We start from the raw sequence: 49296 nt of genomic DNA on the forward strand, positions 1-49296 counted from the left end.
CGACCATCAGATTGCGGTGACGGGCAGCCAATCGCTGCACCATTTCATATTGCAGGGCATTCGTATCCTGAAACTCATCGACCATGATGTGGGAAAAACGCCGTTGAAGCGGCTGAAGCACATCCGGGTCACGCAGTAGAACGGAAGCACGCAGCAGAATATCGTCAAAATCCATTTTATTGCGCTCCTGCTTCCAGGCTTCATAAGCGAGCATGGCACGCTTGGCATCCGATTCCTCGCGTACGGTTTCCGGCAGCTCGTCCGCGCTGCGGCCTTCCGCCTTCCAGGCGGAGAGGGCGGACAGCAGGCTTTCAGGCTGGAAGGCCTCGCTAAGCCCGAGCTGGCGCAGCATCATTTTCATAACGGTGTGCTGGGCCTGCGTTTCGCCGAATACTTCATCCTGCACACCGCGATGCCGCAGCATCGCCAAAGCGAACGAGTGGAAGGTACGCGCTTGGACGGCACGTGCGGCTGCCGGGCGCACACCGGGCAGTCCTGCGATGCGCAGCTTCATTTCGGCAGCCGCCTTGCTGGTGAAGGTCACCAGCAGGATGGACGATGCAGGAACATCTCGCAGTGCCATCAGGTAGCCCGCACGGGCGGCCAACACGGTGGTTTTGCCGCAACCTGCCCCGGCTAGTGTCAGCAGGGGGCCTTTACCATGACGGACAGCCTGAATTTGCGGGCGATTCAAGTGAATACCCACGTTCTCCAAAGCTCTGAAATAAGCCGAGTCGCCGTCACTGTCAGATACCAGCGTTGAGCTGGTATCCATAGAAGCACGGGGGGCCTGCGGGCTTGACGCTGAATAAGGAACCCCGATAGGACGGGGGTAAAAAGCAGGATTTGGGTCCATGATCCTGAAACCCCTTTCTATTATAAAATCTTCCATTTTCACAAATGGGGGTAGTTTTTGGTATGATAGAGTTCTAGTCAGCATAAGCTGCTCTTGAGAACAAGACGATGGACTGAAATATATGCTGAAACGCATGCGGGTCTGGACAGATCGTTAGAACGTCAGAACGTTGCCGCTGATGTTTGCATCCTTCAAAAAGGCGATATGACCGCATTCCATTATACAGGAGTTCGAGGTTTGCCAACAGAAAAAAACTTGGATATATGCACGGTACGGGGAAATCCGGCTGGATATAGGGAGGAAATCACGATGAATCTGATTCAACGTATTAAAGAAGGCGCGAATCGCGCTACAGAAAAGGCACAGCATGCTGTCGAGATTAGTAAAATAAATTCACAAATTACAACGATTCAGCAGGAAATGGATGTTCATTTTTTGCGAATGGGTCAAATTTTTTATGAAGGCTACCGGGCATCCGATATGTCGGTGGCAGAAAAGGAAATGACACAGCTATCTACCGCTTGTGATGAGCTACAGGATGAAATTGACGAGCTGCGCGGTAGAATTGCAGAGCTGAAAAATGCTCATTTATGCACCTGTGGAGCTGTTGTGCCGCTGGATGCGAATTTTTGCCCGAAATGTGGGCGCAAGCTGAATGAGGGACAGGCTGCTTCCAAGCAAGTGGCTGCTGTGCGCGAAGAAGTGCCCACGGGTGTATATTCGTTTGATCTGCGCAAGCAAGAAGAACCAGCCAAGAGCTCTGAGCCTGCTTACAACCATTACGAAGAGCATGGGCCGTATGATCAGCATGAACTGGAGCAGCATGAGCTGAATGAAACACATGATCCATCCAGCCTGGACCGTAACTATACAGTTACCGATTTTACACCGGAAGAAAAAGCGGCCTTCGATGAAGAGTGGGAGCGTCGTCGCCAGGAAGAGCTGGAGCAAGAGCACCGCCGATTGGAGGAACTGGAACGTGAACGGGAGCGTCAGGAGGAACTGGACGAGCGTATTCGATACTGGAAGGCTAACAACTCCGAGGCAGAAAAGCCAGCAATTCCGGCTGCACAGGTACGTGAGAATGTGAAATGCCAAATTTGCACAGCCGAGCTGCCCAAAGGCTCCAAGTGGTGCCCGCGTTGCGGAGCTGAACAGATTTGACGCAGCCGAGCAGGCTGCCGCAGGACATGGACAGAACGCCGGGCAGCATAGGGGGAACGGAATATATGGAGCGTTTGCTGCAACATCTGCGGAATCTGGGATTTACGGAAATGGAAGCCAAGGTTATGGTCGAGCTATCAAGGCAAAATGCGGCCTCCGGCTATGAAGTCGCCAAGCGTCTGGGTGCATCACGCTCCAACGTATACGCGGCTTTGCAGCGTCTGGCCGGGCAGGGGTATCTCAGGGCGAGTGCTGGAGAGCCTGTGCGCTACAGCATGCTGCCGTCGGATGAGCTGACCCGGATGATTGAAGGGCAGTTGCAGGAGTCCCTGCGTGCGATTGAGAAGGAAATGCCAAGAGCAGAGCCAGCCCAGCCGACCTTTTATAACGCGGAGGGCGACCGGAATGTACTGGAAAGCCTGTCACGTGAGCTGGAACGGGCGGAGCATGAGATTGTGCTTGATTTGTGGCGGGAGGAAGCTGAGCTGTTACGGGCAGAATTGGAAAAAGCCGAAAAACGGGGTGTACGGCTGCTATGGTCCTGCGATAATGGCGAAAGCGTGCTGGGACCGTGGCTGCCGCGAGCGTCTGGCAACAACGGACAGGAGCCAGCGGGGCGCAAATTTTCTTTTGTCGTTGATCGGCGCTGGTGCATGCTGGGCATGCGGGGAGAGAATTGCCCGACACAGGCGCTCATTACCGAGCATCCGGTGATGACAGGACTGCTGCTGAATCATTTTGCCCAGGATCTGATTTTGTACGAGCTGGAGCATGACATGGGCAGTGAACTGTCGACCCGGTATGGCTGGCGGTATGAGGGCATAATCGGTAAATATATGTCCGCTGGAGAATAAAATAAGTTTTATCGGGCGGGAAGTTCCATCAGAGCCCGGCATATAGATGTAATGTATCCGGCCTTATGAGGTACGAATTGATCCGATGTGATCAGGCGGCGATGCTGTTCGGGGCTCGGCCCCGAGGATATGCCGTTGGCTTCGAGAAAAGGAATGCGGCCTTCGAAGAGGGCCAGTGCCTGTTCGAGGTCTGCCTCGTATAGCCCGGCCACTTCTTCTTGCTGGAGACGATAGTCCTCCAATGGCTGGTTCGACAGCAATCCAAACACCGAGCTGACCTCACGGTCCCAAAAAGATGTGCCCTGCGCGGTTCCTTTGCTCTCATATCGGACGGTCATCAGCGGTGTCAATGAGGTAAAGGGAACGTGAATGCCCAGTTCCTCCTCTAACTCACGTGCTGCCTGAGATATCTCCTCACCTGCCGTTAAATGGCCTGCTGCCGTAATATCGTAGTAGCCGGGAAAAGTGTCCTTCGTATCCTGGCGCTGTTGAAAAAGCAAGCGGCGGCCTGTTGAAGTATCTCGTGCCAGCCAGCAGTGAAAGGTATGGTGCCAGTATCCCTTGGCGTGTGCATCTTGGCGGGAAGCTGTGCCAAGGGGCTTATCTTCATCATCATAGATGTCCAGAAGCTCGCTAGTCATCGTGGTTCCTCCTCATTATAAGCAGATGTAAAAGGTCTATTTTACAGTATAACGTGTTTTCCGTCCTGACGATATGAAGGCGGCTATGGAATGTGGAGTGGGGTTTGGGGTATGCTGGGAACGTGGAGATTTACGCCATAAAAATAGGTATACGATCGAAAGGAGCGATTTTACATGGAATGTATCGTACATTTTCGGGTCATGCATCCGGAAGAACCCAAGGAGCTGCGCGGACTGATTATGCTGGAAAGCGGTGGCAAGCCGGGTATCGAGCAAATCACAGATATGTTTAAAAATATGGGTTATGATGTCCGTCCGGACAATCCGGAGGAACTGATTTTCAAGCCAGTCGATGCCAGAGCGAATTATACATATATCCGGGTTATTGAGCTGGATACGGGTGAGGAAGTTTATCAGGAAGACCGGGATTTACGTGCGATCCTGGAAACCTTGCTGAATAAGCATTAAGAGTTTAGGAGGGCTACGGATAGGATGAGATCAAGCTGTCCTGTTGTCATTTCATAGAAACGGAGAAAAGAAATATGAGATTGTATATCATTCGGCACGCAGATCCTGATTATCCGAACAATACCATAACTCCGGAAGGGCATTTAGAGGCTCAGGCCCTGGCCAAACGGCTTTCCAGTCAGGGGCTGGACCGTATTTATGCTTCTCCTATGGGGCGTGCGTTGGATACGATGCGATACACCGCTGATTCTCTCGGTATGACTCATGAAGTGGAGCACTGGACGCAGGAGCTGGGATTGAAGCTGGAGGAAACTCCTTACGGGCGTCTCTCTCATTGGGATTTACCGGGTGAAGTGATCCGCTCTGAGGTGCCTCTGCCGACGCATGACTCATGGAAGGAGATTTCCTATTATCAGGGAACGCAAAGTCCTGAAACCTTCGAGCAGCTAAAGCTGCATTCCGATGAATTCTTGAAGCGCCAAGGCTTTGAGCGGGTTGGGGGCAAATATCGGATTTTGAAGCATACCGAAGACCGGGTGGCCGTATTTTGCCATGGCGGCTTCGGACTGACCTGGCTTGCCCATCTACTGGAGCTGCCACTGGCCCTGGTCTGGTCCGGTTTCTGGATGCCGCCTAGCTCCGTAACCACGATCTTGTTTGATGAGCGTTCCAAGGAGTGGGCGACTCCCCGTTGCATCGGCTTCGGTGACGTCTCCCATCTATACGCAGAGGGCTTGCCCGTCAGGCCCCGTGGCATTATCACCAATTTTAGCTGATCAAGCCTTCAATACTATAATCAAAGCGGCTTAGACGTTTCATCGTCTAAGCCGCTTTTTGTAGTTAATTCAATGGTTCTTGATCGACGCTTCCCGGCTGAAATCGGTTAGTGTGCTTCTACGTAACCTTCCAGCTTGGAGGTACAATGTGCGCAGCGGGTTGCAGCCTTGGGAATTTCCGACAGACAGTGTGGACACTCCTTGGTCGTTTTTTCTTGAGGAGGTTTTTCTTCCTCTTTACGCTTCAGCATGTTGATCCCTTTGACCAGCAGGAACACGCAGAAGGCCACGATCATAAAGTCAAGCAGGACGTTAATAAACTGTCCGTAAGCAAGAACGGCGATCCCTGCATCTTTGGCTTGTGCCAGAGTCATGCGTGTACCGTCAGCATTCAAAGGCTCGGCAGTTCTTAAAGCAACATATAGGTCTGGAAAATTCATGCCGCCCAGAAGCTTACCAATCGGAGGCATAATAATATCATTTACTACAGAAGTGACAATCTTGCCGAACGCTCCACCGATGATAACACCGACCGCGAGATCAATCACGTTACCCCGTACAGCAAATTCCTTAAACTCCTTAATAAAACCTTTTCCGTTCATATGAGTGCTCACCTTCTTTACATAAAATCATTTATCTATAATACATGCTATGTCAATTGAGGGCAATTCCAAATTGTTTATATTGCACCTTGTCACAAATCCACAGCTTCATTTGTCTTCTAAGTGTAAACCAATGATGGAGGCGATGTTTCGTGAGTTTAAGACTGAATTACAGAGCAGTGAGCCCAAGTACGTTTAAGACTATGATGGAGATGGAAAAATATATTTCCGGACGTTTTACAGACAAGGTGCTGTATGAGCTGCTGAAAATCAGAGTATCCCAGATCAACGGGTGTTCCTATTGCTTGGACATGCATGCCAAGGATCTACTGAAACTGGGGGACTATGGGGATCACATTTTGCAGTTGGCCCTGTGGCGTGAGATTCCTTTGTTCACACAAAAAGAACGTGCTATGCTTGAATTAGCTGAAGCAGTTACCCGTATTTCTGAACAAGGGGTGCCTGCGGATTTGTATAATCGGGTCAGGGAACATTTTAGTGAGGAAGAATATGTGGACTTAATCATGGCGGTTAATGTCATTAACAGTTGGAACCGGATTGCTATTGCGACGGGGATGTATCCGGGTAGTCTCTAATCGAACAGGGGGCCATACTTTGACTGGCAAAGAACACGGGATTGAACCAGAATCGGCGGATTTAAGTCTGGAGGAGCTATATCAAAGGTATCGTAAATATTCTTTTGCCATTGCTTATCGAATGCTTGGGACAGTGACGGATGCCGAGGATGTAGTTCAAGACTGCTTTGTCGAATTGAGGAATAAGCCCCTGAAGGACTTACAGAATCCCAAAGCCTATGTTGCCAAAATGACGATGAATCGGTGTCTGAATCTGCTGAACTCTGCGCGCAAGCAAAGAGAGACATATGTTGGACAGTGGCTGCCGGAGCCGCTTGGTGAGAGCGCCGATCTGCCAGCGGATTGGTTGGAGCGTAAAGATATGATATCTTACGCTTTTCTGGTTCTGTTGGAGCAGCTCAAGCCGATGGAACGGGCTGTTTTTGTGCTCAGGGAAGCTTTTCAATATGACTATAAAGAGATCGCGGAATTACTGGGAAAGACCGAAAGTAACTGTCGTCAGCTGTTCAGTCGCTCCCGCCGTATTCTTGCTTCCGAGGAATCTGCCCATGCTGATTCGATTAGCGGCAGTACGATGAATCCTTCCAGAATAAAGGTGCTGGAACGTTTTACGGCCGCCTTTCTCGCCTACGATGTTAGCGCTATGCTGGAGCTGCTGGCTGAGCAGCCCGTATTTGTGGCAGATGGCGGAGGCAATGTGCATACGGTGATGAGACCCATGGTCGTTCGCAAAGGCGTTCTCGCCTTGCTAACCTCTCGTCGGGTATTAACCGTATTACGGGAGAGAGAACTGGTTCGCACCGTTATCAATGGTGAGGTACAGCTCGTATTCTTGAAAGAAGGCACAGTGAGGGAGGTCTTGTGCATCAGTCTGACACCGGACGGGGAGCATATTCAGGATTTTTACTTGATGATCAATCCGGACAAGCTGGGGCATATTCGGGTATGAGCTGAAAAAGGCGACAAGCTACAAGAAACCTTGATTCCTTCTCAGGATCAAGGTTTTTGCTGTTTTTAAATCCTGGTTAAATATACACATGCTCTCACAACTGCCGAGCTTGATGGAGGGCTAGATCACCCATCCAAGGAAGCTTGAGCCACTTGCCTTGTCCAGCATGAATGATCAGGACGATCCATAAGACGATGCCTGCCAGTGTCAGCAGGGAAGCGAGTGGAGGGCCGAGTAGCGGAATGAGTCCTGCGAGCACATGCCCGATCATGAGGGCTACGAACAGAAAAATGGATTGCAGCGCGTGAAACAGGACGAACCGACTTTTCTTTTCCAGCAACACGAAGGCCAGTGCACCAACGAAGGCAAACAGGTAGCACAGTACAGCCGCTATATTTTCATCCATTCCCGTGGAAGACTTATAGACTGACATGTAAGGCCAATCCCCCTTTATAAGTTATTCATGCGTAAGCTCTGTACTATACAGGGTATGAGGACAGGAATTAAGGTTATGCCAACCTGCGGCAGAAAAAGTTCAAGCCGAGCATGTGTATAAAAACACGAAAAAAACTGAACGAGTAGGTTTCGCTCAGCCTTTTTCAACGTTATCCACATTTTTTGCACATGTTGTACGCAATTTATCCACTGATTCATAATATTTATCCACAAAATAAACAGTTGTTATACACAATTTGTGCACAAATTGTAGACAACATAGGTTGTATCCACGCTTTATGCACAAATTGTGCACAATATATCAACAAGATATACTTATCTGTGGATATTTTATTTAGATACTTTCTTTCCCGTATTAACGATCTCCGCGTTGTAAACGGCGGCGGGGATGTGTAATTTTACCCTTTTTATTCTCGTCATCCTCTTTGGGGACAAGTCGTTCATCGGTACGTCCGTCATGATGGTTGTCAAAGGCGTATTCGGTCATTTTCCACTCGGAATCACCTAAAACAACATCGGCGGGAAAATGCTGTCCCCGATGTAAATGCTGCTCATGTCCGTCCTCATCGACATAAATACCGTCTACTTCTACCTTCTCACCCGTTAGCGGGAGCAAATCCTTTCCTTTGCGTTCCATTGGTATCCCCTCCGTCTGACTTTTTCAATGTTAATTTGTCCGTATGGAAGGGGTTTTATCCACAAGCTGGTGCAAAATATCCTCGGCAATCCGGTCTGCAGGATGAGGTTTGCGCAGCTGCTCAATGGACTGTTTCATTCCTATAGCGAGAGAGGGATTGGAGATCAGGTCGACGCAATGTTGAATCAGCTCTTGCGTATTACGGGCAATGCGAGCGGCTCCCTTTTGCTCCAGATACAGGGCGTTATTCAGCTCCTGACCGGGTACAGGCTTGAACACAAGGATGGGCAACTCGGAGGCGATGCTTTCCGAGAGAGTGATGCCGCCGGGCTTGGTAATGACCATATCGCTTGCGTGCATAAGTGCGGGTACATAGTCGATGAATCCGAAGATGTGGATATCGGGGTGGTCTGCATACAGCCCATCCAACTCGGCTTTTAGCTGCGGATTACGTCCGCAGACGATCAGTAGCCGCAGCTGCGGGAGGCGGCTCAATTGCCGACAGATGTCCAATATACCGGACATCACACCATAGGCACCTGCCATAATGAGCAGCGTTGTAGTTCCCGGATCTGGCAGTGGAATTGGATAATCATCAACCACATCAGCATCTTCTGGATCAGTATCATCAGCAAGCCTTTTATAAAACGAAGCATGAATGGGGATACCTGTGGCGACAATCCGCTCAAGAGAAATTCCCCGCTGTGCGGCTTCCTGCTGTATATCCTCGGTTGCCACATAGTAGCGGTCGATATCGGGATGCAGCCAACGTCCGTGCAGGTCAAAATCCGTAACCACGTTTACAAGGGGCAGCTTCATCCCCAATTTGCGGCGTAACGCCGGGAGAGCGAGCTGCGGGAACGTATGTATGACAAGGTCAGGCTTCTCCTTTTCCAGAGTGAACGCAAGCTGGCGCATTCCAAAGGAATGCAGCACACTGCCAAAGGCTGATTTTGCCTGCATTTCACGGGTTATGTTATAGACCCAACCGTAAAGCCAGGGAATGGTCTTGAAGCTTTGCATATAGACAAATTTGGTTAAACCGTTCAACCAGGGGTGGGATTCAGCCATCAGGTCAAGTAACCGAACCTCGCAGCGTCCGAGCCTCCGCAAGCTGTCCATAATAGCTCGGGCGGCTTGCACATGGCCTTCTCCGTAGCTGGCATACAATATTAAAATTTTTGGTGCTGCGGCTTTCATCATGTCTAGCCCCCTATAATTCAATAAGCACATGTAGCTCACTTCAGGAACGTTCGTTTCCATTCTCCTTGTATGTTTATTTATTTTACCCCAAACACATACGCCGCAAAAGCCGATAAATAGGTATACCCTCCTGTAATAGCCAAGATGGCAACTCCAATATGACGTGTAGCGTAAAATTTGGGTAAATTATATGTAAAATTTCTGGAAAGCTGAAAGCTGTACTTGAATATGCTATACTAGGGTAGTGATTCAGCCAATAGAAATTCGGTTAATAATAGTGTCAGGTACATGCCTTGCATAAGGCGTTCCCGACCTAAGCTGCAATTAGACATACTACTTCACTGCATAAGGACATCAATACTTTTCGGCATTCTCTTCAACGGAGCACTTATTTTCAACGTTTTGGGAGGGAGTAACATGGCAACGAAAGGTCACAATGAAGTTAAGGAAAGTCTGCGGGAAATGACTCGAATTTTCCGGCCTAAGGATCCCAAAAAATTTGTAAAGGAATATGTGCGAAAATACCGGATTACAGGAGGGTATGAGGAAGAGTTGACCATGGTGGTGGAAAACGAACTCGGTCGCATAAATTCTTCAGTATCTTAAAGGGTTCGATGACCCGCAAAACATAGGATTACGACTTTTATAAACCGTCTATCCACAGAGGAGACGGTTTTTTTGTGTCCGCCCTGCATACAATGGGATAGGTTTAGTGAAATGTATGCGTAAAGGAGGCGGATTCCAATGGAGATAGCCATACGGACACCGGAGGAAATCGGCTATATGAGGGAGGCCGGACGTATTTTGGCAGATTGCCATCGTGCGTTGGAGAGTCGTATCCTTCCGGGAATGACCACGCTGGAAATAGATGCGTGGGTAGAGCAATTTTTGTGCAAGCGGGGAGCCACGCCTGAGCAAAAAGGCTATAAGGGCTTTCCTTATGCCACCTGCGCTTCGGTCAACGAGGTGGTATGCCACGGCTTTCCCTCGGAGCGGGTGCTTCATGACGGGGATATTGTGACCATCGACATCGTCGTCAATAAGGATGGCTGGCTGGCCGACCGGGGCTGGACCTATGCAGTAGGTAACGTCAGTCGCCCGGTAGCGAGGTTGTTACGGCAAACGCATAAGGCACTGGTACGCGGAATCGAGGCAGCCCGTCCGGGCAGGAAGCTGGGTGACATTGGGCACGCAGTGGAAAAAGCGGCAGGTTGGCGGCGGTACGGCATCGTTAAGCCCTTGATCGGGCACGGTATTGGTCGTGAGATGCACGAGCCGCCGGATGTTTTGCACTATGGCCGTGCTGGAACGGGGCTGCCGCTGCGCGAAGGGATGGTAATCACCATCGAGCCGGTATTTACCCTCGGAACGGAGGGGGCTGTATTGTGGGGGGATGATGGCTGGACCATCACCTCGGCGGACGGCAGTTGGGGCGCACAATATGAGCACACGATTGCGATCACGAAGAACGGCCCGTACATTTTGACCGCATAAGGATCGGTACAGCCATAGGGAGTCCCATTTCACCTGGCATGTGCAAGGGGCTCTCTTGGCAGGCTTTTTTATTCAGGAGGACACGCTCATCGTGTTCAGAGAAATTTTTCGGTAAAGCCACAAATAGATACCTAACTCGACGGGTGAGGAAACGGCCATAACGATTCCTGCCACCTGTCCGTCCAGCCCCGGGAAAAAGGAGATGCATAGAATGAGCGCGAGAATCGCAAAGGAAACGGAGAACAATCTGCCGATGAAAACAGGTTTGGTATTGCCGATCAATATCGACCGTCCAATGAAATATTCTACCCATGGATAAAATGCAACATAGATTGAAAGTATGCGAAGCAAGCCTCTCGTTTCTACCAGCAGTTCCCCTTCCAGTCCCAACACATTCCGCAAAATAGGGTCACCTGCAAATTCAAAGGACAACAGCAGCAATAATAATGGCGACAGGGCGGACAGAACGCTCAAAAATATCAGAACCTCCCGACGCTTGCTCGTGTAGAATTGAATGACAATCTGATGCAGGGAGCTACAAAACCAGACGAACAGATTCAGGATTTGCAAAGCGACGGAGAAGGACGCTACGGCCAATAATGGATCGGTTGTATTGTTCAGCGCAGCCTGTATGGACGGATTCAGAACAACCAGCACCAGCGCCGAATACAGCAAGGGAAGATAAAATGGAAGCAGATGCCTTGCATGGTGAATGGTTTGCTGGCCGTTGTCAGGTGGGAGCTTTCTTTTCAAAACGCGGCCTTCCAAAAAGGTAACGACCAGTTCAATGAAGATACCTGCAATAAAGATGGCAGCACCAATCCGCCCGTCATTTGTCCAGCCGGCCTGAATTAGAAACCAGGATGCGATTAGCATCGTGACAATACGGATAGATGAGCTGAACGTCATCCAGGCCGTCCGGTGCTTGTTAATGATAAGCCCCTGATAGATGTTGCGGACGGCTACTAGTATGTATAGCAGAGTAAGCACCTGAAACACACTTTTGGTGGGTTCGATCAAGGCTGGAGATACGCCAAATACATAGTGAAAGACCAGATTACCAGCAGGTGAAAGACCAATACTCCAGCCGATAACCAGTACAGCCGCCGCTACACACGCACATAAAATACCGATGGAACGAACGGATTGACGGTCATATCCGAATTTCGTGGTCATCTGTCGTACTGCGGTTAACGGGGTTTCCAGCAGCAGGCACAGGCTGACTGCCACCGCATAGCTGCTCAATGTGAACGAGGGATGCTCCGAGCGTGCGAGCACGGCATTGACGATGACATGGGTCAGCGCGGCAATCAATGATGAGATGCCAAGCGGAACGTAGAATGAAATGATTTTATTCAAGTCCAATCCTCCAGTAATGAATGATGAGTAAAGGGATTGCCGTTGCATCGAACTTCCGTAAACAATGGTAATTCTTATTATAGATCAAGAATGGGCTCGTCGGTATAATAGAGAGCATAATATTGGAAATGGAAGTGGGGCCAACATGAAGATCAGAGAAGCGACAATATCAGATGCGGAAGGGATCGCCAAGGTACATGTGGATTGCTGGAGAACCACCTACAAAAATATCATACCCGCTGAGGTTCTAGAACGGCTTTCCTACGAGCAAAGAACAGAGCTGTGGAAATCAAATATATCCAGTGAAGACGACCATCAGGTATATGTGCTTGAACATGAGAAGGGGGAAATCATCGGATTTGTGAGTGGAGGACCGGAAAAGTCAGGTGAATATCCCCCATATGAGGGAGAGATAACGGCTATTTATGTGTTAAAAGAATACCATAGTCTAGGAATGGGGAAGCAATTATTCATGCGCCTTATTCAACATTTAAGCAGTATGAACATTCACTCTGCCATCGTGTGGGTGTTAGCAGATAATCCGGCTCGCTATTTTTATGAGCAACTGGGGGCCAAGCTTATAGTTGAGCAGCACCTTATAAAAATGGGTGACAAAAACCTGAACATGGTGGCTTACGGGTGGGAAAATAAATAGCGGACTGTACAAATGTAAAGGAGTCTTTCTCTACATGTAATGTGGAGGAAGACTCCTTTGATGTTAGCTGGAGGCGACAGGAGTACGGCGAGCAATCTTTTTGTAGCAGATGATGATTACTCGGATAAAATCCGTTTCTGTCCTTCCAGAGCGCGAATAGGCGCGATATTTTGTGTGAATTCCAGCGTTCCCAGATAGCGGCCCTCTGCATCACGGATTGCGAAGTACCGAATGTAGACGAATTTATCTTTAATCGGTATCCAAAAATCCTCAGCATCCTTGCGTCCGGCTTTAAAATCCTCCAGCAGCTTCTCTACGACATGCACGCTTTGCGGCGGGTGGCAATTCTGCACGGTACGTCCAATGACGGCCTTCGTACGGGCGAATATTCGCTCTTTGCCATGGGAGAAGTAACGAACGACATCATTTTCATCTATAAAGGTCAGATCGACGGGTAGATGATTCAACAGCAGCTCCAATTGTTGCACAGACACAATCCCCGTCTCGAATCGCACAAAGCCTTGGGGAGTTCCTGATGTTCCTTCCTTTTGCTCATCCATTTCGACAGGCTCCTCTGCTCGCTCAGGTATCCATTCCCGCTCAGGAGCGGTCAGGCAGAACCCGATTTCTGCACTTTCACGAGCTATTTTCAGCCACTCATCCTCTGTTAGCTTACCCAGCGCCATCGGAAGCAGAATATTCTCTTCCTTGAATATCATTTCGTTCACTTCGGTCATGATATGGGTGAGCGTCTGCCCAATGAGTTCTTGGTTCCCATTATATTGGGTGAGCAGTTTCTTGGCTTCCTTGATGGCGTTACGAATACTATCGTCTACACCCCACATTACCTTGGTTGGGCCGAAAATTCCATAGCGCTCTAAATAAGGAAAGACCAAATTTTCTTTACGGCTATAGTGCTTATCCAGATCCAGCAGCAGACTTAAATCCTCCAGCAGCTTGTAAATGATTTTGGGGCTATCATCCTTTTGGAATTGATCTGCGTGCAGTGCGAGCTGGAAGTTGACCAGCCGTTCAATCTCCCGATTTTCCAGCTTGAAGGTATGAACGGGATGTCCCGGCTGTTCCTCCGGTCCGGAAGGACGGTGAATATCCTCAATCGAGCCCTTGAATATCGACGTGTGGACGGAACAGAGACGCTGCACCTCCGACACGGGGATTCCTTCCTCGGTCATCAGGGCGTGCTCCATGGCCGAAATTTCTGCCACACTTACCCCGCCAACTGCCACTGCGAAGCGCGCTTTGACTTCATCCACGCTTTTCCCGTCATGTAGTTCCTTCATAATTTCCTTTAATATTTGCTGGCGTTCTGTGAGTTCCTTTGCTGTGTGTTCGCGGTTATTGATCAGCTCGCTCATGATGGTTCGCTCCTTTATGTTTGAATGCGTTTATCGCTTTGAATGAGAATGTTTATCAGTTACAGGGTAGCATAGGTATTCGCGGGATTTTGTGATTGTACGCACAATTTGGCAGAGTGGACGGATAGGGATTGACAGGTGGGAGTCTTAGTTTATATACTGTGCATAAAGATATATACAGTAATAACACTGTATGCTGTGACGGCACCTCAGAAATCATGTGAGGCTGAGACGTCGTTACGGACAGTGCAGAAGGGACCTGGATAAGAATATGACAATCATGAAGCAGGCATGGATGATCACCCGTCAGGATTTTCGCAATAATCCTTATGTAATGCTGTGGACGTTACTGTTTATTATGTACCTGGGTGTTACCATGAGCTTTGTTGTAAGTATGCAGTTGGGTGATAGTGCAGCCTTGAATCCGGCAGCCGATTTTGTCATGCTGGTGCTGATTCCGTTTCTCGGATTCATTTATAACCGTCGTGCCTTCAAATATTTGCAGGAGGATTCTTATACGCACATGCTGGCTTTTCTCCGCATATTGCCCATACCGGTGAGTGCGGTGATTATAAGTCGAATTCAACAGGCGGTTTTGGCGTTTATCGTGAATAGCGTGTTATTTTTTATCCTTTTGTTTACGTTATCAGGTACGCTTCGGGTATATGCTGGCACAGGCTTTTTTGTATCGTTTGCGCTCACCTGGGTCGGTTATGGGATGCTGATTCAGGCCATTTATATTCATTTGGAGTTTCTTAAAAAAGGGAAAGCCTATTTCTGGCTATCGCTTGTGATCATGCTGGTTTGCGGAATCATTGCGATGGCAGTTCGAATATACGGGGTGAATCTGGTATCGACGACGGCATATTTCAGCAAGGAGTGGCAGCTATTATCTCCGGTGATGTGGGGAGCGCTGGCGGCAGGGGCTATCGGGATGTTCGTGTCCTACCGGATGACATTGCGCAGGCTCATGAAGCGGGATCTGGCTTAGGGGCGTGTATACAAAGATAAATAAGGGGGGAGAAGCAGGTGAACATACCGGTGCAAATTGATGAGAATAGCGCGGAACCGCTATATGCACAGATTGAAAAGCAGCTTCGTTCACTCATCGTGACCGGGCAGATTGCAGCGGGAACGCTGCTTCCCTCCATACGGGAGTTTGCGGGGACACTCCGTTGCAGCGTGATTACCGTCCGGCGGGTCTATCAGGATTTGGAAAACGAAGGCTTGCTTCGTACCCGGCAGGGAACGGGAACCTTCGTAGCTCTGGTCGAGGAAGATCTACGCTCAGGCTACCGCCTTAAGGCGGTGACCGAGGCATTGGAGGCAGCGATTGCTACAGGTATGGCGGTACAGATGACAGAACAGGAATTGTTGCAACTTTTCGCAGACATGGTGAAGAGAAAGTATAAAGTCCAAGCGAAGGAGTGATGCCCGTGGAAACACCAATCATAGAGATGAGCCAAGTCTATAAAAAGCGGGGAAACCGGGAAATCGGGCCGATTAATTTGACGATTGAACCGGGCTATGTGGTCGCTTTGGCAGGACATAACGGGTCAGGGAAAAGCACTTTGCTGCATCTGCTAACCCAGCTTGTCCACCCGGATTCCGGTGTAATTCGCTGGTTCGGTCAGGCGTACCCGGATGGTATGCCCGTAGATACGCGGCAGTGGGTTGGATATGTGCCGGAGCAGCCGACCCGTGAGGAAGACCGACTTACAGCAGAAGCAGCAGCGGCTTTTCGGGCGTTGTGGTATCCGGGCTGGGACGAAACCCGATTCCAGCGGTTGCTGGAACGCTTTCAGGTTCCACAGCATACGAGATTATCACGTATGTCCAAGGGTGAGCGCCGCAAGTTTGAGCTGGCTGCTGCCTTGGCGCCTCATCCCCGTTTGTTGCTGCTCGACGAGCCTTCGTCGGGATTGGACCCTTTTGCATGGAAGATTATGCTGGAGGAACTGCGGGATTGTATGGAAAGCGGCAAAACGACGGTTATTATTGCGACTCATATCATGGACGAGATCAAGCGTTTGGCCGATTATATTGTCCTGATGCATGAAGGACGGCTGCTCGGCAAGCTGGAAAAGGACCACCTGCTCGAAAATAGCAAGGAAATGTGGTTTGAGGGTACATCTGAGGAAGCATCGGAGCTGCCGGGGGTTATAGAGATAGAGAGTGAAGGCGGATTGCAGCGGATTGTAACGTTGGAGGCCGGAGAAGCCAGCGCGATATTGGAGCAGGCGGGTATTCGTCCGATCCGTGTGCGGAGTCTGGAGCTGGATGATATTTTATGGTATTGGTCTGAGGGGCAATTAGCAGGTGAAGAATAGATTATAGAGCGGAAAAAGGGGGCTGGAGATTCATGAGTATGCTGCAATTGGAGCAGGTTGTGAAGCAATATGGCAACCACACGGCGGTTAACGGCATTTCGCTGGATGTGAACGGCGGGGAGATTTACGGACTGTTGGGAGGCAATGGAGCAGGCAAAACGACAACGATGCGCATGGTGCTCGGTCTGATTTACCCTGACGGGGGAAGCATTCAATATGAGGGCAAGCCATACAGCAAGGAGCTTCAACGAACGATGGGTTATTTGCCTGAGGAACGAGGGTTGTATCCCAAGGTAAAGGTGAGCGAGCAAATTAACTATTTGGGCAGGCTGCGAGGAATGTCAGCCAAGGATGCGGACAAAAGTCTGCGCTACTGGCTGGAACGCTTTGGCGTGCCGGAATATTATGACAAGCGGATAGAGGAGCTATCCAAGGGGAATCAGCAGAAAATGGGCTTTATTGCTGCCGTTGTGCATCGCCCGACGCTGCTCATTTTGGATGAGGCGTTCAGCGGACTTGATCCTGTGAACGTCGAGCTGCTGAAGGATACGGTGAAGGAGCTGCGGGACGACGGGGCTGCAATTTTATTCTCGACCCACCGGATGGAGCATGTGGAGGAACTGTGCCGCCATATTACGATTTTGCATCGTTCGAATACCGTTGTACAGGGAAGCGTGTCGGAGATTAAAGGCCGCTACCCGCGTGAAAAAGTTCGTCTCATCACCACAGGCGAAGTGAAGGGACTGGATCAACTGCCCGGCGTGCGGCGTGTAGAGCGAATGGACCGGGGCTGGCTGCTGCATATTGAACAGCCGGATGCAGCCAAGTTCATTTTACAGACGGCGCTGGAGCAAACGGATGTCGAGCATTTTGAAATTAAAGAGCCTACGCTGAACGAAATTTTCATACGAGAGGTGGGTGATTCTCATGAATAGACTGGGTACGGTTATCGGTTTTACGTTTCGCCAGAAGGCGAGAACCAAATCTTTTCTCATTACGACGCTGGTGCTGGCCTTGCTCATTACCATTGGCATGAATTTGCCGTATCTGCTTTCTTTGTTTAAGGGAGAAGGAATGGGTGGCGCAGGGGGTTCCGGTAAATCGGCTGCTGAGCATCATCGTCTGGGACTGATCGCCGGAAGCCGGACAGAAGTAGCGAATCAACTGGAGCAATTTACAAAGGCTCAGCCCAACCCGGCAGCTACCTGGGTGCGTTATGACAACCCACAAGCTCCAGCAATGCAGCAAGCCTTGAAAGACGGGGAGCTGCAAGGCTATGTGGAGTTCACGGAGCCTGCCGCAAAGGGAGAAGCTTTTCCCAAAGTAGAGTACGTATCTATTGAAAAAGCACCATCCCCGGCTGTAATCACACTGCTGCAAACCGGACTTCAGGAGGCAAAGGTCAAGGCTATGATCGGTGTGAATACCTTGACCAGTGAGCAAGTCCGTGAAATTAGTACGCCTGTTACCGTGCACAGTCGAGAAGTGAACAGTCCCTCTGAAACAGGTCAGGCTGCTGGAACAGAGGACAAAGAAGCTTCCATGATTAACTATGGCTTGGTCTATGTACTCATGATTTTGTTCTTCACCTCGTCGATGATGACAGGCAATATGATTGCCTCAGAAGTGACTTCGGAAAAAAGCTCACGCATCATGGAAATTCTCATCACGAGCGTATCGCCTTTGACCCAGATGTTTGGGAAAATTATTGGCATCTTCCTGGTGGGTCTGCTGCAAATTGCTGTTTTTGCCGCTGTGGTGTGCGCCAACCTTATGCTGCCGCATAACAGCGTTATCCTCAGTTCGGCTGGGCTGGATCTGTCGCAGTTGAATACCACAGTGCTTGGATATGGCCTGGTTTTCTACATCCTCGGTTACTTCCTGTACGCGGTATTGTTCGCTGCTGTCGGCTCCATTGTCAGCCGTACCGAAGAATTGGGGCAGGCGGTCATGCCGATTACCATGCTGTCACTGGCAGCCTTTTATATCGGTATCTTCAATATCGCCGCACCTGACACGATGTTCGTCAAGGTCGCCGGGTATATTCCGTTTTTTTCGCCGACCGTCATGCTGCTGCGGATTGGTCTGGAGCGGGCGAGCCTGCTGGAGATCTGGCTGTCACTTGCCATACTGGTTGCATCCATTCTGTTCTTCGGCTGGCTAGCCGCCAAAATCTACCGTACTGGCGTCTTAATGTACGGCAAGCGCCCTTCATTCAAGGAGCTAAGAAAGGCCATGAAGGCGTATAAGATATAGGATTGAATTTGATTTTTGTGTGTGGTGTCATAATTAATGAGAAATAAATATTTATGCATCGGTATACATTAGTTGAGTTACGGTGCGGCCTTCATTTTGACACCTTGTTCTAGCGATGGTTTGGGTACTGAAATTGGATGAGAAGATTATTTTCCTTATTGGCTAGTATGGTAGTGCTGTATCTCTTTTTCCACAAAAGGATACCAAAAACGTTTGATGCCGCACAATGAATGATACCTACAGAAGCGATTAAAAATCCAAAAATGTTCCGTATGTCCTGGATCATTCTCGCGGTGCTGTTGGTTGGCTACTTCAGTAAAGGGGCTATTTCCTATGGGAGATAGTCCTTATTTTCTTTCAAGAAGCATTGATTATGCTATTTTTAGCATTCGAGATTTAATGACAGACCCAATAGGGAATTATCTCTTCAAACGTAATACTTGTTGTCTGCCTTCCTTTTGCAGCGATCTACGTTGTTCTTCCATTTCTAACGCTAATGATATTTGGACCGCAGGTCCTGAGAGAGTAGGATGCAGCCAAGACTCAAAAGATATGCTCGATTAATTGCGGTCATAAATAGTTATTATTTACCGATCGTTCTCAATATGTTATATTGTTGATGTAGGAGGAATAGGTCAATGTCTAACAAAATCGCACTTGTAACAGGTGCAAATAAAGGAATCGGTTTCGAAGTTGCCAGACAATTAGGTCAGCAAGGAATAACAGTATTGGTTGGTGCACGCACAAAATCGAAGGCCGACGAGGCTGCAAGCAAACTGCAGGTTGAAGGTATTCAAGCTATTGGTGTACAGCTCGAAGTTACGAATGCCGAGCACATTGCTGAATTGGTTCACTTCATTGATAAGGAATATGACCGTCTAGATATACTGGTGAACAATGCGGGAATCTTGGTCGAAAATTCGGGATATGAAGGGGATTTCCTGCGTGATACGTTCGAAGTAAACACCTTCGCGCCATATTATATTACGGAAGCTTTGTTGCCACTGTTATTAAAAAGCGATGCGGGGAGAATCGTCAATCAAAGCAGTGCTTTGGGATCGATTCAGTTAAATTTATCCAACGAATCTGTGCAGGCGATGGCCAGTCCAGCATATTCGGCATCCAAAGCATCACTAAATTTGCTTACGGTATATTGGTCACAAAAATGGAAGGACACAAACCTGAAAATCAATTCCACGCATCCAGGCTTGGTCAAAACGCAAATGGGTGGGGAAAATGCAGAACTGTCCGAAGCAGATGGAGCGATTACAGCAGTTCGGTTAGCGACTTTGCCAGAGGACGGCCCGACCGGTGAATTCTATTACATGGACACTCAAGTTCCGTGGTAACCAAATTTAATCATGACCTCGTCGGTGAACTCACATCGTAAGTGATGAATTGTGAGGAACTGGAGACATGAAAGATATATCAATTATGGCTTAGCCATTAATGCATAAGAGTAGTGGTGGATAGATGCAGTCGCAGTTTTTGAATTGATTGGGATCATCTGTTCAAAAGAAAAACAGAGAATTTTTGCAAATATATTAGAATGATCATTCTTATTATAACAGATGGAGAAGGGATGGATTGAACATGGAATATCGTGTATTAGGAAATACAGGCCTTAAAGTAAGCAGTTTTGTATTAGGTACAGGTACTTTTGGTTTTTGGGGGAACAACACGGAGAAAGAAGCTGCAGTCATGTTGGATGAAGCTTTGGCTGGAGGAATTAACCTGATCGATACTGCGGATGTCTATTCAAGTGGTCAATCCGAAGAAATTCTGGGTCACATTCTAAAAGAACGCAGACAGGATGTTATTCTGGCCACGAAAGGCGGAATGCCCATGGGTAGTGGACTTAATCAATCCGGTAACTCGAAATATTGGATTAAGCGTGCAGTAGAGGGTAGCTTGAGAAGGTTGCAAACGGATTATATCGATTTGTATCAACTACATCAGCCGGATCTCCATACCGATATTGAAGAGAGTCTTGACGCACTTACGGACCTGGTTCGTGAAGGGAAGATTCGCTATATTGGTACATCCAATTTTCAGGCATGGCAAGTGACCGAAGCTCAATGGACTAGCGAACGCAAAAATGTAGCACGTTTTGTCTCTGAGCAAGCCCCGTATTCCATTTTAAACCGAAGTATCGAATTCGATCTGCTTGCTGCCACAGCAAAATATGGAATGGGTGTTTTGGTTTGGAGCCCACTTTCGGGTGGCTTATTAACGGGAAAATACCGTTCAGGAGAAGCTGTCGCCCCGGATTCAAGAGCAGCCACCTTCGCTGGACGCTTAAAATCTGTTGTTGACCCTAATCGAGAAGAAAACCGCACCAAGTTTGAAGCCATAGCCCAACTCCAAACACTTGCAGATGAAGCAGGATTAACTTTACCTCATCTTGCTATGGCATTCACACAAGCTCATTCGTCCATTACTTCTGCCATTGTTGGGGCAAGAACAATTGAACAACTCCGGGAAACGTTAAAGGGTAGTGACATCCGATTAAGCAGCGATATACTGGATGCGATAGATGCCATTGTTCCACCAGGAGTAACCCTGGATGCGTTGGAAAAAGGTTGGACACCCGATTGGTTACAAGCAGACAAACGAAGAATCCTGCGTTAAATATATAAGATAGGCATCATACCTGTATTCCATACACCAAGAATAAAATCAAACGATAAGTCGCTTGATTTTATTCATGTTCTTCTTTCCAGTTTGCCGATCGTTCACTTCAATGTATAATGATGATTCGAGGTGATTACAATGGCAAGATCCAAGGAATTTGAAGTTAATGAAGTATTAGATAAAGCAATACGCCTGTTCTGGGCACAAGGATATGAGAAAACTTCAATGCAAGAATTGGTTAATTTTATGGGCATTCACCGAAGAAGTATCTATGATACTTTTGGTGATAAGCATGCCTTATTTATGAAGGCACTCGAACGATATGAAACGAAGCAGACCAGCAAAATGAAATGTCTGGTTGAAAGACAAAAACCGGTCAAGGACTTAATTCGAGAAATGTTCGAGTCGACATTAAGAAATGAAGGAGAACCTCTAGGATGTTTCCTCGTGAATTCAGGCGTGGAACTGGGCGTGTTGGATCCAGAGGTTGCATCCCTGGTACAGAAGAGTTATACCCAAACTGAGGAATTATTGGCTACCCTTATTCTGGAGGGTCAGCAAACGGGTGAGATCAAGGCTAACTTTGAACCTAGAGTTATTTCCCATTATTTAATGAATGCCTGGTTGGGGCTACGGACGTTGGTTAAGACAACAACGGATCAACAAAAATTAAAGGATATTATTGATATGACACTGTCCGGATTAGATTAAAAGTGTAATTACAACTTATCGGGCAAAAGGAGTCACCTAAATGGAAGTTTTTTGTTTCCGCGATACAAGTTCTTGTCCCTCTAGCGGAGGAAAGAACTTGTATCTTATGCCTCAAACAAGACAAGAAATTCGGTCTCAAAATTAAAATTATTAGCCGCGAAAATAATTCTTTACTGTTCGTTCTAAAATCGATATACTTAAAGCAAGTTAGATCTAACTTTTTTTTACCCAAATAAGAATGATCGTTCTAAATTTGTTTTTGAAATTCATGTACAATAATCTGCATTTTATGAAGGAGAGAATATTATGAAGTACACAGTTATCACAGGAGCAAGTTCAGGAATTGGATATGAGACGGCATTGGCATTTGCTGCACGTGGCAAAAACTTAATTTTGGTAGCTAGAAGATTAGATAAGTTAGAAGAGCTTAAATCAACAATTCAGGAAATTGATCCTAATGTAAATGTTATTGTTTGTACAAGTGATCTGTCTGTTACAGATCAGGCCTACACACTGTATAACAATTTAAAGGAATACCAAATTGAGACCTGGATTAACAATGCGGGGCTTGGTGAAGCTTCATTTGTAGTAGAACAGAATTTAGATAAAGTTGAAACTATGTTACGTGTTAACATCGAATCCTTGACGATCCTTTCTACACTATATGTGCGAGATTATGCTGATGTAGAAGGAACTCAGTTAATTAACGTATCATCCGCACTCGGATATGCCATTGCTGTTGGGAGCGTTGCTTATTCCGCATCCAAATACTACGTTAGTGCCTTCACAGAAGGGCTTGCAAAAGAACTAGAACTGAAAGGAGCAAAACTAAAGGCAAAAGTTTTAGCACCAGCTATAACGGAAACGGAATTCGTGAAGAAATCAATAGATGCTGAAGAATTTGATTACAAAGCAAACATGCCTAAGTACCACACTGCCAAACAAATGGCGGGCTTCATGGTAGATCTTTATGATAGTAACGAGGTGGTAGGGATTGTAGACCAGAACTATGATTTCAATCTGAGAGGCGAAATATATCCAATAATTTCAGAATTTTAAATCGAATTTATATATCCGTATAACTTCATTTGAAGAGGAGAGTATCAGAATGGAAAAGTTGTGGAGTAAAACGAAAATTGGAGAAATGGAGTTACCACACCGTTTAGCAATGGCACCAATGACACGTAGTAGATCGCAAGAAGATGGTACACCGGGAGAGCTAACTTCCCTTTATTATGCTCAACGAGCGTCAATGGGACTCGTTATTACGGAAGGTACACAACCTTCTGATAATGGTCAAGGGTACTTATGGTCACCTGGGATCTATACGGATAAGCATATTGAAGGATGGAAAAAGGTTACAGAAGCAGATCCGACAACATTCTTTGATCTGGGAAGTAAAGGTTACACGGATTATCCTACGATGGAAGAATTAGAATCGCAAGAGGGACTACAATAGCATAAAGGGTGAAACATGGCGTACAACTGAAAATTGTGCGCCATGTTTTTAGTCTAAAAGATGTTCGATGTTTTCAAAAAACGTATTTGATAAAAAATGGTATAGCGCGAAATGAAAAAACGCTACGGTTTCATCCATGTCAACAAAGACAACGATGGCAATGGTGACCTGAGCAGAACGCCGAAGAAGAGCTTCTACTGGTACAAAAAAGTCATTGAATCCAATGGCGAAGAACTGTAGCCAAATTTGTTTTTGCCCAAGCACAAGAATAGCATGCTTAAGAAACCGTGATAGTTGCGGTTTTTTTTGTTTTCTCTATAGGGGGTGTTCAGACAACAATTTTTATGGCTAGCTACAAAAGGAGAATAAACAGAACCTCGTTTGGGAACCCCGCAACAAACTGCTGGTTTAAAAGGTTCTCATGAGAAAGCCTGTTTCCCATCTTGGTTGTGTTCGGCTACAACGATACAGCGTGTTCGCGGAGATGCCCAAGATGACCTTTTCATTGCCAAGTTAATGGAAATGACTTGCTAGATATCATGTTGTTTGAAGTGTCCGAGTGAAGCAAGTTCAAGTTCCCGAGGCCCTTGCATTTTTTCAGTCTTCCTCATTTATATTATGAGAAGATGGGGTTCACCGACTAATTGTCGAATAACCTTAGAATTTGATGTATTATGGATTTAACAAGTTTTTAGGGACCAAGGAGGGTCATAGTTTGTCTACACCGAGAAGAGCCGAACATCGTCAAAGTAAAAAGCTAAGTCTCATATCGTTGCTTACGGGCTTGGTGACGCTGGTGGTTCTGTTAACCTCAAGCATTCTTCTGGTTGGTTCTTATGAGTCCCAAAAGAAATCATTGACGGAGACGACGCTCCATCTGAATTACTCCAACGCTGATCGCATTTCCAGGACGATGGATTCTTTATTTAGATCCATGCGCGGCAGCTTGGAATACAGTGCAGATAAACTTTCCGATGTTGATGCCATGACTTCGAAGCAAGTGGACGATTATTTAGATCTGATGCGTAACAGCAGCAATTTCTTCAATTCCATCTCAGTGGTCGAAGCCAACGGACTGATTCGCAATGTAGCGCCGGCTAGAGTGGGAACGGCAGGTCAGCATATCACGTCTAAGGCCAGTCTGGAAGCTTTGGCACTCCAAAAACCGTATATTTCTTCCCCTTACATGACTCCAAACACTAAGAGACTCATCGTATTTATGAGCCAACCGATTTTCAGCAGATCCGATAAATATCTCGGTATTTTGAGCGGCACGCTATATCTTCAGGAGAACAATATCCTGTCAGATATTTTTGGCAACGGTAATGTGGACGATTCCGGTTCTTATTATTATATTGTGGATTCCAACGGACGTCTGCTGTATCACCCGGACAAGCAGCTCCTCGGGGAGGATGTCAGCAGCAACAAGGTAGTGCAGAAGTTGATGAAGGGGGAAAGCGGGGAACAGCAAGTTCGCAACACCAGTGGCGTCGAGATGCTTGCCGGGTACTCCAGTGTCCCGGCCAACGGATGGGGAATTGTGGTCGTTTCGCCGATTAGTCTAATCCATCATCAACTGATGGGCCAAATTCAGACCATTCTCTGGTATTCGTTGTTTCCGTTCATCACGCTGCTGATAGGAGTCATACTTGTGGCGTACATGTTAGCCCGACCTTTTGTCCATCTGGCAAATCTGGTGAGTAAGATGGGCAAGGAAGAGATTGTAATGCCGGAAGCGAAGTCGCACTGGAGCCAGGAGGCCGATTTGCTCACCAAGGCTGTATTGCTTGCCGTGTTGAATATTCAGAAGCAGACGGATCAATTGACCCAGGAAGCTGTGACGGATGTTCTGACCGGATTAATGAACCGAAGATCGCTTGAAAATACGATGAGTCAATGGATGGCCTCTGGTCTGCCATTTTCGCTCATTATGCTGGATGTAGACAAATTTAAATTCGTAAACGACACCTACGGCCATCTCATCGGTGACGAAGTTCTGAAACATGTTGCCGAAGTTATAGTTACCTCGCTTCGCCCGGATGATGTTTGCTATCGCTACGGCGGCGAAGAGTTCGTCATTCTGCTGAACCGACCTGAGGAAGCCTTCAACGTAGCGGAAAGAGTCCGTCGGGCTTTGGAACAAAGCAGGGCTCCCATTCCGACACGAGTTACGGTTTCTCTAGGCATCGCCCATTATCCTTTGCATGCGTCAGAGCGGGAAGAGCTGATAGAGAAGGCGGATCAGGCATTGTACCTGGCCAAGAGCAGAGGAAGAAACAGAACGATAGTCTCTGAGGGTTAAAGTAACTCCTCAAAATGCTTACAACCAGCATATTTGCGCGGAATGGACTGTAATCTATTTCTGACCTCTCAGCCGTCGCCTCTTCTTGTTATAATTTTATTGATAATAAATTAATTGGTTGGTGGACCAACCAATTATCATCTTTTAATTAGGTATGCTGCCGGTCGTAAGGGATCATCCATGAGAATGGTGCATGCAGTGAACGGGGGACTCATCTATGGGTCAACCCTTCAGATTATTTCGATATTCCAAAGGAGAGCAGCCCATTATTTTTTTGAACAGTCTGGAGAAGTAATAAGGGTCCCTAAAACCGAGTTGTATGCTAATTTCTTTAATAGAAGCATTCGTTAAGTCCAAAAGCTGACTGGCCCTCTGTATCTTCATTCTTAAATAGTAATCCACTGGAGAGTAGCCGGTTGATTGCTTGAAAATCAAGTTTAAATGCTGCTTGGATACCTGAACATGCCGACTAAGCTCCTCCAACGAGACGGTGGATTCCAATTGTTCGCGCATATAACGTGTTGCCTTATCAACATGGCTCTGGTACGTACTGTCTTCCTTGCGAAATGCAACGGATAATACAAAACTCAGCAGATAACGAACAGTTTGCGACACTTGAACTAAATGTATAACAGAGTATGATTTATTCAATAAAAGGTCGTAACACTGATGAAATAGCTCCAGTAGTTTGACTTCATCACTGGCAGCCATTGTAACATACGTTTTACAAGGCTCAAATAATGCCATGAAATCGTCCATTTGGTCCCCTTGGAGATGAAACCAGTAAATCGTCCAAGGATCTACATCGTCAGCCCCATAAGCATGCGGCATGTCCCTGGGAATGTAAGCAAAGCTTCGCTCCGTCATGCAAATGGTTACGTTATCCACCGTTCGTACCCAACCTTTTCCGCGGGCACAGTAAATGAATATATAAGAGTCACAACCATGCGTTCTTTCACGAAAATGATGGCGGGCATGGCTAAAGCAGCCTATATCCGTAATATATAGATTGCGCGTAAGCGGATTCAATTTTAATTTATTCAACATATAGGGCGGAAGGACATATAACCTTTCACCCTCAAATCCATCAGCTTTCTTATTCATAATCTATTCATCTCCCAGCCGGATGCATCTCTAATCATGAAATACGTATATAGTCCATCATAAACAGTGGATTGTCAATTGTATGTAGTGTCGCTTACTTGTAAGCTCTGAATATAAGAGCGACTATAAAGGAGTGATGGATTTGAGCATCTTCGACGCTAAGGCACGCGTGTGGGAGGAAACTGTGCAGATCCCTACGTATGGCATTGGCAAACCCGACAAAAATCCAATGTTTCTGGAGAAACGTGTCTACCAAGGAAGCTCCGGTCGAGTGTATCCGCATCCGGTAATTGATAAAATTGAGAATGATAAGAAACTGGAAAATTACCAAATGGTTTTTCTGGAAAATAAATATTTGCGTATTGAGATCATGCCAGAGCTGGGAGGTCGTATTTATCGTGCGGTCGACAAGACCAACGGTTACGATTTTGTTTACTATAACAAGGTCATCAAACCAGCGCTTGTGGGCTTATTGGGGCCATGGATATCGGGAGGCATTGAGTTTAACTGGCCTCAGCATCACCGTCCCAACACTTACGGACCTGTCGAATACAAGCTGGAAGAACATGAAGACGGTAGCGCGACGGTATGGGTGAGCGAAATTGACCGCATGTTCGGCACGAAAGTAACCGCTGGTTTTACACTTCAACCGGATAAAGCATACCTTAAAATGGGGGCCCAGCTATACAACCGGACTGCCGAGCCTCAAACGTTTCTATGGTGGGCAAATCCAGCCGTAGCGGTACATGATCACACTCAATCTGTTTTTCCTCCGGACGTATCAGCCGTGTTCGACCATGGAAAGCGAGATGTATCCCGTTTCCCGATCGCTACAGGCATTTATTATAAAATGGATTATTCTGAAGGCGTAGATATCTCCCGATACAAAAATATTCCTGTCCCCACTTCATATATGGCCTATAAATCGGACTACAATTTCATAGGTGGTTATGACCATATGAAACAAGCCGGGCTTTTGCATGTGGCCAACCATCATATCTCTCCCGGAAAAAAGCAATGGACATGGGGGAATGGCGAATTCGGCCAGGCATGGGATCGGAATCTAACTGACGAAGACGGTCCTTACATCGAGTTGATGACGGGTGTATATACCGATAACCAACCTGATTTTACATGGCTTCAGCCGTATGAAGAAAAATCGTTCTCGCAGTATTTTATGCCTTATAAACATATTGGTATGGTCAAAAATGCTTCAATTGATGCAGCTGTAAGTTTGGACATGGATCGCAGTGAAGGGACAGCACAGATTGGAGTCTATGTGACTTCTCCATTTCGTAAAGCCGTCGTGGAATTAAGCAGCCAGCGGAGACTCTATATTAAAGAATCTGTAGATTTGGAACCTAGTATGGCCTTTGTACAGAAAATCGATCTCTTGGCTGATGATGATGAACTATGCTTAACTGTCAAAGACGCGACAGGGAGGGAGCTGATTAGCTACCAGCCGAAGAAAAAGCAAGTTGAACAGATGCCTGCTGCGGCAACACCCTTGCCGGAACCGGAGGAATTAAGAACGAACGAAGAATTGTATTTAGCTGGTCAACACTTGGAGCAATACCGTCATGCCACCTTCGAACCCGAGGCGTATTATCTGGAGGGTCTGAAAAGAGATGAGAAAGACAGCCGCATAAATGTGGCATATGGTACGTTGCTTCTCCGTAGAGGGTTGTATTCAGCAAGCGAAGCGTGCTTCCGTAAAGCCATTTCGCGGGTAACCTGGCGTAACGCTAACCCCTATGACGGTGAGGCCTATTATCAGCTTGGTTTATCGTTAAAACATCAAGGGCGACTGGATGAGGCGTTCTCTGCATTTTATAAATCAGTGTGGAGTGCGGCATGGCAAGACAGCGGGTATTTCTCACTTGCGCAGATTGCGACAGAAAAAGGGAACTATGAAGAAGCATTGGAGCTTGTGGAGCGTTCGATCATCCGAAATGCTCGCAACTACAAAGCACGCAACCTTAAGTCGGCTATTTTTCGTAAGCTTGGCAACTACGAAGCGGCAGTAGCTTTTTCCAAGGAAACGATTAAGCTCGATATCGCCGATTTTGGAGCTTACCGTGAGCAAGGATTATCATTAGAGGCTCTCGGGTTACGGTCTGATGCTATAACGGTCTTCGATGAATTGAAAAAATGGATGCGTGGAGATGTGCACAATGATATAGCCATAGCCTCGGATTATGCGGCGGCAGGACTCTATGAGGATGCGGCATTCGTGCTGGAAGGCGCTTCAGAGCAGGCGCAAACCTACCCTATGCTGCATTACATTCAGGCCTTCTGCTATGCTAAAATCGGCAAGCACGAGCAGGCGAACAGGGCTCTCGCTCAGGCAGCCGAAGCAGTACCCGATTACTGCTTTCCCAACACTCTGTTTGAGTACGACGTGTTGCAATTTGCAGTTCAAACGAAACCGGGGGATGGAAAGGCACATTATTACTTGGGCAATTTACTCTATGATAAGAAACGGCACTTGGATGCCATTGCTAGCTGGGAAATATCTCGTTCCATTGATGATACCTTCCCCGTCGTTCACCGTAATCTTGCTCTTGGATATTTTAACAAACAAGGCCAAGTAGAGAAGGCTCGCCATTCGTTAGAGCAGGCCTTTGCAGGCAATACATCAGACGCGCGTGTTCTTTATGAGCTTGACCAGCTTTATAAGAAACTGAATATCAAGCCTGATGACAGATTGAACCTGCTGGAGAGTTATCCGGGGATCGTAAAGCTTCGTGATGATCTGTTTTTGGAATATGTAACCGTTCACAATATTATGAAGCAGCACAAGATAGCGTTATCCTTGCTGACAGGCAGAACATTTCATCCATGGGAAGGCGGAGAGGGTAAGGTAACTGGACAGTATAAGCAGGCCAAAGTAGAGCTTGCCAAGTCCGACCTGAGGTCTGGGCGGATTGAACAGGCTGTAAAAGGGCTGCGGGAGGCTTTAGTTTATCCAGAGAATCTTGGAGAAGGCAAGCTAAAGGGTTCGCAGGATAATGATATCTACTATTATTTGGGCTGCGCGTATGAGCGATTGAAATTAACAGATGAGGCAACGCTGGCCTTTTCCAAGGCCTCCCAAGGACTGGAGGAACCCATCAACCCCATGTATTACAACGATCAACAGCCGGATATGATATTTTACCAAGGATTGGCTTGGAAGAAACTTGGTCATGTGAAGGAAGGCAAGCGCCGATTCAACAAGCTGATTGATTACGCTGAAAGACACTTGTTCGAACCCGTGAAAATAGATTACTTCGCGGTTTCATTACCCGACTTTCTCATTTTTGAAGATGATTTGAATATTCGTAATCAGATCCATTGTACCTATATGAAAGCACTGGGCTTGCTTGGATTAGGGCGACAGGACGAGGCTATCCTGCATTTTGAATCTGTGCTTAAGCTGGAAGCTAACCACCAAGGAGCATTGAATCATATGGACTGGGAGGGAAGCTCAAATGAGTAATCTCTTGAGAAATGTACCGCGCAAATTGACGATCACGATGTGGGATTTCTCTTGGTATACAATGACACAGGAAGGTGAGCCCTATAGCGATCTTGAAGCCCGTTTTAAAGAAGCGGTCCAAAGAGGCTACAATACGATCCGAATATGTGCTATGCCATTCATGTTGTTTACGGCGGATGGCAAACGGCCCGGACCCTTGGAGTTTGCCAACCTTGGGGAAGTAGGCCAGCGTACGCGCTGGTATAACTGTCGCGGCGGCGCAGTACTGGATGGGCATGCTCATTTGCTTGAGCTGTTTAGACAAGCAAAGGCTCATAACTGTTACATTATGTTATCCTCTTGGGAATATCAGCAGAGTCCCAGCTTCCTGGCTCATGCTGAGCTTAGAGATGCATTAGCTGCAATTCCTCCTAAGGAAAGATTTATGACCATCGCAAGATCGATGGATCAGTTGATTCGTTTCGTTACAGCGGAAGGCTATAGGAACCAGATTATCTATACAGAGTTGCACAATGAAGTGGAGTTTGGACAGTTAAACGCTGTCGGAACGTCTGAAGGCATAGCTGAAACGGATGTATCAGCCCTTATTGAAGCCATGCAGCCCTATGTAGAGGAAGCTGTTGGATATCTTCGCCAATGTCATCCCGATATTATGATGACGGCCAGCTATACGTTAAATGAAGCCTACCCTAAAGCTTACGTCGCACGTAATATGCAGGTTGCCCATTTTCATCTTTATATCAAAGGGATGCTCAATGAGCTTATGGAAGCCGCAGGGCTTGATGATGAGTTGTCGCCATTCCCCAATCCATTCGTACAATCCCTATTAAGAGAAGACGCTCCTCCATTTGCAGAGTGGACTCTGCCTTCGGAGCAAAATTGGCGGATGGAAGGTAATCCGGTTGGCATGAGGCTTATTTATTTGCATGACTGGGCAGACCCGGATCAATGGGATTTATTTTTGTACGACCGGTATGGAGACCATAAAATGGCCATGTTGCAGAAGGCGGACACCCGATTGGAAGAAATACATGAATGGACCCGTCATTCCGGCATTCCCATTGTCATAGGAGAAGGCTATGTAGGCTATACGCCGCTGTACGCCCAATTTGAAGAAGGCCCAGTCGGCAAGTTTATCGCTGAATATGTGCTGCGAAAAGGAATGGCACTTGGTTTCTGGGGAATGACCCTCTGCTCCAACTGTGCTCCGCATCATCCATTCTGGAATGATGTAGCCTGGCAGCGCAAGTGGAATCAATTTATCCTGAATTCAATATGAACGAATGAGGGGAGTGAACTTCATGAGAAACTATCGAATTACGGTCAAAGACGATCACAAGCATATTGTTAAAGGTCATATCCAGCTTGGCGGCACCCATCCAAAAGGAGAGGAGATCGGATTCACCAACTATTTTATGGAGAAGGACGGAGAGCCCTTTTTCGGCATTTGTGGTGAATTCCATTATGCCCGTTACGATGAACGCTATTGGGAAGATGAATTGGTTAAAATAAAAATGGGCGGAGTAAACATCATTGCAACCTATATTTTTTGGAACCTTCATGAAGAAATTGAGGGTGTTTTTAATTGGAGTGGGAGCAGAAACCTTCGCCGTTTCATCGAGTTGTGCGATAAACATCAGCTATACGTCATGATTCGGATCGGACCCTTCAATCATGGGGAAATCCGAAACGGCGGTATACCGGATTGGTTATTCGGTCGGCCCTTTGAGGTTCGTTCTAATGATGAGGAGTATTTGTTTTATACAAGAAGAATGTATAACCAAATCGGCATCCAGGTTAAGGGATTGTTATATAAGGAGGGGGGGCCGATCATCGGCACCCAAATCGAAAATGAGCATCATCATTCATCTGCCCAGTGGGCAATAACTGTAGGGATTAATGATATGTGGTTAAACAGTGGAAGTGATGGTAATTCGCATATGTTAAAACTGAAAGAAATAGCCTTGGAAGCAGGGATCGATACTCCGATCTATACGTGCACAGGATGGGGAGGAGCAACAACGCCTATACCTGATATGCTTCCCTTGTGGGGCGGATATGCCTACTGGCCATGGATCTACTACGAAGAGGGACGTCTGGAGGGGATGGACGAGCATCCTGCGACACCGGAATACATTTTCCGAGACAAGCATAATAACAAGCTTCCGAAGAGCTACAATTTTGAGCCCCAATACGCCCCAGAAGATTATCCGTACGCTTGCTGCGAGATGGGTGGCGGCATGGTTCAGTTTTATAAATACCGGTTTGCCTTTCCCTATCGTAGTGTTCCAGCAATGACTGTCATGAAGGTTGCAGAAGGCTGTAACCTGATCGGATACTACATGTATCATGGGGGTTCGAATCCTCGGGGGGAGGTTAACCCGTTCACAAATGATCTGGCCACACCTAAAATATCCTATGATTTCAATGCCATGATCGGTGAATTCGGTCAAGTAAGAGAATCATACCAAAGAACAAAGCTCCAGCATTATTTTTTTTCAACGTTCCAAAAGCAATTCTCCCTAATGAAGACCATTCTGCCAGGCGATACGTCCCAGATGGATCCTTACGATGTGAATACCTTGCGATATGCAGTTCGCTCCAGTGCTGGATCGGGTTACCTGTTTCTAAATAATTTCCAAGACCATGCCGAAAATGTCGACCTGTGCGATTTTAATGTAAGCATTGAGCTACCCGAGGAAACGATTGTCATCCCTAGTCAAGGTGAGCTGACGTTAGGACGTGAAAGCTTCGCTATATTGCCATTTAATTTCAATCTGGATGGAATGAAGCTCAACTATGCAACGGCACAGCTGATAACAAGGATAGAAGAGGCTGGAGAAGTATATTATTTTTTCTTTGTACCGGAGGGTATGAAAGGAACCTATGCAATGGAGTCAAAAGATATGATCAGTGCCACCATCGACAAAGGTTCGATAGACCAAATGGATGGGAACACGCTCATTAAGGTTGCTGAAGAGGAAGATAGTCTCATCCACCTGGTATCTAAAAGTGGCAAAAAAGTCGCCATCTACACGATGACTGATGAACAAAGTCTTAATTTTTGGAAGGTAAACCTGCAAGGTCGGGACAGAGTCATTGTGACAAGTGCCAATGTACTTGTATCTGGAGCTGAGATCAAGCTGGAATCAACGGACCAGGAGATTGTAACACTGAGTGTATTCCCGGGTTTTGATGCCCCAATCACATCGATTTCTGGTGGAGAGCTGCTTGAAATAACAGAAAGTGAATTATTTAAAACGTATCGTTTAAGGGCTCCTAAGAAAGAAATCCAGTTCTATTTGAAAAGGGTTAATGACGATAAACTTACTCTTGGTTTCGAAATAAATGCCTTTGACGGAATCAAGGAGGCTCTACTGCGTATCGATTATACTGGAGATATTGGTTATGCTTTTATTGATGGCGAACTGATTCACGATAACTTCTGCAACCATACGACCTGGGAAATGGGTTTGAAACCATTTGAACATCGGCTTATCGAGCAAGGAATGTATGTGTATGTTTCCCCCATTCGAAAAGGTAAGGTTCTCAACAGCAATACGACCATGGCTGGCTGGAAAGAGACGACAGAGGAACGAATCGTGGACATCGGCTCGGTCAGCATTGTACCTGTGTATGAGATCAAAATCACCATGTAACCCGGGCATTTTTCGATGTTGATCTTCAGATAAGATGCTGGTCCTCATCATTTAGTTCCTGATTAGAAAAGGGGAGACCTATAACCGTTACTAACAGAAGCTGTTGTGAGTAACGGTTATGATGGAATTTGCTGAATTAATGAGGAGCGAGGAGATCTTCCGCAATCTTTACTAAGTCCTGCTTGACCAACGGACTATTCGGATTGTCATAAATCTCGTAGAACAAATGATGGTTGTCATCTTTCCAACCAAGCCGATTTTTGCTTGTATTAGTTGGCTGTTTTGTCTCACTTGATCCGATGTAATATGCCTCGGTTCCTTTAATCGTCAGTTTTTCAGCCGAATCTCGATCATTCTGAAAGATAGTCAGCTTGGATTCAGGTGTGAGTGTACTGATGGAAATGCTCACATAGTTGCTTCCTTTCACATACCGCGCTGTAGTAAGGTCCGCCTTTTTCCAGTTCAGCTTCTTTATAAACATCTTTTCACCTGCTGGAGCGCTTTTGGACTTTTGGATGAGCTCATCCACTAGAGTGCGATATTCTGCATTATTCAGAGATTTAGGGTACATAAAAGCAGGATACACATATCCGTAATCGAAATGGTAGCCGTCCGGCAGATGAGATGGACTATACAAGAGTGGTGCATGCGTCCGTTTAATTTCTTTCTGAAAGCTGCTGAAACTGGAGAATTCAACCCACTTATATTCAAATTTGACCGGATTAAGTCGGTCTTCGTTATTTATAAAATCATCCTTAACGTAATAGGCAGCATATTCTCCCAGCTGAAGCTGATTTTTTACCTTTTGGCTGTATGTATCCAGCACCTGTAAATACTTTTTAACAGAATCCGAGGGTTCATAAAATTTAGCTGTATGTAATAGGATGTCACCCTTGCTGTTACGAAATTCAAGGTATTGCGAAGCCGCGTATCCGGTAATAGAAGCACCCAAAACAAAGAACGTAATCATAGCGGGGACTGCGATACCGGGTCGTAGACGCATTTTGGCAGTCGGTCCCGGTTTTTGTTGTCCCTTCTGATAGACCCGATCCATCACCTTGTCCGTGACATCAAACACCTGGAGTTTCAACGCATTTTCCGGCAGCAAATCCATTTCCTTTATGCTTTTGTCTTGAACAGTGTGTTGAAGTTCACGCATTCCTCTTCCTCCTTCATAGCGTTCATTATTTTTTTGAGCTTTGTTTTCGTCCTGCCGTATTTTTTCTTGACCGCTTCCTGGCTTTTGTTCATGATTTCACCGATCTCGCCAAACGACTTTTCTTCAAAGATTCGCAGCACCAGCAGGCTTCGTTCTTCTGCTGTCAGTTTGTTCAGCGCCCGGCTGAGCGGTTCACTGAAAAGTTGGCTTTCTATATTCTGTGCAGCGCTGTCAGTGGTTGGCATGTTGTGGGTAAACAGACCAAGCTTAAATGCTCGTTGCAATTTCTTTCGGTGAATCAAGTTCAAGCAGTGATGATAAGCCATTTTATATAGCCAGGACGAGAAGCTCACAGTCGGCTTATACATGTTAATTTTCTCAAATGACTTAACGAGAATGTCCTGAACGGCGTCCTCGGCTTCTTGTTCGTTGCTCAGAAGCCGCCAGCAGTACACCAGAATCGGATGCTGGTACTTTTTTACGATAAAAGCGTAATCCTGGATTTCGCCTGCCTGAACCCGTTTAATCCTGTACTCTATTTCTTCATCCAAATCCTTAAGCACCTCCTCTGTGTCCAATATGCAGTTTATATACATATAACAATTGAAGTGAGCCCAAAGGGACACTTTTTCTACATATTCGCTAGAAAAGTTATGAATTAAATATAGTATAAATAAATTTATACTATAGCCGGCTCCCTTGGAGCTGGCTGTTTTACTAAAAAGAATAGCATCCATGAATGAAATAAAATGGTACAATTGATGTGCATTCTCCATGAGGAGGGATACATGAATGACCATGACCATAGGACAGATTGTGAACCATCTGACCAAGGGAATAAGAACACCCAACACGACCGTAGATCTGCTTAACCCAGGGCATTTGGATACTGAGGTGCAAGGAATTGTAACCGCTTTCTGCGCGTCCCAATATGTGATAGAACAAGCTATTTCTCTAGGCGCAAATTTTATCATTACGCATGAAGGCATTTTTTATAGCCATCTGGGGATACAGGAATGTTTACGACATGATCCTGTCTTTTTGCAAAAATCCCGTCTGATTGCCGACTCGGGTCTAGGTATTTATCGTTTGCATGACGCTATACACCGTTATCAGCCGGATGGAGTGATGGTTGGACTTCTCCAGGCACTTGATTGGCACACCTATGTTGTGAAACAGCAGCCGGCGTTCGCCATTTTGACAATTCCGGCTATGGAAGTGAAGGAGGTCGCCGAATATATCAAAGCCAAGCTTCATATTCGTTATGTACGGGTAGCTGGTGAGCTTTCCATGCCATGTGAACGAGTAGGGATTATGGTAGGTTACAGGGGAGGTACTGAACCGGCCATTCCATTATTTCTAAATGAAAATGTGGATTTGATCATTGCTGGTGAAGGACCCGAATGGGAAACACCAGAATATGTGAAAGATGCTGTCTATCAGGGCAGAAATAAAGCCCTTATTATGCTGGGACATGCCGAAAGCGAAGCACCTGGTATGAAATACCTCGCTGATGTGCTTTCCAGCCAATTCCCAACAATTCCTATACATTTTATTGAAGATCGCCCGGTGTTTCAAATATTGTAATGGAGAACACGTCTATTGTGATGATTATCCCGCATTGTTGTTATATCCGTTCATCAATTTTTATGAAATGGAGGCAAGATGATGGGAAGCAGAGTGATTACGTCATTCAACACAAACTGGAAATTTATAGAGGGTAATTACACAGGTGCCGAAAAGACAGATTATAACGATGAGCAATGGCGGCTCCTTCAAGTTCCTCATGACTGGAGTATAGAAAAATCCTTTGATCCACATATGCTGTATGGCGGGAATCAAGCTTATTTGCCCAGATGGTCTGTTGGATGGTATAGAAAGCATTTTAATGTGAAGCCCTCTTCTCCCAAACAGCGCGTTTACATACAATTTGATGGTATTCACAATAATAGTGAGGTTTGGATCAATGGGCATTTTGTGGGCAAGCGGCCTTATGGATATGTTAGTTTTCAATATGATTTGACCCCATATATTCGGTGGAATGAGGATAACGTGATTGCTGTCAAAGTGGACAATACGACTCTTCCGCCTGACAGATGGTATTCGGGGTCCGGTATTTATCGTAATGTGTGGCTAATTTGTACGGATTATATTCATGTCACCGAATGGGGGACTTACATCACCACACCTGAAATTTCGCCAGATGAAGCCAAGGTGAGTGCCAGAATCCAGATTACTAATCATCATGAGCATGCTGTAGAGTGCAATATTGTGACTGAAATTCTGGATTCACAGGGACAAATAAAAGGGAAAATTGAAAATCGAGTGACTCTTTCGGGCTTTGAACCGGGCGAAATGGAGCAAAAAACGCGGATTTTAGAGCCAGAATTGTGGTCACCGGAGAACCCGGTGCTCTATGAAGCTCAAACCATCATTTATTGCGACAATAAAGAGGTAGATTGTTATCGAACCCCTTTTGGCATAAGAGAAGTGAAACTGGACGCTCAAAAGGGTTTATTTCTGAATGGAAGCAGCTTGAAGCTAAAGGGAGTTTGCATTCACCATGATTTAGGCTGTCTGGGAGCTGCTTACCATGATACGGCCATGAAGAGAAGGCTACAGAAGCTGAAGGAAATGGGGTGTAATGCGATTCGTTTTGCTCATAATCCTATGGCGCCCGAATTATTGGATCTTTGTGATCAGATGGGGTTTTTGGTGATTGATGAAGCTTTTGACAAATGGAAATCTCTTTCCTATGAGCATTTATATGATGAATGGTGGGAAAAGGACCTGGAAGCGATGCTCATAAGAGACAGGAACCATCCCAGCGTTTTCATGTGGAGTGTGGGAAATGAAGTAGAGAACCAGGGGCAGCCGTCCATGCTCAGGATGTTGGAGCAACTCGTTGCCTTTTGCCATGAAAAAGACCCAACCCGGCCTGTTACCTGTGCGCTTGAGCCGCATAATACACCGATCAGCTTGCGCGAAGGTTCGATTCAAGCCAAGGTGGAGCATACCAGGCTGCTGGCACAACGAGTGGACGTTCTGGGGTTAAACTATCAGGAGCAGTGGTATGAGCACTACAGAAGGGCCATGCCGGATACGCTAATCATTGGAACGGAGACTTTTCCGTATTATCGTGGTAAGGATAATCGGGTTAAAGGTTATTTGCCCCATAATCCCTGGTTTGATGTGGTTAATTATGATTATGTGATGGGCCAATTTGTTTGGAGCGGGATTGACTATCTGGGAGAAACAAGCTATCCCTCCAAAGGGTGGTCGTCGGGCCTGATTGATACTTGCGGGTTCCGCAAGCCTGTGTCCTTTCTTCAACAAAGTTTATGGTCAGATGAGCCTATTGTGCACATTGCTGTACTTCACGAACGTATGAAGCCGGAACACAATCCATCGTGGACGATGCACTGGAAATGTCCGGGTATGGAAGATCATTGGACATTTCCTGAATATGGCGGAAAATTGATACGGTTAGTTACCTTCACCAATTGTGAGCGCGTGGAATTGATCGTGAACAATGAATCTTATGGTGAAAGAAAGCTTGTCGATTACCCTGATCATTTAATCATATGGGAGCTTCCCTATACACCAGGCAAAATCCGGGCTATTGGCAGTAATGGAGATCATAAGGTCTGTGTGCATGAATTAACCACTGCCGGGCTTCCTTATGGTCTAAAGTTGCAGGCTGATCGGACGGTTCTACCTGCCAATGGTCATGAAATATCTCATGTGGAGGTAACTGTCACAGACCAAGATGGAATTATTGTACCTAATCAGGAATTTGATGTAACCTTTAATCTACATGGTAATGGTCGTATCCTTGGAATAGATAACGGCGATCTCACCCGTGATGAACCCTTCCAGGGAAACCAGATACGAACACACAGAGGCAGGTGTCTTGTTATAGTGCAATCCGGGTATCTGGCAGGTGAGCTGTTGCTTCAAGCTTCAGCAGATGGAGGGTTGCAGGGGGAAGCCAGACTAAATATTGAGCATGAATACAAATGACAATTCAAGGTTGAGGAAACGGTCAATCTGACGCGTAAAGCGGATGTAGCTGTATTGGTACGGTAGTAGTGCCGCCAGTTCGGCGTAGCCTTACGGATACGGTAACGTCCGAGCTTGTGATCGAGCGTTCATGATAGGTCTGATGATTCATTTTGGAGCGGTGCGCGTTTTTTCACTCGTCTTTGTCCTTTGAAAAACAGTCGAGTTTAAAATTGAAAATGTTGTGTAACTCACAATATTTTCGGAAATAATTATGATAACTCCTTTATGGTGAGCTAGCTTTTGTTAAGAGTTTTTGAAAAACGCATTGTGAAAGGTCTTTGCGTTTTTTTACGCTTTGTTTTCTTCTAAATATAAGCAGTGAGGATGTGTTTCGAATTGCCCAAAACCAATATAAACGGATATAGTATGCATTACACGGATCGTGGAAAAGGGACGGCAATCCTGTTCATTCATCCTCCAGTGTTGACAAGTTCGAATTTTCAATATCAAATTCAGGAATTGTCCGATCGTTTTCGTACAGTAGCTTTTGATATTCGGGGCCATGGTCAAAGTGAGCCTTCCAAGAAAGCGATTACCTATCCGTTAATTGCCGAGGATATGAAGCAGCTCATGGACGAGTTGAAGATAGAGAGGGCATTTTTATGCGGTTATTCGATAGGTGGCTCCATTGTGCTTGACTTTCTGTTAGCCTATCCTGATCGATCCCTGGGCGGCATTATCATCGGTGGCATGTCGGAAGTTGGCGGTAGGGAATTAAAAAACAAAATATCACTTGGACATATGTTCTCCAAACTGGGATTGATCAGTCCGATTGCTTTCTCCACTGCTTGGAGTCAAGCTCATAAAAATTTATCCTTGTTCTGGACGTTGTTTAACGATGCCAGAAAAGGAAACGCCAAAAACGCGGAGCAATATTACAATTATAGTCTGCACTATAACTGTACAGCACATTTGCAGGAAATAAATCATCGCGTCCTGTTGATTTACGGAGAGAAAGACAAACTCTTTTATCCATATGCCCGGTTGTTGCATGAACGATTGCCCCAAAACGAGCTGATTTTTATTGAGGATATGGATCATCGAATTCCTACGAAAGCAGCCAAACCATTAAACCGATTAATTAGCCAGTTTGTAAGCCGCTTCTGAAAAAATTCAGGAGCGGATTGGCCGTATCTCATGATTTCTGTCTCATCGACATCCGCTCCCTGATGGTAACCGCCAAATTCACCAATAATCAATGGAAGTCCTTTATTCAGCAGATGAGCCTAAATCCGTAATGGTTAACTTGACATCGAAAGTTACGGGTATTTGACTGAATTTATAATCCCAATCATCCTTTACTTTTTTCCACGTTTGAGGTTTTTCAATATATAAGTGTTCGCCAAAACCGGCAACATCGACTTTATATTGCGATTGCAGCTTGTGCATAAGAGTTTTAAGCCTTCTTGTTACTTCTTTTTCAAACTCTTTCTCAGCCTTTTTCATGTTTTGTGTTTTGGTCGGGTCCAATTTATCATCCCAGTCTTCAATTAAACGCCCTTTGGATTCAATCTTGACATGAAAGGAGATGTTGTTTCCCTCGGTCACCTTAGTCGTTATTTTGCTATTTACCGACTTGATCTCATAAGTTATAGGTTGATTCCGCTCATCATATGTTTTGATAGCTCCACCCTCAACATCATCTTTAATCCATGCAATACTATCCACGTCTTGTTGCCCCAAATTGCCGAGCCAGTGGCCGGTGTCTCCCTTAATAATGCTGGCACCTGAAAATTCAAATTCTCCTTCGGCTTCAATAATGTTTTGCAGGATATAGCTTTTTTTGGAATGCATCAACCCATCCAATTCAGACAAATTGATCCCTCTCATTAACTTGCTGGTTCTGAAATGGTTACGAATCATATACAATATATGGAAGGAAGGGACCTCGTCCTTATATTTTGTGACCAATGTGTTAGCTGCTCGTCCCTTACTTAAGAAAACCAGGCAGCTCGGTCGAATATCATTATCACGAAGCACAAAATCCATTAATTGCTGCATCGTCTGTTGTTTCGCCAGTTCGGTAGAAACCACGATGACCTTCAGGTGGTGACCAATAATCGGGCGATCCAGGCGGATGGAGAATTGCCGGAAGATTTCAAGTACAGAATCCCCGGTGCCAGCTATATTGATATAGTTTGGCCCTTGTCCACCGGCTTGTTTTGCTGCGTTTCCAAAAGACTTTTTGGGGACGATTTGCACAGTGGCAGTAATTTTATTTTTCTTGAAGTAACGGCTGCCTTCCTTCTCCAGGTCCTGTTCCACTGTGCTGGGCTCACCCTTATCCAGTGACAGTCCTGTATACATGCTTAGTTCTTCTATTTCTCTGCTGCTCCAGCAACCGGCTTGACTTACCAGAAGAATGAAGGCAAGCAGCAAAGATAGGATATATCGACTATACATTTTGCTTCATCCCCTTCTTCCTGATTATAAAAATGATGGAAAGAGATACCGGGACGAGAAAAAATAAAATGATTCCCATGTATCCGATCGCATCCCCCAAACTAAGCACCTCAGTCATACGTACAGGAACCATAGTGGAGATGAAAATAAGCGGGATTAAGACAAATATTGCATTGCGATATTGAAGGCCAAACACCTGTGAGACACCTAAGGATGCATTGAAGAAAAAACTGCAGAAATTACAAAACATTTGCATCATCCAAATCACCAGCAGCGGAAACTCAAGACGTTCAAAAAGAAACCCCGGGATTTCAAAGCTGCGCATTAAATTAATTGTGGGCCAGGTGCTTGTCACAGTGGAGTCCACCGATAACCCGCCGACTACCATAACTACTGTCAAAAAGTACAATATCCAAGGGATGCTGATTCCTGCTACCATGGTCTTGGCCGCTTTTTCAGGGTGCTGCAAGAAAGCGACCAATGTCATGATGACTTCACATCCAGTGAAAACAAGGACAGTCGACTTTAGTCCCTTAACTACTGGAATAATACCGTTACTCAATACAGGACGAAGATGGTCAATTTCAAAGACTTTTAGGCTAAGGACAAAACAGAGGAGCAGAAAGAAAAGACTGATCGGGAGTACAATCTGGTATAACCGCGCGATGGGATTAATGCCTCCAAAAACCAGATAACTTCCCACCCAGATGAATGGAATTACAATCGCCCAGATGGGTGTCCCTTCAAGCAGAAAATACAACGTTACTTCAGCTAAAACGCGAATCTCAAAGCCAGCGATGATGATAAAGTATATGATTAATAACAGACTTAAAAATCCTCCCGGAATGATACCCACAATTCTTCTGGAGTATTGATACACAGTGTTACCGGGAAATTGTTGGCTTAATTTCACCATAAGCAAGACCACGAATATGACAATACATCCGCCGATCAGGACAGAAAGCCATGCATCAGGAGTCTTTACCGTCTCACTTACACCTCTCGGGAGTGTCAAAATCCCTGCTCCCAATACGGTATTGGTCAGGAATACTGCCGCCTGTTTAGATGTGATCTTATCATCAGAGCGTCTGAACACAATTTTCCCTCCTTCCTCCGGGTGCTATGATTTACGCTTGCTTTGCTGAGTTTTCATCATAACGGGTCTTCGTTTCATCAAAGTCAAAGGAGCTCGTATAAACACATCCTTCCAGTCGCTTAGACGCATAGGGGAGAAGGGAGTCACATATGGTACGCCAAAGCTCTTCAATTTCGTCAGATGGATACAAATGATCAGGAAGAACAAAACCGTACCGAACATGCCCAGAAGGGCTGCAAAGAGCATTCCAGCGAAACGTAAGAGACGCAGGGTAATGCCAGCGCTGTATGACGGTATCGAAAACGATGAAATGGCAGTAACCGAAACAACAATCACAAGGAAAGGGCTAACAATGCCCGCATTGACAGCAGCGTCGCCGATGACCAAGCCTCCCACAATGCCCATGGCAGGACCAATAGGCTTGGGCAATCGTATGCCGGCTTCCCGCAGGATTTCGATAGAGATTTCCAGAATCATAACTTCGATGACAGATGGAAAAGGGACGCCTTGACGGGTCTCGATGATGCTCACGATCAGCTTGGTTGGAATCAAACCGGGATGAAACGATATAAAAGAGATATATAAAGCAGGACCCATAAGCGCTATAAAAGCTCCGCAAAATCGCAACACGCGTAAAAGTGTCCCTGGAATCCAGCGCTCATAATAGTCCTCAGGAGATTGGAGCAGCATACTGAAGGTCACCGGAACAATAAGTGCAAAGGGAGTACCATCCAGCAGAATCGCTACTCTTCCTTCCAACAAAGCACTCATGACACGGTCGGGGCGCTCAGTATTATGCGCTTGCTGGAACGGGCTTAAATAATTGTCTTCAATAAGTTGCTCCACATAACCGGATTCAGGTAAAAAATCCATGTCTATTTTTGAAATTCTGTCCTTCACTTCCTGAAGAAGATCCGGATTTACAATATCCTTGATGTACGCGATAACCAGATCTTTTTTGATTCTGCTTCCAACCTGGAATTTCTTTATTTCCAGACTTTTGTTTAGGCCTTGACGTCTAAGCATCGAAGTGTTTTCACTTAATACTTCCGTAAAGCCGATTCTGGGACCCCGAAGTAATGCTTCGGAGGTCGGCTCATTCACGGGTCGAACGGGGCCGTTAGGGGGCCCGACCAGCAGTGCTTCATTTATGCCTTCAATTAATAACACGGTATAGCCCAAAAGGATTAATTCGTACAGATTCTCCATATCTGCAACTTCACTAATTTGCGTAAGTGGCATCAAGCTTTCTTTTATAAAAGACTTACTTATACTTTCTGACTGTTCCTGTTGGCCCTCAAGCATCAATACCTGCAATACCTGCTTGTTTATAAGCCCCTCATCCTGCATACCTTCTATGAAGATTAACACGGACCGTGCATGAAATTTCTTCGCCATAAACTCACGAAAATGCACATCACTATTCTCGCCTATAGCCTCTTGGAGTGATTTCAAATCGGTATCATAATCCCCTGTAATTTTGGAGCCTGTTGCATGCTGCTGATCAGCGTTGTCTTTATCATCCTTAGGACGGTCAGCAGGTTGTTTGGAATTCGCTCCCTTACTTCCTACAAGTGAATATATCGAGCGGTTTATATAATAAATCCCTAATGGAAAAATCAACGCGAGGGCTGCCTGAAATAATGTAGCCCAGCTTGGAATATAAGGTACTATTTTAGACCACATGATGATGACCCCCAAACGATTCAATTCATGTCCCCGTAGAATAGCAGGTTGTTCATAAAGTATTCCTTGTAAAGGATTTATTTACTCATTAAACGGTCTGATGACTTGCTATCTCTTCATATTTTTGTGGAAATCTGAAAACTTTGGATGGGGAAATGGTAGAAGAAAGCAAAAAAACCGCTTCTGGAGCATGTTGAATGGTAGTTCCATTCTTCCAGAGGACGGTTTCTTTGTCGATTAATCTATAAAATATATAATGTGGAGTGCTATAGAAGTTTAGCTGTTCTGTAGAAAGGATTGCTGCGCGATTAATTAACGGATAGGGATATCCCTTGTACTTTGACGTTTATCATGCCAATGGATAAGCCCGTATATTTCTCAATGGCTTCCCGAACATTCTTCTGTAATTCTCTGCCTACATCGTACATTCTTGTTCCGTAATGAACGACAATGCTTAATTCGACATCCAGTCTTGATTCTGTCAGATGAAGTTCAATGCCATTTTGTAGGCTTTTCCCACTTAACTTGTTAGTGATTCCTTCGACGACTCCTGTTGACATGGATGCAATTCCCATTGTTGCCGTTGCTGTCTTACCAATGATTTTAGAAATAGCATCTTTGGAAATCGCAATACTCCCCAGTACGTTTTGAATTAACATGTAGATTCCTCCTCGCGTGCAGTTGCTTTGAATCCATGGTAAAAAGTATTTACAACCAGTGCCGCTGCAGAATTTTTCGCAATATTGCCGTTCCTTACTTGCTGCCATGTTAGAAATAGCAGCGAGTAGAGGACATTCATGATCCAATCTTTATCGATATGCGGGTGAAAATAACCTTTTTGTTGCAATATTTCAATCACATGCAAGATGGGTTCCCTTAGCTTCTGATCCGCTTCATCAATTTCCTTGTTGAAGCTGACGGATGCATCATGAGCAAGAAAATAAATTTTGTCTCCTAACGGAATAAGTGCCTCAATCAACTCTGGAATGTAATTTTCATAGTTTTCCTCGTTCAAGGAAATCCTTTTCATGGTTTCACCTACGACTTCGATGGCCCGAAATCCAAGATAAATCATCAGTTGCTCTCTGCTTTCAACATATCGATGCAATGTGGCAATACCAATTTTTGCATAATCAGCAATCTCGTTCATGGATGCGTTTGGCTTTTCAATAAGTAGCATGGTAGCTACATCCAAAAGGCTGTTAAGCCTCACTTGCTTGATCGTTGTCATGTCTCTCTTCATTGGAACCCCTTATTTATTTGATATTATATATTATTAATTGATAGTTTTTTATATCATTTGATTAAATTCTAAATCAAATATTGAGAAGAGTCAAATAGGAGCACCCACTTTTCAAAAATCGTCATAATAACTCAATTTCAGTTTCTTACCTTAATCCCTTGAATTCGAATAGGGAAATCCCTAAACATTTAAGGTTTTAATTATATTGTGATTGTAATCACATGTAACGCAACTCACGACATTAGAATAGAAGCATAAGCAGTATTCATAAGAACGCAGGCAATGTCGTCGAATGAATGGAGGAATCGGCATATGGCAAACAGTAAACAGAAGCTTGTTGTTATAGGGAACGGGATGGCTGGTATCAATACGGTCGAACAAATTCTAAAATTAACGGATAAATATGAAATTACGGTCCTTGGAAATGAGCCTCATCCGAACTATAACAGGATTATGCTTTCTTATGTTTTGGAGGGAAGTAAAACCATTGAGGACATCATTCTGAACGATTTGCAATGGTACGAGGACCAAGGTATTACTTTATATACTGGGAAAACGGTGCGAAGCATCGACGGAGAAAGAAAGAGGATTTACACTGAGGACGGACTTGAAATAGATTACGATGTAGCTTTGGTGGCTACTGGCTCTCAATCGTTTATCTTGCCTATTCCGGGAAAAGAATTACCAGGCGTCATCGGTTTTAGAGATATCGCCGATTGCTCGGCCATGCTTGAGGCGGCGAAAACCTATAAAACGGCAGCAGTCATTGGTGGAGGGCTGTTGGGACTGGAAGCGGCTAAAGGCTTGGTCAATCTCGGTATGGACGTAACGGTCGTTCATTTGATGGAGGATTTGATGGAGCGTCAGCTGGACCGGGAAGCCTCTGCGATGCTGAGGGCAGAACTAGAACGCCAGGGAATCAAATTTGCTATGCAAATGCAAACTGCAGAGGTGTATGGTCAAGATCGGGTACAGGGGCTGCGGTTTTCGGACGGAAGCGAACTGGCAGCAGATTTGGTCGTTATGGCCGTAGGGATCAAGCCTAATATTCAGGTTGCTGTGCAAAGTGGCATGGAAACGAACCGTGGAATTGTGGTCAATGATTTGATGAGGACCTCCATGCCAGATGTATATGCTGTAGGGGAGTGTGTTGAACACCGCGGGATCTGTTACGGCCTTGTTGCGCCGCTTTTTGAACAGGGAAGTGTGCTCGCAAAACATTTGGCAGGTGTGGATACAGAAGGCTATACGGGATCAGTGGTTTCCACCAAGCTCAAAATTTCAGGAGTGGATGTTTTCTCGGCTGGCGAATTCATAACCAGTCCTGAACATACGGTGATTGTAGCAAAGGATGAATGGAAGCATACTTACAAAAAAGTGTTGCTTCGGGAAAACAGGATTGTTGGAGCCGTACTGTTCGGAGATGTTAGCGAATCTGCCAGTCTTCAGAAGTATGTGCGGCAGCAAACGTTGATGACAGATGAGATATATGGACAGCTCATGGGTACCGGATGCAGTAAAGACGGGGCTAAAACCTTATCCGCTGAAACGATGGCTGATGATGAAATTGTCTGTGGCTGCAACGGTGTGACCAAAAAGGCAATTGTTGATGCGATCCATGAAAATGGATTGACCACAGTCGACGAAATTAAGGCATGTACCGGGGCAACGCGGTCCTGCGGAGGGTGCAAGCCGGTCGTTGAACAAATTCTCCAGTATGTTCTTGGAGACAGCTTCAAGACGGCTGCCAAGCAAGGAATATGTGGCTGCACAACATGGAGCCGGGATGAAATTGTTGGAGCTATCAAAACCAAGGGGCTTACAACAACACGTGAAGTTATGAATATACTAGGTTGGCATAATGATGAAGGATGCTCCAAATGTCGCCCGGCACTGAATTATTATTTGGGGATGATGAACCCGGATACCTATGAAAATGAGGAAGATTCACGTTTTGTGAACGAGCGGCTGCACGCGAACATTCAAAAGGATGGAACGTTTACAGTTGTGCCAAGAATGTACGGTGGTGTAACAACTCCAGAGGATTTGAAGAAAATAGCTGATGTTTCTCTTAAATACAACGTTAAAGTCGTTAAAGTAACAGGAGGACAACGGCTTGACTTGATTGGTGTCCGTAAAGAGGATTTGCCTAAAGTATGGGAAGAACTCGATATGCCGTCAGGATATGCCTATGCCAAATCTCTTCGTACAGTTAAAACCTGTGTTGGATCACAATTTTGCCGTTTTGGCACACAGGACTCGATGGGAATGGGAGAGTTGCTGGAACGGAAATTTGAAAGATTGGATTTTCCGGCAAAATTTAAATTAGCGGTCAATGGATGTCCGCGCAATTGTGCCGAATCATGTACGAAGGATATCGGAATTGTAGGCAATGATGGAGGCTGGGAGATTTTTATCGGTGGAAACGGTGGTATAAAAGCACGGTTGGCTGATTCGCTCTGTAAAGTGAAAACGGACGATGAACTGATTGAGATTGTGGGAAGCGTGATGCAACTGTACCGGGAAACAGGCCAATATCTGGAGCGTACTTCGGAATGGGTGGAACGGACCGGCCTTGAAGAGATTCGGAAGGCTGTCGTTCACGATGTAGATCATCGCAAGGCTTTAATAGAACGGATCGAATTTGCACTGCAACAGGTTGAAGACCCATGGAAAAAGATCATCAACGATGCCGATTCGCGCAAAAATTTATTTGAAGTCGTTACACCGTCTGTTGTGTGAATGTATTTAAAATCTTGCCTGGAGAAGGGAGCAATCAAGCGAATGATCAAGCATGCTGAGTGGCTTATCGTCGGCCACAGTAAGGATTTTCCAAATAGAATTGGGCGGACGATCCGGTTAAATGATAACGAAATCGCGGTTTTTCGCACTTCGGAGAACAAGCTTTACGCTGTTGAAAATTCCAGCCCGCATCCTAAAGGGGGGCCGCTTACCGAAGCGATGGTATCCGGTCATTACATTTATGACCCGCTATGTGATTGGAAGATTGATTTGGAGACGGGTATCGTTCAAGAGCCTGATACCGGACAAATTAAAACATTCACCATTCGGGAAGATGGAGAAGAAGTGAAAATATCTCTCTAATATAAATAACAAGAGCCCCGCAGGACCAAATCTTGCGGGGCTCTTGTTATCTTGGATCAGGTAATAGTAATACCTGCGCTCGCATAACCCACGACGGTGTTTACGAGGGAGAGTCCCGTAGCTGTTGCAGAGAAGACAAGGAGCAGGCGAGTCTGCGCAGTTACTGGTATAGCCAATCCGGTAGTGATGCCATTGGAAATGGTACCCAAGGCAATGATGCCAGTCAGTGGTGGAGCTAATGTAACAGTAGCCCCAGGGACCGCTGTAAAGGTGTTATCAGGTGTAGTCGAACTAAACAACTGGGCAGTAATCGTCACGGTTGATCCAACGAGAGTTAGCGCAGCCGTTGTGCTGAAATATCCAGCAATGGATGTAATTACGCCATCCCGTGGTACAGAAAAAGCAAAGTTAATTAGTGGCCCTACAAGTGTACCTGTCAGGTCAATGACTCCACCTAAAAGGCTAATACCTGTTGCCGAGCTTCCGAAGCCAATCAAACTCGTTGTTCCTACCAACC

General features: G+C 45.9%; 45 protein-coding genes and 3 pseudogenes. 30 read left to right on the plus strand and 18 right to left on the minus strand.

Features of this window, described 5'->3' with window-relative positions; translation table 11 throughout:
* The coding region (locus tag C1I60_RS25485) for a UvrD-helicase domain-containing protein (protein WP_434784383.1) at window positions 1-856 on the minus strand (856 nt) is incomplete at its 3' end.
* A 309-nt stretch (window positions 857-1165) separates the two neighbouring features.
* Between C1I60_RS25485 and C1I60_RS09180 the strand changes: the two genes are divergently transcribed.
* Window positions 1166-2020 carry a zinc ribbon domain-containing protein gene (locus C1I60_RS09180; RefSeq protein ID WP_137061438.1) on the plus strand — a complete coding sequence of 285 codons (855 nt, stop codon included), beginning with the start codon at window positions 1166-1168 and terminating at the stop codon, window positions 2018-2020.
* A gap of 65 nt (window positions 2021-2085) precedes the next feature.
* Window positions 2086-2874 (plus strand): TrmB family transcriptional regulator, encoded by a 789-nt coding sequence (locus C1I60_RS09185; RefSeq protein WP_137061594.1) that lies wholly within the window; start codon window positions 2086-2088, stop codon window positions 2872-2874.
* Between the two features lie 8 nt (window positions 2875-2882).
* Here C1I60_RS09185 and C1I60_RS09190 read toward each other — a convergent pair whose 3' ends face one another.
* Entirely contained in the window at window positions 2883-3515 is a 633-nt protein-coding gene (locus C1I60_RS09190) for an NUDIX hydrolase (RefSeq protein ID WP_137061439.1), read from the minus strand.
* Window positions 3516-3689: 174 nt separating this feature from the next.
* Between C1I60_RS09190 and C1I60_RS09195 the strand changes: the two genes are divergently transcribed.
* Both C1I60_RS09195 and C1I60_RS09200 read left to right on the plus strand, forming a co-directional pair.
* On the plus strand, window positions 3690-3983 hold the full coding sequence (locus tag C1I60_RS09195; protein WP_025682722.1) for a hypothetical protein: 294 nt from the start codon (window positions 3690-3692) through the stop codon (window positions 3981-3983).
* Window positions 3984-4057: 74 nt separating this feature from the next.
* The gene (locus C1I60_RS09200; RefSeq protein WP_137061440.1) at window positions 4058-4759 is read left to right on the plus strand and encodes a histidine phosphatase family protein; all 702 of its coding nucleotides are present in this window, start codon (window positions 4058-4060) and stop codon (window positions 4757-4759) included.
* 107 nt (window positions 4760-4866) lie between these two features.
* On the opposite strand, the gene mscL is transcribed toward C1I60_RS09200, so the two are convergent.
* A complete protein-coding gene (gene mscL / locus C1I60_RS09205) occupies window positions 4867-5361 on the minus strand; it encodes a large conductance mechanosensitive channel protein MscL (RefSeq protein ID WP_137061441.1) in 495 nt (164 codons plus the stop codon).
* Between the two features lie 152 nt (window positions 5362-5513).
* Between mscL and C1I60_RS09210 the strand changes: the two genes are divergently transcribed.
* The gene (locus C1I60_RS09210; RefSeq protein ID WP_137061442.1) at window positions 5514-5957 is read left to right on the plus strand and encodes a carboxymuconolactone decarboxylase family protein; all 444 of its coding nucleotides are present in this window, start codon (window positions 5514-5516) and stop codon (window positions 5955-5957) included.
* A gap of 19 nt (window positions 5958-5976) precedes the next feature.
* Entirely contained in the window at window positions 5977-6906 is a 930-nt protein-coding gene (locus C1I60_RS09215) for a sigma-70 family RNA polymerase sigma factor (protein WP_137061443.1), read from the plus strand.
* Between the two features lie 94 nt (window positions 6907-7000).
* Here the strand turns inward: C1I60_RS09215 and C1I60_RS09220 are convergent, their stop codons facing one another.
* The 3 genes from C1I60_RS09220 to C1I60_RS09230 all read right to left on the minus strand — a co-directional run bounded on the left by C1I60_RS09220 (window position 7001) and on the right by C1I60_RS09230 (window position 9199).
* Window positions 7001-7339: a DUF4870 domain-containing protein gene (locus C1I60_RS09220; protein WP_137061444.1), complete on the minus strand. Its 339-nt coding sequence runs from the start codon at window positions 7337-7339 to the stop codon at window positions 7001-7003.
* Between the two features lie 378 nt (window positions 7340-7717).
* A complete protein-coding gene (locus C1I60_RS09225) occupies window positions 7718-7999 on the minus strand; it encodes a transposase (RefSeq protein ID WP_137061445.1) in 282 nt (93 codons plus the stop codon).
* A 30-nt stretch (window positions 8000-8029) separates the two neighbouring features.
* Window positions 8030-9199: an MGDG synthase family glycosyltransferase gene (locus C1I60_RS09230; protein ID WP_137061595.1), complete on the minus strand. Its 1170-nt coding sequence runs from the start codon at window positions 9197-9199 to the stop codon at window positions 8030-8032.
* A 420-nt stretch (window positions 9200-9619) separates the two neighbouring features.
* Here C1I60_RS09230 and C1I60_RS09235 point away from each other — a divergent pair, with 420 nt between their 5' ends.
* Window positions 9620-9808 carry a hypothetical protein gene (locus tag C1I60_RS09235; protein ID WP_007428354.1) on the plus strand — a complete coding sequence of 63 codons (189 nt, stop codon included), beginning with the start codon at window positions 9620-9622 and terminating at the stop codon, window positions 9806-9808.
* 138 nt (window positions 9809-9946) lie between these two features.
* Window positions 9947-10696 carry a type I methionyl aminopeptidase gene (gene map / locus C1I60_RS09240; RefSeq protein ID WP_137061446.1) on the plus strand — a complete coding sequence of 250 codons (750 nt, stop codon included), beginning with the start codon at window positions 9947-9949 and terminating at the stop codon, window positions 10694-10696.
* Between the two features lie 72 nt (window positions 10697-10768).
* Here the strand turns inward: map and C1I60_RS09245 are convergent, their stop codons facing one another.
* On the minus strand, window positions 10769-12055 hold the full coding sequence (locus C1I60_RS09245; RefSeq protein ID WP_137061447.1) for a hypothetical protein: 1287 nt from the start codon (window positions 12053-12055) through the stop codon (window positions 10769-10771).
* A gap of 145 nt (window positions 12056-12200) precedes the next feature.
* Between C1I60_RS09245 and C1I60_RS09250 the strand changes: the two genes are divergently transcribed.
* On the plus strand, window positions 12201-12710 hold the full coding sequence (locus C1I60_RS09250; protein ID WP_137061448.1) for a GNAT family N-acetyltransferase: 510 nt from the start codon (window positions 12201-12203) through the stop codon (window positions 12708-12710).
* 116 nt (window positions 12711-12826) lie between these two features.
* Here C1I60_RS09250 and C1I60_RS09255 read toward each other — a convergent pair whose 3' ends face one another.
* Window positions 12827-14086 carry a DUF438 domain-containing protein gene (locus tag C1I60_RS09255; RefSeq protein WP_137061449.1) on the minus strand — a complete coding sequence of 420 codons (1260 nt, stop codon included), beginning with the start codon at window positions 14084-14086 and terminating at the stop codon, window positions 12827-12829.
* Between the two features lie 271 nt (window positions 14087-14357).
* Between C1I60_RS09255 and C1I60_RS09260 the strand changes: the two genes are divergently transcribed.
* The 13 genes and pseudogenes from C1I60_RS09260 to C1I60_RS09320 all read left to right on the plus strand — a co-directional run bounded on the left by C1I60_RS09260 (window position 14358) and on the right by C1I60_RS09320 (window position 25778).
* Window positions 14358-15077, plus strand: a complete 720-nt coding sequence (locus C1I60_RS09260) for a hypothetical protein (RefSeq protein WP_137061450.1) — start codon at window positions 14358-14360, stop codon at window positions 15075-15077.
* Window positions 15078-15115: 38 nt separating this feature from the next.
* Window positions 15116-15517, plus strand: a complete 402-nt coding sequence (locus C1I60_RS09265) for a GntR family transcriptional regulator (protein ID WP_137061451.1) — start codon at window positions 15116-15118, stop codon at window positions 15515-15517.
* Window positions 15517-16416: an ATP-binding cassette domain-containing protein gene (locus C1I60_RS09270; protein WP_137061452.1), complete on the plus strand. Its 900-nt coding sequence runs from the start codon at window positions 15517-15519 to the stop codon at window positions 16414-16416. The genes C1I60_RS09265 and C1I60_RS09270 overlap by 1 nt, the downstream gene beginning before the upstream one ends.
* A 32-nt stretch (window positions 16417-16448) precedes the next feature.
* Window positions 16449-17351, plus strand: a complete 903-nt coding sequence (locus tag C1I60_RS09275; protein ID WP_137061453.1) for an ABC transporter ATP-binding protein — start codon at window positions 16449-16451, stop codon at window positions 17349-17351.
* Entirely contained in the window at window positions 17344-18672 is a 1329-nt protein-coding gene (locus tag C1I60_RS09280; RefSeq protein ID WP_137061454.1) for an ABC transporter permease, read from the plus strand. Before C1I60_RS09275 ends, C1I60_RS09280 begins: the two co-directional genes overlap by 8 nt.
* 146 nt (window positions 18673-18818) lie before the next feature.
* Window positions 18819-18986: pseudogene (locus C1I60_RS09285) on the plus strand (ArsB/NhaD family transporter); the annotation flags it as partial.
* Window positions 18987-19310: 324 nt separating this feature from the next.
* On the plus strand, window positions 19311-20021 hold the full coding sequence (locus C1I60_RS09290; RefSeq protein WP_137061455.1) for an SDR family oxidoreductase: 711 nt from the start codon (window positions 19311-19313) through the stop codon (window positions 20019-20021).
* Window positions 20022-20265: 244 nt separating this feature from the next.
* Window positions 20266-21303, plus strand: coding sequence for an aldo/keto reductase (locus C1I60_RS09295; protein WP_137061456.1), 1038 nt, complete (start codon window positions 20266-20268; stop codon window positions 21301-21303).
* 141 nt (window positions 21304-21444) lie between these two features.
* Window positions 21445-22017: a TetR/AcrR family transcriptional regulator gene (locus tag C1I60_RS09300; protein WP_137061457.1), complete on the plus strand. Its 573-nt coding sequence runs from the start codon at window positions 21445-21447 to the stop codon at window positions 22015-22017.
* A gap of 306 nt (window positions 22018-22323) precedes the next feature.
* Window positions 22324-23076 carry an SDR family NAD(P)-dependent oxidoreductase gene (locus C1I60_RS09305; protein ID WP_137061458.1) on the plus strand — a complete coding sequence of 251 codons (753 nt, stop codon included), beginning with the start codon at window positions 22324-22326 and terminating at the stop codon, window positions 23074-23076.
* 49 nt (window positions 23077-23125) lie between these two features.
* Window positions 23126-23476, plus strand: coding sequence for an oxidoreductase (locus tag C1I60_RS09310; RefSeq protein ID WP_353505564.1), 351 nt, complete (start codon window positions 23126-23128; stop codon window positions 23474-23476).
* A 108-nt stretch (window positions 23477-23584) separates the two neighbouring features.
* Window positions 23585-23716 (plus strand): annotated as a pseudogene (locus C1I60_RS09315) (family 1 glycosylhydrolase); the annotation flags it as partial.
* A gap of 475 nt (window positions 23717-24191) precedes the next feature.
* Window positions 24192-25778, plus strand: a complete 1587-nt coding sequence (locus C1I60_RS09320) for a sensor domain-containing diguanylate cyclase (protein ID WP_252361649.1) — start codon at window positions 24192-24194, stop codon at window positions 25776-25778.
* Between the two features lie 222 nt (window positions 25779-26000).
* Here C1I60_RS09320 and C1I60_RS09325 read toward each other — a convergent pair whose 3' ends face one another.
* The gene (locus tag C1I60_RS09325; RefSeq protein ID WP_137061460.1) at window positions 26001-26882 is read right to left on the minus strand and encodes an AraC family transcriptional regulator; all 882 of its coding nucleotides are present in this window, start codon (window positions 26880-26882) and stop codon (window positions 26001-26003) included.
* 136 nt (window positions 26883-27018) lie between these two features.
* On the opposite strand from C1I60_RS09325, the gene C1I60_RS09330 reads away from it, so the two are divergent.
* The 3 genes from C1I60_RS09330 to C1I60_RS09340 are packed head-to-tail and all read left to right on the plus strand — an operon-like array spanning window position 27019 to window position 34022.
* Complete coding sequence (locus tag C1I60_RS09330; RefSeq protein ID WP_137061461.1) at window positions 27019-30363, plus strand: tetratricopeptide repeat protein; 3345 nt, start codon at window positions 27019-27021, stop codon at window positions 30361-30363.
* Window positions 30356-31642 carry a cellulase-like family protein gene (locus tag C1I60_RS09335; RefSeq protein ID WP_137061462.1) on the plus strand — a complete coding sequence of 429 codons (1287 nt, stop codon included), beginning with the start codon at window positions 30356-30358 and terminating at the stop codon, window positions 31640-31642. The genes C1I60_RS09330 and C1I60_RS09335 overlap by 8 nt, the downstream gene beginning before the upstream one ends.
* 22 nt (window positions 31643-31664) lie before the next feature.
* The gene (locus tag C1I60_RS09340) at window positions 31665-34022 is read left to right on the plus strand and encodes a beta-galactosidase (RefSeq protein ID WP_137061463.1); all 2358 of its coding nucleotides are present in this window, start codon (window positions 31665-31667) and stop codon (window positions 34020-34022) included.
* 136 nt (window positions 34023-34158) lie between these two features.
* Here C1I60_RS09340 and C1I60_RS09345 read toward each other — a convergent pair whose 3' ends face one another.
* Together C1I60_RS09345 and C1I60_RS09350 are read right to left on the minus strand one after the other, a co-directional pair.
* Window positions 34159-35181 (minus strand): DUF4367 domain-containing protein, encoded by a 1023-nt coding sequence (locus C1I60_RS09345; RefSeq protein ID WP_137061464.1) that lies wholly within the window; start codon window positions 35179-35181, stop codon window positions 34159-34161.
* The gene (locus C1I60_RS09350; protein ID WP_137061465.1) at window positions 35142-35732 is read right to left on the minus strand and encodes an RNA polymerase sigma factor; all 591 of its coding nucleotides are present in this window, start codon (window positions 35730-35732) and stop codon (window positions 35142-35144) included. Before C1I60_RS09350 ends, C1I60_RS09345 begins: the two co-directional genes overlap by 40 nt.
* A gap of 241 nt (window positions 35733-35973) precedes the next feature.
* Here C1I60_RS09350 and C1I60_RS09355 point away from each other — a divergent pair, with 241 nt between their 5' ends.
* The 3 genes from C1I60_RS09355 (at window position 35974) to C1I60_RS09365 (ending at window position 40353) form a co-directional block, all read left to right on the plus strand.
* The gene (locus tag C1I60_RS09355; protein ID WP_137061466.1) at window positions 35974-36768 is read left to right on the plus strand and encodes a Nif3-like dinuclear metal center hexameric protein; all 795 of its coding nucleotides are present in this window, start codon (window positions 35974-35976) and stop codon (window positions 36766-36768) included.
* An 81-nt stretch (window positions 36769-36849) separates the two neighbouring features.
* Window positions 36850-39204 (plus strand): glycoside hydrolase family 2 TIM barrel-domain containing protein, encoded by a 2355-nt coding sequence (locus C1I60_RS09360; protein ID WP_137061467.1) that lies wholly within the window; start codon window positions 36850-36852, stop codon window positions 39202-39204.
* Between the two features lie 378 nt (window positions 39205-39582).
* Window positions 39583-40353 carry an alpha/beta fold hydrolase gene (locus C1I60_RS09365; protein ID WP_137061468.1) on the plus strand — a complete coding sequence of 257 codons (771 nt, stop codon included), beginning with the start codon at window positions 39583-39585 and terminating at the stop codon, window positions 40351-40353.
* A 14-nt stretch (window positions 40354-40367) separates the two neighbouring features.
* On the opposite strand, the pseudogene C1I60_RS25490 reads toward C1I60_RS09365, so the two are convergent.
* The 6 genes and pseudogenes from C1I60_RS25490 to C1I60_RS09395 all read right to left on the minus strand — a co-directional run.
* Window positions 40368-40469, minus strand: a pseudogene (locus C1I60_RS25490) (glycoside hydrolase family 5 protein); the annotation flags it as partial.
* On the minus strand, window positions 40456-41649 hold the full coding sequence (locus C1I60_RS09375; RefSeq protein ID WP_137061469.1) for a Ger(x)C family spore germination protein: 1194 nt from the start codon (window positions 41647-41649) through the stop codon (window positions 40456-40458). The pseudogene C1I60_RS25490 and the gene C1I60_RS09375, both read right to left, overlap by 14 nt.
* Window positions 41642-42745 carry a GerAB/ArcD/ProY family transporter gene (locus C1I60_RS09380; protein ID WP_137061470.1) on the minus strand — a complete coding sequence of 368 codons (1104 nt, stop codon included), beginning with the start codon at window positions 42743-42745 and terminating at the stop codon, window positions 41642-41644. Before C1I60_RS09380 ends, C1I60_RS09375 begins: the two co-directional genes overlap by 8 nt.
* A 24-nt stretch (window positions 42746-42769) precedes the next feature.
* Window positions 42770-44431 (minus strand): spore germination protein, encoded by a 1662-nt coding sequence (locus C1I60_RS09385; RefSeq protein WP_137061471.1) that lies wholly within the window; start codon window positions 44429-44431, stop codon window positions 42770-42772.
* Window positions 44432-44739: 308 nt separating this feature from the next.
* On the minus strand, window positions 44740-45090 hold the full coding sequence (locus C1I60_RS09390) for an Asp23/Gls24 family envelope stress response protein (RefSeq protein ID WP_137061472.1): 351 nt from the start codon (window positions 45088-45090) through the stop codon (window positions 44740-44742).
* Window positions 45084-45674 carry a TetR/AcrR family transcriptional regulator gene (locus C1I60_RS09395; RefSeq protein ID WP_137061473.1) on the minus strand — a complete coding sequence of 197 codons (591 nt, stop codon included), beginning with the start codon at window positions 45672-45674 and terminating at the stop codon, window positions 45084-45086. Before C1I60_RS09395 ends, C1I60_RS09390 begins: the two co-directional genes overlap by 7 nt.
* A 312-nt stretch (window positions 45675-45986) precedes the next feature.
* On the opposite strand from C1I60_RS09395, the gene nirB reads away from it, so the two are divergent.
* Together nirB and nirD are read left to right on the plus strand one after the other, a co-directional pair.
* The gene (nirB, locus tag C1I60_RS09400; protein ID WP_137061474.1) at window positions 45987-48416 is read left to right on the plus strand and encodes a nitrite reductase large subunit NirB; all 2430 of its coding nucleotides are present in this window, start codon (window positions 45987-45989) and stop codon (window positions 48414-48416) included.
* Between the two features lie 42 nt (window positions 48417-48458).
* A complete protein-coding gene (nirD, locus tag C1I60_RS09405; RefSeq protein WP_137061475.1) occupies window positions 48459-48779 on the plus strand; it encodes a nitrite reductase small subunit NirD in 321 nt (106 codons plus the stop codon).
* A gap of 56 nt (window positions 48780-48835) precedes the next feature.
* On the opposite strand, the gene C1I60_RS25495 is transcribed toward nirD, so the two are convergent.
* Window positions 48836-49294: an exosporium glycoprotein BclB-related protein gene (locus C1I60_RS25495; protein ID WP_289306511.1), complete on the minus strand. Its 459-nt coding sequence runs from the start codon at window positions 49292-49294 to the stop codon at window positions 48836-48838.
* Window positions 49295-49296: the final 2 nt, after the last annotated feature.

This window comes from Paenibacillus terrae (assembly GCF_005217525.1).
GTDB lineage: Bacteria > Bacillota > Bacilli > Paenibacillales > Paenibacillaceae > Paenibacillus > Paenibacillus terrae_C.

What these genes read in the sequence shown, in the direction of transcription:
- C1I60_RS09180 (WP_137061438.1), top strand. Translation starts at nt 1,166, where the DNA reads ATGAATCTGATTCAACGTATTAAAGAAGGCGCGAATCGCGCTACAGAA.
- C1I60_RS09185 (WP_137061594.1), top strand. Translation starts at nt 2,086, where the DNA reads ATGGAGCGTTTGCTGCAACATCTGCGGAATCTGGGATTTACGGAAATG.
- C1I60_RS09190 (WP_137061439.1), bottom strand. Translation starts at nt 3,515, where the DNA reads ATGACTAGCGAGCTTCTGGACATCTATGATGATGAAGATAAGCCCCTT.
- C1I60_RS09195 (WP_025682722.1), top strand. Translation starts at nt 3,690, where the DNA reads ATGGAATGTATCGTACATTTTCGGGTCATGCATCCGGAAGAACCCAAG.
- C1I60_RS09200 (WP_137061440.1), top strand. Translation starts at nt 4,058, where the DNA reads ATGAGATTGTATATCATTCGGCACGCAGATCCTGATTATCCGAACAAT.
- mscL (WP_137061441.1), bottom strand. Translation starts at nt 5,361, where the DNA reads ATGAACGGAAAAGGTTTTATTAAGGAGTTTAAGGAATTTGCTGTACGG.
- C1I60_RS09220 (WP_137061444.1), bottom strand. Translation starts at nt 7,339, where the DNA reads ATGTCAGTCTATAAGTCTTCCACGGGAATGGATGAAAATATAGCGGCT.
- C1I60_RS09225 (WP_137061445.1), bottom strand. Translation starts at nt 7,999, where the DNA reads ATGGAACGCAAAGGAAAGGATTTGCTCCCGCTAACGGGTGAGAAGGTA.
- C1I60_RS09230 (WP_137061595.1), bottom strand. Translation starts at nt 9,199, where the DNA reads ATGAAAGCCGCAGCACCAAAAATTTTAATATTGTATGCCAGCTACGGA.
- C1I60_RS09235 (WP_007428354.1), top strand. Translation starts at nt 9,620, where the DNA reads ATGGCAACGAAAGGTCACAATGAAGTTAAGGAAAGTCTGCGGGAAATG.
- map (WP_137061446.1), top strand. Translation starts at nt 9,947, where the DNA reads ATGGAGATAGCCATACGGACACCGGAGGAAATCGGCTATATGAGGGAG.
- C1I60_RS09250 (WP_137061448.1), top strand. Translation starts at nt 12,201, where the DNA reads ATGAAGATCAGAGAAGCGACAATATCAGATGCGGAAGGGATCGCCAAG.
- C1I60_RS09255 (WP_137061449.1), bottom strand. Translation starts at nt 14,086, where the DNA reads ATGAGCGAGCTGATCAATAACCGCGAACACACAGCAAAGGAACTCACA.
- C1I60_RS09260 (WP_137061450.1), top strand. Translation starts at nt 14,358, where the DNA reads ATGACAATCATGAAGCAGGCATGGATGATCACCCGTCAGGATTTTCGC.
- C1I60_RS09270 (WP_137061452.1), top strand. Translation starts at nt 15,517, where the DNA reads ATGCCCGTGGAAACACCAATCATAGAGATGAGCCAAGTCTATAAAAAG.
- C1I60_RS09275 (WP_137061453.1), top strand. Translation starts at nt 16,449, where the DNA reads ATGAGTATGCTGCAATTGGAGCAGGTTGTGAAGCAATATGGCAACCAC.
- C1I60_RS09280 (WP_137061454.1), top strand. Translation starts at nt 17,344, where the DNA reads ATGAATAGACTGGGTACGGTTATCGGTTTTACGTTTCGCCAGAAGGCG.
- C1I60_RS09290 (WP_137061455.1), top strand. Translation starts at nt 19,311, where the DNA reads ATGTCTAACAAAATCGCACTTGTAACAGGTGCAAATAAAGGAATCGGT.
- C1I60_RS09295 (WP_137061456.1), top strand. Translation starts at nt 20,266, where the DNA reads ATGGAATATCGTGTATTAGGAAATACAGGCCTTAAAGTAAGCAGTTTT.
- C1I60_RS09300 (WP_137061457.1), top strand. Translation starts at nt 21,445, where the DNA reads ATGGCAAGATCCAAGGAATTTGAAGTTAATGAAGTATTAGATAAAGCA.
- C1I60_RS09305 (WP_137061458.1), top strand. Translation starts at nt 22,324, where the DNA reads ATGAAGTACACAGTTATCACAGGAGCAAGTTCAGGAATTGGATATGAG.
- C1I60_RS09310 (WP_353505564.1), top strand. Translation starts at nt 23,126, where the DNA reads ATGGAAAAGTTGTGGAGTAAAACGAAAATTGGAGAAATGGAGTTACCA.
- C1I60_RS09325 (WP_137061460.1), bottom strand. Translation starts at nt 26,882, where the DNA reads ATGAATAAGAAAGCTGATGGATTTGAGGGTGAAAGGTTATATGTCCTT.
- C1I60_RS09330 (WP_137061461.1), top strand. Translation starts at nt 27,019, where the DNA reads ATGGATTTGAGCATCTTCGACGCTAAGGCACGCGTGTGGGAGGAAACT.
- C1I60_RS09335 (WP_137061462.1), top strand. Translation starts at nt 30,356, where the DNA reads ATGAGTAATCTCTTGAGAAATGTACCGCGCAAATTGACGATCACGATG.
- C1I60_RS09340 (WP_137061463.1), top strand. Translation starts at nt 31,665, where the DNA reads ATGAGAAACTATCGAATTACGGTCAAAGACGATCACAAGCATATTGTT.
- C1I60_RS09345 (WP_137061464.1), bottom strand. Translation starts at nt 35,181, where the DNA reads ATGCGTGAACTTCAACACACTGTTCAAGACAAAAGCATAAAGGAAATG.
- C1I60_RS09355 (WP_137061466.1), top strand. Translation starts at nt 35,974, where the DNA reads ATGACCATGACCATAGGACAGATTGTGAACCATCTGACCAAGGGAATA.
- C1I60_RS09360 (WP_137061467.1), top strand. Translation starts at nt 36,850, where the DNA reads ATGGGAAGCAGAGTGATTACGTCATTCAACACAAACTGGAAATTTATA.
- C1I60_RS09375 (WP_137061469.1), bottom strand. Translation starts at nt 41,649, where the DNA reads ATGTATAGTCGATATATCCTATCTTTGCTGCTTGCCTTCATTCTTCTG.
- C1I60_RS09385 (WP_137061471.1), bottom strand. Translation starts at nt 44,431, where the DNA reads ATGTGGTCTAAAATAGTACCTTATATTCCAAGCTGGGCTACATTATTT.
- C1I60_RS09390 (WP_137061472.1), bottom strand. Translation starts at nt 45,090, where the DNA reads ATGTTAATTCAAAACGTACTGGGGAGTATTGCGATTTCCAAAGATGCT.
- C1I60_RS09395 (WP_137061473.1), bottom strand. Translation starts at nt 45,674, where the DNA reads ATGAAGAGAGACATGACAACGATCAAGCAAGTGAGGCTTAACAGCCTT.
- nirB (WP_137061474.1), top strand. Translation starts at nt 45,987, where the DNA reads ATGGCAAACAGTAAACAGAAGCTTGTTGTTATAGGGAACGGGATGGCT.
- nirD (WP_137061475.1), top strand. Translation starts at nt 48,459, where the DNA reads ATGATCAAGCATGCTGAGTGGCTTATCGTCGGCCACAGTAAGGATTTT.